General features: G+C 65.0%; 55 protein-coding genes and 1 tRNA gene (1 of these 56 cut by a window edge). 24 read left to right on the forward strand and 32 right to left on the reverse strand.

Annotation, left to right across the window (positions count from 1 at the left end; genetic code table 11):
- Both NG701_RS08415 and NG701_RS08420 read right to left on the reverse strand, forming a co-directional pair.
- Nucleotides 1-1,659 carry the 5' portion of a glycosyltransferase family 2 protein gene (locus NG701_RS08415; RefSeq protein WP_252566367.1) on the reverse strand. 1,674 nt of this gene lie to the left of the window's left edge, so 1,659 of the gene's 3,333 nt are visible here — the first part of the coding sequence; it begins with the start codon at nt 1,657-1,659; its stop codon lies beyond the left edge, outside the window.
- 29 nt (nt 1,660-1,688) lie between these two features.
- Nucleotides 1,689-2,234 (reverse strand): WhiB family transcriptional regulator, encoded by a 546-nt coding sequence (locus tag NG701_RS08420; protein ID WP_252566370.1) that lies wholly within the window; start codon nt 2,232-2,234, stop codon nt 1,689-1,691.
- A gap of 412 nt (nt 2,235-2,646) precedes the next feature.
- On the opposite strand from NG701_RS08420, the gene NG701_RS08425 reads away from it, so the two are divergent.
- Nucleotides 2,647-3,345 carry a TIGR03089 family protein gene (locus NG701_RS08425; protein ID WP_252566373.1) on the forward strand — a complete coding sequence of 233 codons (699 nt, stop codon included), beginning with the start codon at nt 2,647-2,649 and terminating at the stop codon, nt 3,343-3,345.
- A gap of 10 nt (nt 3,346-3,355) precedes the next feature.
- Here NG701_RS08425 and NG701_RS08430 read toward each other — a convergent pair whose 3' ends face one another.
- Nucleotides 3,356-3,931: a GtrA family protein gene (locus tag NG701_RS08430; protein WP_252566376.1), complete on the reverse strand. Its 576-nt coding sequence runs from the start codon at nt 3,929-3,931 to the stop codon at nt 3,356-3,358.
- 173 nt (nt 3,932-4,104) lie between these two features.
- Here NG701_RS08430 and NG701_RS08435 point away from each other — a divergent pair, with 173 nt between their 5' ends.
- The 6 genes from NG701_RS08435 to NG701_RS08460 all read left to right on the forward strand — a co-directional run bounded on the left by NG701_RS08435 (nt 4,105) and on the right by NG701_RS08460 (nt 10,853).
- Nucleotides 4,105-5,301 (forward strand): 5-(carboxyamino)imidazole ribonucleotide synthase, encoded by a 1,197-nt coding sequence (locus tag NG701_RS08435; RefSeq protein ID WP_308292590.1) that lies wholly within the window; start codon nt 4,105-4,107, stop codon nt 5,299-5,301.
- Nucleotides 5,298-5,885 (forward strand): 5-(carboxyamino)imidazole ribonucleotide mutase, encoded by a 588-nt coding sequence (purE, locus tag NG701_RS08440; RefSeq protein WP_252566379.1) that lies wholly within the window; start codon nt 5,298-5,300, stop codon nt 5,883-5,885. Before NG701_RS08435 ends, purE begins: the two co-directional genes overlap by 4 nt.
- A gap of 10 nt (nt 5,886-5,895) precedes the next feature.
- A complete protein-coding gene (locus tag NG701_RS08445; RefSeq protein ID WP_252566382.1) occupies nt 5,896-7,545 on the forward strand; it encodes an LCP family protein in 1,650 nt (549 codons plus the stop codon).
- Between the two features lie 87 nt (nt 7,546-7,632).
- Nucleotides 7,633-8,883 carry a mannose-6-phosphate isomerase, class I gene (manA, locus tag NG701_RS08450; RefSeq protein WP_252566385.1) on the forward strand — a complete coding sequence of 417 codons (1,251 nt, stop codon included), beginning with the start codon at nt 7,633-7,635 and terminating at the stop codon, nt 8,881-8,883.
- A gap of 3 nt (nt 8,884-8,886) precedes the next feature.
- Nucleotides 8,887-9,861 (forward strand): lipid II:glycine glycyltransferase FemX, encoded by a 975-nt coding sequence (locus tag NG701_RS08455; protein ID WP_252566388.1) that lies wholly within the window; start codon nt 8,887-8,889, stop codon nt 9,859-9,861.
- 347 nt (nt 9,862-10,208) lie between these two features.
- A complete protein-coding gene (locus NG701_RS08460; RefSeq protein WP_252566391.1) occupies nt 10,209-10,853 on the forward strand; it encodes a putative endonuclease domain-containing protein in 645 nt (214 codons plus the stop codon).
- A 48-nt stretch (nt 10,854-10,901) separates the two neighbouring features.
- Here the strand turns inward: NG701_RS08460 and glpX are convergent, their stop codons facing one another.
- Nucleotides 10,902-11,924, reverse strand: a complete 1,023-nt coding sequence (gene glpX, locus NG701_RS08465; protein WP_252566698.1) for a class II fructose-bisphosphatase — start codon at nt 11,922-11,924, stop codon at nt 10,902-10,904.
- A gap of 219 nt (nt 11,925-12,143) precedes the next feature.
- Here glpX and NG701_RS08470 point away from each other — a divergent pair, with 219 nt between their 5' ends.
- The 6 genes from NG701_RS08470 to NG701_RS08490 all read left to right on the forward strand — a co-directional run bounded on the left by NG701_RS08470 (nt 12,144) and on the right by NG701_RS08490 (nt 17,512).
- A complete protein-coding gene (locus tag NG701_RS08470) occupies nt 12,144-12,824 on the forward strand; it encodes a DUF4245 domain-containing protein (RefSeq protein ID WP_252566394.1) in 681 nt (226 codons plus the stop codon).
- 9 nt (nt 12,825-12,833) lie between these two features.
- Complete coding sequence (locus NG701_RS08475; RefSeq protein WP_252566397.1) at nt 12,834-13,448, forward strand: carbonic anhydrase; 615 nt, start codon at nt 12,834-12,836, stop codon at nt 13,446-13,448.
- Between the two features lie 76 nt (nt 13,449-13,524).
- Complete coding sequence (locus tag NG701_RS08480; protein WP_056348011.1) at nt 13,525-14,946, forward strand: class II fumarate hydratase; 1,422 nt, start codon at nt 13,525-13,527, stop codon at nt 14,944-14,946.
- Nucleotides 14,947-15,081: 135 nt separating this feature from the next.
- A complete protein-coding gene (locus NG701_RS21370; protein ID WP_374208669.1) occupies nt 15,082-15,387 on the forward strand; it encodes a TetR/AcrR family transcriptional regulator in 306 nt (101 codons plus the stop codon).
- Nucleotides 15,294-15,812, forward strand: a complete 519-nt coding sequence (locus NG701_RS08485; protein ID WP_308291941.1) for an acyl-CoA-like ligand-binding transcription factor — start codon at nt 15,294-15,296, stop codon at nt 15,810-15,812. The genes NG701_RS21370 and NG701_RS08485 overlap by 94 nt, the downstream gene beginning before the upstream one ends.
- On the forward strand, nt 15,809-17,512 hold the full coding sequence (locus NG701_RS08490) for an MDR family MFS transporter (protein ID WP_252566400.1): 1,704 nt from the start codon (nt 15,809-15,811) through the stop codon (nt 17,510-17,512). The genes NG701_RS08485 and NG701_RS08490 overlap by 4 nt, the downstream gene beginning before the upstream one ends.
- A gap of 138 nt (nt 17,513-17,650) precedes the next feature.
- Here NG701_RS08490 and NG701_RS08495 read toward each other — a convergent pair whose 3' ends face one another.
- On the reverse strand, nt 17,651-18,208 hold the full coding sequence (locus tag NG701_RS08495) for a prepilin peptidase (RefSeq protein ID WP_252566403.1): 558 nt from the start codon (nt 18,206-18,208) through the stop codon (nt 17,651-17,653).
- 59 nt (nt 18,209-18,267) lie between these two features.
- Between NG701_RS08495 and NG701_RS08500 the strand changes: the two genes are divergently transcribed.
- Nucleotides 18,268-19,062: a hypothetical protein gene (locus tag NG701_RS08500; protein WP_252566405.1), complete on the forward strand. Its 795-nt coding sequence runs from the start codon at nt 18,268-18,270 to the stop codon at nt 19,060-19,062.
- Nucleotides 19,063-19,134: 72 nt separating this feature from the next.
- Nucleotides 19,135-19,782, forward strand: coding sequence for a GNAT family N-acetyltransferase (locus tag NG701_RS08505; RefSeq protein WP_252566408.1), 648 nt, complete (start codon nt 19,135-19,137; stop codon nt 19,780-19,782).
- A gap of 65 nt (nt 19,783-19,847) precedes the next feature.
- On the opposite strand, the gene phoH2 is transcribed toward NG701_RS08505, so the two are convergent.
- Nucleotides 19,848-21,278, reverse strand: a complete 1,431-nt coding sequence (gene phoH2 / locus NG701_RS08510) for an RNA 5'-3' helicase PhoH2 (RefSeq protein WP_252566410.1) — start codon at nt 21,276-21,278, stop codon at nt 19,848-19,850.
- 241 nt (nt 21,279-21,519) lie between these two features.
- Nucleotides 21,520-22,281, reverse strand: a complete 762-nt coding sequence (locus NG701_RS08515; protein WP_252566700.1) for an isoprenyl transferase — start codon at nt 22,279-22,281, stop codon at nt 21,520-21,522.
- A gap of 154 nt (nt 22,282-22,435) precedes the next feature.
- On the opposite strand from NG701_RS08515, the gene trhA reads away from it, so the two are divergent.
- The gene (gene trhA / locus NG701_RS08520; RefSeq protein WP_252566411.1) at nt 22,436-23,158 is read left to right on the forward strand and encodes a PAQR family membrane homeostasis protein TrhA; all 723 of its coding nucleotides are present in this window, start codon (nt 22,436-22,438) and stop codon (nt 23,156-23,158) included.
- Nucleotides 23,159-23,197: 39 nt separating this feature from the next.
- Here trhA and NG701_RS08525 read toward each other — a convergent pair whose 3' ends face one another.
- Together NG701_RS08525 and mca are read right to left on the reverse strand one after the other, a co-directional pair.
- Nucleotides 23,198-23,557, reverse strand: coding sequence for a hypothetical protein (locus NG701_RS08525; RefSeq protein ID WP_252566413.1), 360 nt, complete (start codon nt 23,555-23,557; stop codon nt 23,198-23,200).
- A gap of 114 nt (nt 23,558-23,671) precedes the next feature.
- Complete coding sequence (mca, locus tag NG701_RS08530) at nt 23,672-24,577, reverse strand: mycothiol conjugate amidase Mca (protein ID WP_252566415.1); 906 nt, start codon at nt 24,575-24,577, stop codon at nt 23,672-23,674.
- Between the two features lie 144 nt (nt 24,578-24,721).
- Here mca and NG701_RS08535 point away from each other — a divergent pair, with 144 nt between their 5' ends.
- Together NG701_RS08535 and greA are read left to right on the forward strand one after the other, a co-directional pair.
- Complete coding sequence (locus tag NG701_RS08535; RefSeq protein WP_248761972.1) at nt 24,722-25,180, forward strand: DUF4307 domain-containing protein; 459 nt, start codon at nt 24,722-24,724, stop codon at nt 25,178-25,180.
- Nucleotides 25,181-25,331: 151 nt separating this feature from the next.
- Entirely contained in the window at nt 25,332-25,826 is a 495-nt protein-coding gene (gene greA, locus NG701_RS08540) for a transcription elongation factor GreA (protein ID WP_056343498.1), read from the forward strand.
- Between the two features lie 53 nt (nt 25,827-25,879).
- Here greA and NG701_RS08545 read toward each other — a convergent pair whose 3' ends face one another.
- The 4 genes from NG701_RS08545 to NG701_RS08560 are packed head-to-tail and all read right to left on the reverse strand — an operon-like array spanning nt 25,880 to nt 30,100.
- Nucleotides 25,880-26,497 (reverse strand): rhomboid family intramembrane serine protease, encoded by a 618-nt coding sequence (locus NG701_RS08545; protein ID WP_252566417.1) that lies wholly within the window; start codon nt 26,495-26,497, stop codon nt 25,880-25,882.
- Nucleotides 26,498-26,505: 8 nt separating this feature from the next.
- Entirely contained in the window at nt 26,506-27,744 is a 1,239-nt protein-coding gene (ilvA, locus tag NG701_RS08550; RefSeq protein ID WP_111906269.1) for a threonine ammonia-lyase, read from the reverse strand.
- Nucleotides 27,745-27,786: 42 nt separating this feature from the next.
- Entirely contained in the window at nt 27,787-29,100 is a 1,314-nt protein-coding gene (locus tag NG701_RS08555) for an AI-2E family transporter (RefSeq protein ID WP_252566419.1), read from the reverse strand.
- A 40-nt stretch (nt 29,101-29,140) separates the two neighbouring features.
- Nucleotides 29,141-30,100 (reverse strand): aldose 1-epimerase family protein, encoded by a 960-nt coding sequence (locus NG701_RS08560; protein ID WP_252566422.1) that lies wholly within the window; start codon nt 30,098-30,100, stop codon nt 29,141-29,143.
- A 152-nt stretch (nt 30,101-30,252) separates the two neighbouring features.
- Here NG701_RS08560 and galT point away from each other — a divergent pair, with 152 nt between their 5' ends.
- Entirely contained in the window at nt 30,253-31,425 is a 1,173-nt protein-coding gene (galT, locus tag NG701_RS08565; protein ID WP_252566425.1) for a galactose-1-phosphate uridylyltransferase, read from the forward strand.
- A gap of 77 nt (nt 31,426-31,502) precedes the next feature.
- Entirely contained in the window at nt 31,503-32,657 is a 1,155-nt protein-coding gene (gene galK, locus NG701_RS08570; RefSeq protein ID WP_252566701.1) for a galactokinase, read from the forward strand.
- 101 nt (nt 32,658-32,758) lie between these two features.
- Here galK and NG701_RS08575 read toward each other — a convergent pair whose 3' ends face one another.
- Nucleotides 32,759-33,643 carry a Bax inhibitor-1/YccA family protein gene (locus tag NG701_RS08575; RefSeq protein ID WP_252566429.1) on the reverse strand — a complete coding sequence of 295 codons (885 nt, stop codon included), beginning with the start codon at nt 33,641-33,643 and terminating at the stop codon, nt 32,759-32,761.
- 497 nt (nt 33,644-34,140) lie between these two features.
- On the opposite strand from NG701_RS08575, the gene NG701_RS08580 reads away from it, so the two are divergent.
- From NG701_RS08580 to NG701_RS08595, 4 genes are read left to right on the forward strand one after another with little or no spacing between them, the layout of a single operon-like run.
- Entirely contained in the window at nt 34,141-35,424 is a 1,284-nt protein-coding gene (locus NG701_RS08580; protein ID WP_252566703.1) for a branched-chain amino acid ABC transporter permease, read from the forward strand.
- Nucleotides 35,425-35,433: 9 nt separating this feature from the next.
- A complete protein-coding gene (locus NG701_RS08585; protein WP_252566432.1) occupies nt 35,434-36,402 on the forward strand; it encodes a branched-chain amino acid ABC transporter permease in 969 nt (322 codons plus the stop codon).
- Nucleotides 36,399-37,418 carry an ABC transporter ATP-binding protein gene (locus NG701_RS08590; protein WP_252566435.1) on the forward strand — a complete coding sequence of 340 codons (1,020 nt, stop codon included), beginning with the start codon at nt 36,399-36,401 and terminating at the stop codon, nt 37,416-37,418. Before NG701_RS08585 ends, NG701_RS08590 begins: the two co-directional genes overlap by 4 nt.
- On the forward strand, nt 37,415-38,185 hold the full coding sequence (locus NG701_RS08595) for an ABC transporter ATP-binding protein (protein WP_252566438.1): 771 nt from the start codon (nt 37,415-37,417) through the stop codon (nt 38,183-38,185). The genes NG701_RS08590 and NG701_RS08595 overlap by 4 nt, the downstream gene beginning before the upstream one ends.
- A gap of 163 nt (nt 38,186-38,348) precedes the next feature.
- On the opposite strand, the gene NG701_RS08600 is transcribed toward NG701_RS08595, so the two are convergent.
- From NG701_RS08600 to NG701_RS08685, 18 genes are all read right to left on the reverse strand, one after another.
- A complete protein-coding gene (locus NG701_RS08600) occupies nt 38,349-39,695 on the reverse strand; it encodes an ABC transporter substrate-binding protein (RefSeq protein WP_252566441.1) in 1,347 nt (448 codons plus the stop codon).
- Between the two features lie 235 nt (nt 39,696-39,930).
- A tRNA-Leu gene (locus tag NG701_RS08605) sits at nt 39,931-40,004 on the reverse strand.
- 20 nt (nt 40,005-40,024) lie between these two features.
- On the reverse strand, nt 40,025-40,969 hold the full coding sequence (locus tag NG701_RS08610; RefSeq protein ID WP_252566444.1) for an N-acetyltransferase: 945 nt from the start codon (nt 40,967-40,969) through the stop codon (nt 40,025-40,027).
- A 109-nt stretch (nt 40,970-41,078) separates the two neighbouring features.
- Entirely contained in the window at nt 41,079-42,578 is a 1,500-nt protein-coding gene (locus tag NG701_RS08615) for an NAD(P)/FAD-dependent oxidoreductase (RefSeq protein ID WP_252566447.1), read from the reverse strand.
- Nucleotides 42,579-42,616: 38 nt separating this feature from the next.
- Nucleotides 42,617-43,993, reverse strand: coding sequence for a S8 family serine peptidase (locus NG701_RS08620; RefSeq protein ID WP_252566450.1), 1,377 nt, complete (start codon nt 43,991-43,993; stop codon nt 42,617-42,619).
- 34 nt (nt 43,994-44,027) lie between these two features.
- Nucleotides 44,028-44,975: a Ppx/GppA phosphatase family protein gene (locus tag NG701_RS08625; protein WP_252566452.1), complete on the reverse strand. Its 948-nt coding sequence runs from the start codon at nt 44,973-44,975 to the stop codon at nt 44,028-44,030.
- Nucleotides 44,972-45,643 (reverse strand): DUF501 domain-containing protein, encoded by a 672-nt coding sequence (locus NG701_RS08630; RefSeq protein WP_104060972.1) that lies wholly within the window; start codon nt 45,641-45,643, stop codon nt 44,972-44,974. The genes NG701_RS08625 and NG701_RS08630 overlap by 4 nt, the downstream gene beginning before the upstream one ends.
- Before the next feature lie 28 nt (nt 45,644-45,671).
- Nucleotides 45,672-46,337 (reverse strand): FtsB family cell division protein, encoded by a 666-nt coding sequence (locus NG701_RS08635; protein ID WP_252566455.1) that lies wholly within the window; start codon nt 46,335-46,337, stop codon nt 45,672-45,674.
- 135 nt (nt 46,338-46,472) lie between these two features.
- Complete coding sequence (eno, locus tag NG701_RS08640) at nt 46,473-47,753, reverse strand: phosphopyruvate hydratase (protein WP_056343550.1); 1,281 nt, start codon at nt 47,751-47,753, stop codon at nt 46,473-46,475.
- Between the two features lie 131 nt (nt 47,754-47,884).
- On the reverse strand, nt 47,885-48,523 hold the full coding sequence (locus tag NG701_RS08645) for a MazG nucleotide pyrophosphohydrolase domain-containing protein (RefSeq protein ID WP_252566704.1): 639 nt from the start codon (nt 48,521-48,523) through the stop codon (nt 47,885-47,887).
- Between the two features lie 61 nt (nt 48,524-48,584).
- The gene (locus NG701_RS08650; RefSeq protein ID WP_252566458.1) at nt 48,585-49,733 is read right to left on the reverse strand and encodes an adenosine deaminase; all 1,149 of its coding nucleotides are present in this window, start codon (nt 49,731-49,733) and stop codon (nt 48,585-48,587) included.
- Nucleotides 49,734-49,772: 39 nt separating this feature from the next.
- Nucleotides 49,773-50,501, reverse strand: coding sequence for a DedA family protein (locus tag NG701_RS08655; protein ID WP_252566461.1), 729 nt, complete (start codon nt 50,499-50,501; stop codon nt 49,773-49,775).
- 105 nt (nt 50,502-50,606) lie between these two features.
- Complete coding sequence (locus NG701_RS08660) at nt 50,607-51,236, reverse strand: DedA family protein (RefSeq protein WP_252566464.1); 630 nt, start codon at nt 51,234-51,236, stop codon at nt 50,607-50,609.
- Between the two features lie 5 nt (nt 51,237-51,241).
- Nucleotides 51,242-52,555 (reverse strand): thymidine phosphorylase, encoded by a 1,314-nt coding sequence (locus tag NG701_RS08665; protein ID WP_252566467.1) that lies wholly within the window; start codon nt 52,553-52,555, stop codon nt 51,242-51,244.
- Nucleotides 52,552-52,968 carry a cytidine deaminase gene (locus NG701_RS08670; protein WP_252566470.1) on the reverse strand — a complete coding sequence of 139 codons (417 nt, stop codon included), beginning with the start codon at nt 52,966-52,968 and terminating at the stop codon, nt 52,552-52,554. Before NG701_RS08670 ends, NG701_RS08665 begins: the two co-directional genes overlap by 4 nt.
- A 5-nt stretch (nt 52,969-52,973) precedes the next feature.
- Nucleotides 52,974-54,299, reverse strand: a complete 1,326-nt coding sequence (locus NG701_RS08675) for an ABC transporter permease (protein ID WP_252566473.1) — start codon at nt 54,297-54,299, stop codon at nt 52,974-52,976.
- Nucleotides 54,296-55,663 carry an ABC transporter permease gene (locus tag NG701_RS08680; RefSeq protein WP_252566476.1) on the reverse strand — a complete coding sequence of 456 codons (1,368 nt, stop codon included), beginning with the start codon at nt 55,661-55,663 and terminating at the stop codon, nt 54,296-54,298. The genes NG701_RS08675 and NG701_RS08680 overlap by 4 nt, the downstream gene beginning before the upstream one ends.
- The gene (locus tag NG701_RS08685) at nt 55,656-57,314 is read right to left on the reverse strand and encodes an ABC transporter ATP-binding protein (protein WP_252566479.1); all 1,659 of its coding nucleotides are present in this window, start codon (nt 57,312-57,314) and stop codon (nt 55,656-55,658) included. The genes NG701_RS08680 and NG701_RS08685 overlap by 8 nt, the downstream gene beginning before the upstream one ends.
- Between the last annotated feature and the right edge of the window lie 85 nt (nt 57,315-57,399).

The raw sequence follows: 57,399 nt of genomic DNA on the forward strand, positions 1-57,399 counted from the left end.
CCCAGGCCGTGCGGGTGGTTTTTCGGTGAAACGCCGGTCATCCGCGGACGGGACAATGAACCGTCCGTGGCCCACAGCGGACCCGGTGGCGCGCAGGAGTGCCAGGACCAGCAGCGGAATCATGATGTGGGCCACCAAGGCACCGGCTCGGCCCTGGTTCAGTGCTATCTGCAAGGCAGGAGCGGCCGCCCAGAAGAGTGCGGCAACGAGGCGGAAGCGGCGCCGGATGGTCAGGCCCCCGGCCGCAAACCATGCGGTCAGCCCGGAAAGCGGGGCGGCGAGCAGCAGGAGCCAGGCCATGGCCGCGTTGGCGTCTCCCCCGCCGAGCAGGCCAAGGATCCACAGCACATAGCCGAAGGGGTCGCCCTTGCCCGGAAGCCCTGCCCCCAGGCTGATCCACGAGCTGGAGGCGTGGTGCCAGATTTCGCCAAGGGTGGAGGACACCGGAATGAGGCCTCCACCGGAAACAGCGTCGGCCCGGAACAGCCCGGTGAGCGCCGTGAGGGAAGCCACGGACGCGATGACGATGGCGGCGATGGCGCCGGTCCCCACCCAACCCCGTTCGGTGGTGGTCAGGGCAGCGAAGTCATCTGATGAGTCCCCCGTGGGCTGGTCCGCCAGGGGGTCATGGACCAGGCCATCGGCCGTGGAGTTGTCGGCGCCCAGGGCTTCCATCAGGGAGCGGCGGTGGTTCCAGACTTCACGCCGGGGCGTCTGCAGCTTCTTGATGACGGACCGCCGGATCCGCCGGCTGTTTGCCGCGGTCCTGCGGGCCTTTGCCACGGCACCGGGCCGGGCCAGGGCAGCGAATGTGGCCACAAGCTGGGAGAAACCGTGCCCGGGATCCTTGACCGCGATGCTGAGCACGAGCTTGAAGATGCTGCCCAGCAGCGCACCGACAGCATGGATAGGCACCTTCCACAGCGGGGCGTGCTTGAGGCGCAGATGGACCTGGGCTTTTCGCGCCGCGGAAGCGTTGCCCTGGGCATGGGGCCGGTGGGCTACGTGGAACATCCGTGCGGTGGGAACTACCACCACACGGTGCCCGGCGAGGCGGTTGCGCCAGCAGAAGTCGACGTCGTCGCCGGTGCCCGGCAGCGCGGGGTCGAAGCCCTTCAGGAGCTCCCAGATATCACGGCGGACCAGCATGCCGGCCGAGTTCACCGCAAACGTGTCAGTGCGGCCGTTGTACTGGCCCTGGTCCAGTTCGTCGGCATCGATCAGGGTAAGCCGCTCGGCCCAGCGGCTGGTGGAGAGTCCGACGTCGATCAGCCGGCGTTCCACGTGCCAGTCCAGTTGCTTGCAGCCGGCCACGGTCACGGATGGTGCGCGTTCCACGGCACTGAGGAGTTCGGCCAGCGCCTCCGGGGCCGGAGCCGCATCGTCGTGAAGCAGCCAGACCCACTCGGTGGCGGCGCGCTGGGACTGGCCTGCCCAGGGCGCGTGCGTGTTGAGCCCGGCGCGCACGGCGCCGCCCATGCCGCTCTTGCCGGGCGGAAAGGTGCTCACATTGGTTGCGCCGAAGGCCCGTTCCAGGAGGACGGCGGAGTCGTCACGCGATCCGGTGTCCACTCCGATGACGGAGTCCGCGGGCCGGGTCTGGTCCGCGAGGGCAGCCAGGGTTCTGGGGAGATAGGCACTGCCGTTGTGGGACACCACAACGGCAGTGACATGTACTTCCTGAAGAATTAGATTGCTCGCTTCCTTAGCCGCCGGCGCTCACGCTCGGAAAGGCCACCCCAAATGCCAAACCGTTCGTCGTTTGCCAGCGCATATTCCAGGCACTGCGACCGCACATTGCATGCACCGCAGACCTTCTTGGCGTCGCGCGTGGATCCGCCCTTCTCCGGGAAGAAGGCTTCCGGATCCGTTTGCGCGCACAATGCATCAGTCTGCCAGCCGAGTTCGCCTTCGTCGTCGAAGTCCTGCCTGAACGGCAGTCCGATCCACACCGGCTGAGTACTTGTTCCCTGTGCCGGGGTGCGTAGTTCCATGGGCGGATCCAGGTCGTCATCGTCCTGATCGTGTCCGCCGTCAAGGAGTGCTTCGTGCGCCGCCAGGAAGGCTGTGGCCTGGTTCTGGAGGGAGTCATTGGTGTTGCGGTTATGGCGGTCCGCGGCGTCGGGATCCGCGGGATCGACGTACCAGTCGCTCGGCACCCCCCGTGCGCGGTATTTAGCCGTTGCCAGTCCAGCGACGACGGCATCTTCATGGATACGCTCTGCTTGCCCCACTGCGACCCTCCCCAAATGTTGCAGCCCTTGCCTGAATACTTGGACACTCGGTTGCGTGTCCGTATTGATGCAGTGACTTTCGATATCTAATTACACGCGTGTAACTAGTAGGGAGTCAAGCCGTGGACGGGATAATAATCAACTTTCCGGGCCAATCGCTGGCACGCCACGCCCGGGAGTTTTTCGAAGTCCCCGCGCGCCGGAGGCCTGACGGTCCGCATCGGCGGCCAAAAGGTCCCGTTTCCGCTGAGTAGCTGCCAAAAATACAGGCGCAGCCCGAATTAGACAAATAAGATGACAAACTCCTGTGAGTAACATCACAGCCCTGCGGGACCCGCCTGGGATCCTTAGGGACTCGGCGCGCGGCATCCCCGCCACGGACGCCCCATGGGGTCCGTGACAAGATAAAGCCATGAGTATCCCGGCGATAGATCTGATGACCACCCTGCGTTCCGGCCACGCCACGTCGCCCCGCCTGACCTGGTACGGCCCGGACTCCGAGCGCGTGGAACTCTCCGGTCGTGTGCTGGACAACTGGGTGGCAAAAACGAGCAATCTGCTGCAGGACGAACTCGATGCCGAGCCCGGCATGCGGCTGACCCTTGACCTGCCAGCCCACTGGAAGTCAATGATCTGGGCACTGGCCGCCTGGCAGCTGGGCATGGAAACAGTCCTGGACGGCGGGGAGGCGGAGCTCCTCGTCACCGACCGGCCCGGAACCGTTGTGGGGAAGCACGACGCCGTTATCGCCGTCGCGCTGCCGGCCCTGGCGATGCGGTGGCCGGGTGACCTGCCTGCCGGAGTCATCGACTACGCCGCCGAGGTCCGCTCCCATGGTGACGTCTTTATGGCACACACGGACCCTTCGGCGGCCGGCTGTGCCATTCGGGCTGGCGGAGGCCAGCGGCACATCCACGAAAGCCTGATCACTGGTTTTGCGGCGTCGCATGAGGAAGGCGTCAGGCTTCTGGTCCCGGCTTCTGAAGGGCTGGAGCCGGCGCTGGCGGACTCGCTCGGCGCGTGGCACAGCGGTGGTTCAGTGGTGCTGGCGCACCCCGATGTGGAACTGACGGACAAGCTGCTGGCCGCGGAACGCATCCACGGCAAATAGTTTTCCTGCGTCAGGGCTGACGGCGGCTTTCTTGTGAGTCCCTGTCCGGCTGTTCCCCGCGCTGGGCGGCGGCAGCAGCAGCCTTCTCCTGGTGGTGCCGCTCGATGAGCTCGTGGTCGTGGGAGAACTCCGGTTCCTGGTCCAGTTCTTCGTTGAAGACCCAGAACCGGTAAGCGAAGAAGCGGAAGATGGTGCCCAGAACCAGGCCCACCACGCTGCCGGCTATAAAGAGCGAGGGCTTGTCGTTCAGGTCCAGGATGTACTTCGCGAACCAGACGCAGCCTGAGGCGATCAGCAGTCCCACGAGGTTCATGATGGCGAAGAGCACGGCCTCACGGGCCACGTTGGCCTGCTTGCGGTGGCGGAACGTCCAGTAACGGTTGGCAACCCACGAGAAGATGCTTGCCACGATGGTTGCCACGGCCTTGGCCCAGACCTCGCTGCCGTGCATCGGACCGGTGAACAGCCAGATGAAGATTGCCGAGTCAATGACGAAGGCCACACCGCCCACGGCTCCGAACTTGGCCACTTCACGCCAAAATAGCGAGGCGAGCCCCCGGATACGATCTGCAAGTGCGCTAAACATGACCCTCCATGGCCGTCCGTTCATTGGGCCACACGGCCAGAGGTCTATTTTAGACCCGAAATCGGTGAACCGGCCCCACGCGGAGTGCAGGGTGATCGCGGAAATACCCGAAAAGCGGGCCCCCCGACGTCCCAAAGCCCGGATCCCGTGAGCTTTTCTGTAGGCTGGCATATGTGACTTTTCCAGTAATCGGCGTGGTTGGCGGCGGCCAACTCGCGCGCATGATGGCCCCGGCCGCTACCGCCCTTGGCTTTGAACTCCGTGTCCTGGCTGAGGCGGAGGACGTTTCAGCCGTGTCGGCTGTGTCCACTTCACCGGTGGGCGACTACAAGGACCTCCAGACTCTCCTCGACTTCGCGGACGGCCTGGATGTCATGACGTTCGACCACGAACACGTCCCCACGGACCACCTCCGCGCGCTTTTGGCCGCCGGCGTGAATGTCCAGCCCGGTCCGGACGCCCTGGTTAATGCCCAGGACAAGCTGGTGATGAGGGCCGCCATCGACAGCCTTGGGCTCCCGAACCCCACCTGGGCTGCTGTCGCTGACGTCGCCGCGCTCGTGGTCTTCGGCGAAGAAACGGGTTGGCCCGTTGTCCTCAAGATGCCGCGCGGCGGCTACGACGGCAAGGGCGTGCGGATCATCGACTCCGCCGAGGCCGCCGAAGAGGCTGCTCCGTGGTTCGAAGCCATGAGCCCGCTCCTCGCCGAAGCCAAAGTTGAGTTCAGCCGCGAACTGTCCGCGCTGGTGGCGCGGACCCCGGGCGGCGAAGCGAGAGCATGGCCGGTGGTGCACACCATCCAGGTGGACGGCGTCTGCGACGAAGTCATCGCCCCTGCCCTGGACATCCCCCTCGAGGTCGCCGCGGCTGCGGAAGACGCGGCACTGCGCGTCGCCACGGAACTGGGCGTCACCGGAGTCATGGCGGCGGAACTCTTTGAAACACCGGGCTCCGGCGCCGGCTTCCTGATCAACGAACTCGCGATGCGCCCCCACAACACCGGCCACTGGACCCAGGACGGTTCGGTCACCAGCCAGTTTGAGCAGCACCTGCGGGCGGTCCTGGACCTGCCGCTGGGTGCCACCGACATCGTGGGCCCGATAGTGGTCATGAAAAACTTCCTGGGCGGCGACAACCAGGATCTGTTTTCCGCCTACCCGGCCGCCCTCGCCAGCGAGCCGGCCGCCAAGGTCCACTGCTACGGCAAGTCAGTGCGTCCGGGACGCAAGATTGGCCATGTCAACCTCGTAGGGACCTCCACGGATGATGTGGACTCGGTCCGGCAACGCGCAACCCGTGTGGCGGCCATCATCCGCGACGGCCGGGTTCCCACCGAAGAATCAGCACGGATTTCCGAGGAGAACGCATGACCACCGAAACCACCACCGGCACCGCCCGCACCGGCCCCCGTCCCATCGTTGGGCTGGTCATGGGCTCAGACTCGGATTGGCCGGTCATGGAGGCCGCCGCGGATGCATTGGCTGAGTTCGGCATCCCTTTTGAAGCCGATGTGATCTCCGCACACCGGATGCCCACCGAAATGATCCGGTACGGCCAGACCGCCCACGAACGCGGGCTGCGCATCATCATCGCGGGCGCCGGCGGAGCTGCCCACCTTCCCGGCATGCTGGCGAGCGTGACTCCCCTGCCCGTTATTGGCGTCCCGGTCCCGCTGAAGACCCTGGACGGCATGGATTCCCTCCTCTCCATCGTGCAAATGCCGGCCGGCGTTCCCGTAGCCACCGTGTCCATTGCCGGTGCCCGGAACGCAGGCCTGCTCGCGGTCCGGATCCTCGCGTCGGGCACGGACGAACTGGCAGCCTCGCTCCGCGCCGACCTCGTGCACTTCGCCCAGGAACTCAACGACGTCGCCACCCGCAAGGGAGCCAACCTCAGGCAGAAAGTCAGCGAAGTCTTCGCCGACGGCAATGGTGTTCTCCGGGGCAGCCGTTAAGGAACCGGACATGTCCAGAAGCGAACCGCAGCAGCCAGCCACCGGCACGATCATCACTGATCCCGTCCGGTATCCGACCAGCGCCTCAGCCCCTGTCCGGACCAAACGGGGCTTTGCCCTGGTCCTGATGACCCTTCTGGTGCCCGGCAGCGCCCAGATTGTGGCCGGCGACCGCAAGCTCGGCCGGATTGCCCTGCGCGTCACCCTGACCGCCTGGGCTTTGCTGGCGGTCACCCTGCTGCTGCTGGCCGTGAACCGGTCGCTCCTGATCAACATCCTCACCAATCAGTTTGCCTCGCTGGTGATCATCCTGGTCCTGGTGGCCCTGGCGCTCGGATGGGCGTGCCTGTTCATCAACACACTCCGGCTGATCCGCCCCGTCCTGCTGGCACCGGCGGCGCGTCCCGCCGTCGGCATCGCCATGTTCCTCGCCCTGGTCCTGAGCAGCGGCACCCTCGGGTATGCCGCGTACCTGCTGAATGTGAGCCGCAACGCCATCGGCAGCATCTTCGCGGGGGGACCAGCGATCGATCCCGTGGACGGCCGCTACAACTTCCTGATGATGGGCGGTGACGCCGGCGACGACCGTACAGGCAGGCGCCCGGACAGCCTGTCCGTACTCAGCGTGGACGCAAAGACCGGCCAGACAGCCATCATCTCCGTGCCGCGCAACCTGCAGAACGCCCAGTTCAGCGAAGGCTCGCCCATGCGCGAGATCTACCCGGACGGCTACGACTGCGGCGACGCGTGCCTCATCAATGCCATCAACACCGAAGTGACCAACGAACACGCGGACCTGTACCCGGGCGTCGCAGACCCCGGCGCCCAGGCCACCCTTGAGGCGGTATCGGGGACCCTCGGGATCACGGTCCAGGCCTACGTGCTGGTGGACATGGATGGCTTCGCCAAGCTGATCGACGCCATGGGCGGAATCCGGATCAAGGCCGGCGGCTGGGTGCCTATGAGCGGCTACTTCGACGAAGTTACCCGCACTCATGGCATGCCCTTGGGCTGGATTCCCGCCGGTGAACAAACACTCGATGGCGACCGCGCACTTTGGTACGGACGCTCGCGCGAATTCGTCGACGACTACGCCCGGATCCAGCGTCAGCAGTGTGTCCAACAGGCCATGCTCAAACAGCTGGATCCGGCCACGCTGGTGTCCAAATTCGAGGACATCGCCAGCGCAGGCACCAAAGTGGTGGATTCCAACATCTCCTCCTCCCAGCTGGGCAGTTTCGTGGATCTCGCCATGAAGGCCAAAGGCCAGGAAGTCAAACGGCTGACCATCGGGCCACCTGATTTTGACGCATCCTTCTCCACCGTGCCCGACTTTGACATCATCCACGAGAAGGTGGACCAGCTCCTGGCCTCCGCGTCGGGGCAGCCCCAGGCTGCCACGCCGGTCGACGGCATCTTGCAGCCCGCCGCGGCCGGCGGACGGCTGCAGGCGTCCTCGCAGCTGCCCACGGCTGCGTTCCTGGCAGCCGGTGGAGTCCGCGCGCAGACTGCCCCGCCGTCGTCGGACTTCACGCCGGTGACCACAACGCCCGACGGCGAGCCGATCACCGAGGCGATGCTGAACCAGCTCAAACGCGAAGGCAACGAACAGGCGCTGCGTGAACTCGTGGCCACCAACGGCCAATGCGCGCCGCTCTAGGCCCGCTGCGCCGTCGCCTGGAAAACCCGGCCGCAGCACGTGACTGCAAGACTACGTAGACCTGAAGACCAAGAATGGATACCGGCTGTGTACGAAATTGAAAACGTCCTCCGCGACTACGCCTGGGGATCCACAACCGCTATCGCCGGGCTGCTGGGACGCCCCGAGTCCGGTCGTCCCGAAGCCGAACTCTGGATCGGCGCCCACCCCGGCGCCCCTTCAATGGCCCGCCGGGTGGACGGCTCCGTGGCACCGCTGGACGCCTTGATCGCCGAAGATCCGGACCATTTCCTGGGCAGCGAATCTGTGGCCGAGTTTGGCCCGCGGCTCCCGTTCCTGACCAAGATCCTTGCTGCCGCGCTGCCGTTGTCCCTCCAGGTCCATCCCAGCATCGACCAGGCCAAAGCCGGATTCGCCCGGGAAAATGCTGAAGGCATTGCGCCCGATGCCACGCACCGCAACTACCGCGATGACAACCACAAGCCCGAAATGATCTTCGCGCTGACACCGTTCGAAGCGCTCTGCGGGTTCCGTTCTCCGGCAGCAACCCGGAAGATTCTGCTCCACCTTGCCGCCTGCTTCGACCTGGTGGAAACCGGGATCCCGCCCCTGCTGGTGGAGCTGCTCGAGGTCCTGGACAACCCGGACGAGGGTGCCGGCCTCAGGACTGCCTTCGAGCGGCTGATCAAGGGCGGCGAAGAGGTCTCCCACACGACAGCGATGGTGGCGGCCGCCCTGATCTCCGGCGCTCCGCTGGCACCGTACCAGGCAGAACTGTCCACGGTCATCAGCCTCAACGAGAAGTACCCGGGTGATCCCGGTGTGCTGATTTCGCTGCTGCTGAACAGGATTTCGCTGGCCCCCGGCGAGGCCGTCTACCTCCCCGCGGGCAACGTGCATGCCTACCTGCATGGGTTGGGTGTTGAAGTCATGGCGTCCTCGGACAACGTGCTCCGCGGCGGGCTGACGCCGAAATACATCGATGTGCCCGAGCTGCTGCGGACCATCGAATTCCAGCCGGTGGCAGTCCCCCTGCTCACGCCGGAAGTGTCCGGCCTTGGCCAGGAGCTCTACCAGCCGCCCTTCCGGGAGTTCCAGCTTCAGCGGATCGAACTGGCACCCGGCGCGGAGCCGGTGCCGCTGGCCCAGGCGGGTGCCGTCGTCGTTATTGTCGTTGCCGGATCGGTGTATCTCGATTCGCCCAAGGGCGACCTGCAGCTGGCCCGCGGGGGCAGCGCTTTCCTGCCCGCCGCGGAAGCACCGGTCAATGTCCACCCGGTGGCCGGTGCCGAGTCCCCTGCCGTTGCCTTCGCCGTGACCACATCCCTGAAGGCCTGAGCCGTGGAATTCTTCCTGCAGACGCCTGCCTGGGCGGATGTCCAGTCGTCGCTTGGCCGCACAGTCCATCAGCAGTCCGGCCCGGGCTGGAGCTTCCTGGCCGTCGAGGAGAAAAACCCGGCCGGAAAGGTCCTGTACGCCCCCTACGGGCCGGTGGCATCCTCCGCGGAGGCGTTCGACGCCGCCCTGGCCGCCCTGGCGGCAACGGCACGGTCGTGCGGGGCTGTGTTTGTCCGGATTGAGCCGGTGTCCGCCGGACTCGAGATGCCGGCCGCCGCGGACCTCAGCCGGCGCGGCTTGCAGCCGGCGCCCGTGAACCAGCAGCCTGAACTCAGCTGGATCGTTGACCTCGAAGGTGACTTCAAGGACGTCCTGGCCGCGATGAAGCCCGTGAACCGGAACCTCTACCGGAACATCCACAAGAAGGGCGTCACCTTCCGGACGTCGCAGGACCCGGACGACATCAGGATCCTGCTGAACTTCCTGCACATGACATCCCGGCGGAACGGCTTCAAGCCGCAGAGCGACGCGTACCTGACGCAGGTGGCGGCCTCCCTCATGCCGGCAGGCGCCGCGACGCTGTTTATCGCCGAACTGCACGGCGGTCCCATCGCCGCGGCGTTGGCCTACGATTCCGCGGATACCCGGACGTATGCCCACGCAGCCCTGGATGACACGCACCGCAAGCTCAGTGCGGGGATACCGCTCCTGGTGACCCTGATGGCGGACGCCAAGGAACGCGGCCTGAAACACGTCGACCTGTGGGGTGTTGCGCCCGCGGACCAGCCCAGCCACAAATGGGCAGGATTCACCGCGTTCAAGAAGTCCTTCGGCGGCCGCGAGGTGGCGTACCCCGGCACCTGGGATCTCCCGGTGCAGAGGCTCCGGTACAACGCCTACCAACTGGCCCGCAAGCTGCGCGACAAGCTCCGCGCCCTCCGCTCCCCCTCCGCGCGCCCGGCGCGAACGGTCACTTAAAGCCCCTCACCCCCGCGCGAACGGTCATTTAAGCCCCTCCCGGAGCCTCTGGCCAAGGGACACAGGTGTCCTCTCGCGCATTCGAGCGGAGAATGCCTGTGGATAACCTCTTTGCCACCGCCGGACGTGTGCACACTGAAGTATGGGCCTCGCACCGCTCCCTGAGGAGCTACTTACCGGATCATTTACGTCGGCCACCGCGGCGGCTTTCGGGGTGTTGCGCAACTCGGGCGGCAGAATATGGGAGTTGGGGCTGCCACTCGTGGCTCGAGGAAGACTGGCGGATCCACGTGGCGCGGGAACGGGAAGGCAGCAGACCCCGGCGCCAGAACGTCGTAGGCCACCGGATGACGTTCAAGCCGGGCGAGGTTCTGATGCACGACGGCGTCCGCGTCACCTCGCCAGCCCGGACTTGGCTGGATTTGGCAAATCTGGTCACCGTTGATGAATTGATTGCCGTCGGCGATTCCGTGGTTGCCAGCCACGGAACGGACTTTCCCCGGCCCAAAGTGCCACTGGCCACAATTAGTGATTTGAACCCCATGATCGCCGCACATCCGGGACTGAGGGGCATGAAGACGGCACGGCTGGCCATCGACGAAATCAGGGTTGGTGCCGATTCCCCACAGGAAACAAAGATGCGGCTGGCACTGGCGCGCACGGGCCTCGGCGAACCGGCTTTGAACCACATGATCCGCAATGGCTGGGGGCAGCCCGCGGTGTGGCCGGATGCTGCGTACACTCAGCACCGGTTGGCGCTACAGTACGACGGCTCCCATCACTCGGATGCCCGGCAAGTGCGGCTCTACGACAAGCGCCGGACCGTCACTGAGCGGCCCGGCTGGACGGAAGTCAGGGTCTTCAAAGAGGACCTTGAGGGAGACAAACCCTTCGTCCTCGAACTGGTGAAGGCCGCCTTGCAGTCCCGCCACCGGTCCGGGGACGTCCAAAATGGCTCGCGAGGCAGGGGACACGCGCGAACGGACACTTGAGTCCCCACAGTTCCGGGGCCTCAAGTGTCCGTTCGCGCAGAATGCCTGTTAGTTCTTGCGGGCGTAGCCTTCCCACTTGCTGGCCTGGTGCTCGCCGTCAACAAAGCGGATGGTGCCGGACTTGGACCGCATCACGATGGACTGGGTCAGGACCTTGTCCTTGGAGTAGCGGACGCCCCGAAGGAGATCGCCGTCGGTGATGCCGGTGGCCGCGAAGTAGCAGTTGTCGCTGGACACGAGGTCGTTGGTGGACAGCACGCGGTCCAGGTCGTGGCCGGCGTCGATGGCCTTCTGCTTCTCGTCGTCGCTGGTGGGCCAGAGCCGGCCCTGGATGACGCCGCCGAGGGACTTGATGGCGCAGGCTGCAACGATGCCTTCCGGTGTGCCGCCGATGCCCATGAGGGCGTCGACACCCGTGCCGGAGCGGGCTGCGGCAATCGCGCCGGCAACGTCGCCATCCATGATGAACTTGGTGCGTGCGCCGGCTTCGCGGATCTCTTCGACCAGGGGGCGGTGGCGGTCGCGGTCAAGGATCATGACGTTGAGCTGGTTGACCTTCACGCCCTTCGCCTTGGCGATCAGGTGCAGGTTCTGCTTGACCGGCAGGCGGAGGTCCACCATGTCGGCGGCTTCCGGGCCCGTGACGAGCTTTTCCATGTAGAACACGGCGGACGGATCGAACATCGAGCCGCGCTCAGCCACGGCGAGGACTGCCAAAGCGTTGTTGATGCCGAGGGCGGCCAGGCGGGTGCCGTCGATCGGGTCCACGGCAACGTCGCACTCAGGGCCGGTGCCATCGCCAACGTGTTCGCCGTTGAACAGCATGGGGGCTTCGTCTTTTTCGCCTTCGCCGATGACCACAACGCCGTTGAAGTGGACCGTGTGAAGGAAGGAGCGCATGGCGTCAACGGCCGCGCCGTCCGCCTTGTTCTTGTCGCCGAAACCAACCCAGTGGCCGCCGGCGATGGCCGCGGCCTCGGTGACGCGGACAAGTTCAAGGGCGAGGTTGCGGTCTGGCTCGTCGATGCCCACGGCCAGGGAGGGGGAAATCGTGGAGTACTGCTGGGTCATAGGCGCTGGTGACACGTGAACCTCTTCTTCGAGTGGCGATCATTGGACCCGCGCGGCCGGATTCAGCCGGTGCGGTGATTCCTCTGATACTGATCATAGTCGTGGCGGCGCCTCCGGGGCGTGGCATGACGTCCCCCTGCAACATGGGCCCGGAGTCCCCCGCACTCCACCGACTGTGAGTTGCGCGTAAACATGAGCGACTATAGAGGGGTGAGTGAAATGCAGGAAAAAACCAGCCCCGGGCCCGGCCCCTCCGACTCCGGAGCTAAAGGCGACGGCGCCGGCACGGCCAACGCAGCCCCCGTCCGCCCAGTAATCCCGGCCGCCGCGGCGAAGCGCGCCAACGCCTCCGTGATCGGCATGATCGTTGCCCTGGTGGTCAGCATCGCCGCCTTCCTGCCCATCATCCTGATGAACCCGCTCCCCAAGAGCGACGGATTCCGCCCGGACATCGACGTCAGCGCAGTAGCCCGGAACGCCACGGATGTGGCGGGATTCACACCCGTAACACCGGACACCGGCAAGTCATTCACGTCCAACTACGCACGATGGGAGTCGGGCAGCGGCAGCGGCGTTCCCACCTGGGAAGTTGGCTACCTGACACCGAACGAGTCCTTCATCGGCCTGGTCCAGACCCGCCAGTCCAACCCCACCTGGCTCGTCCAGCAGACCAAGAGCGCTCCCGTGACGGGAACGCGTGCGGCGGGCGGACAGGACTGGGAGCTGCGTGACACCGGCAAAGGCGAGAAAAGCATGGTGCTGAATTACCGCGGAACCACCGTTGTCCTGACGGGAAGCGCTCAGGTGGACGAATTCGCCGAACTCGCCGCCGCCGTCGTGCAGTCCATGGAAGCCAACCCGGCCGTCACAGTTTCGCCGCCGGCCAGCACCGCCCCGTAAAGTAAGCCCGTGGCTACCTACCTGACCCCCGCCCTTGCCTGGCGTCGCATGCGCGAAGGCAACGAACGCTTTGTTGCCGGCGAATCGTCGCACCCGAACCAGGACGCGTCCCGCCGGTCGTCGCTGGTGGAAAACCAGCACCCGTTTGCCGTGATCTTCGGCTGCTCGGACTCCCGGCTCGCCGCGGAGATTATCTTCGACCTGGGCCTGGGGGACGCCTTCGTGGTGCGCACCGCCGGCCAGGTGATTGACGACGCCGTACTGGGCTCCCTGGAGTACAGCATCAGTGTGCTGGGGGTGCCGCTGATCGTGGTGCTGGGGCATGACAGCTGCGGCGCCGTCAGTGCCACCAAGTCCGCAGTGGACACCGGCAACATGCCCGTGGGCTTTATGCGGGACCTGGTGGAGCGCATCACGCCCTCGGTGCTGACGTCCATGCGGAACGGCGAGCACGAGATCAACGACATGGTGGTGGAGCACGTCAAGCAGACGTCCCAGCGCCTTGTGGACAGCTCCCGTGTGATTTCCGCCGCAATCGAGGACGGCCGTGCCGCGGTGATCGGCCTCTCCTACAGCCTCGCCGAGGGCCGCGCGAACGTGGTTTCCGGGATCGGCAACGTCTAGGCCCAGCCCGAATCAATGCCCGTAGCATGCGGTTCACGGTTTTAGTCCGGGCCCCCGATCGCCCTAAGCTAGCCCCATGACTTCCACTGAAGAATTCCGCATTGAACACGACACGATGGGCGAAGTCCGCGTCCCCGTGAACGCCCTGTACCGTGCACAGACGCAGCGTGCAGTTGAAAACTTCCCCATCTCCGGCAAGACCCTGGAACGCGCGCACATCGAGGCGCTGGCCCGGGTCAAGAAGGCTGCCGCACAGGCCAACGCAGAACTTGGGGTGCTCGACGGCGAGCTGGCCAAGGCGATCGCTGCGGCTGCCGATGAGGTAGCTGCCGGCAAGTACGACGGCGACTTCCCCATCGACGTCTTCCAGACCGGTTCCGGCACGTCCTCGAACATGAACATGAACGAGGTCATCGCCGAGCTGGCCACGCGTGCCCTCAAAGCCGCCGGGAGTGACAAAGTTGTCCACCCGAACGACCACGTCAACGCCTCGCAGTCCTCCAACGACGTCTTCCCCACCTCGGTCCACGTTGCCGCCACCTCGGCCCTGATCAACGACCTCATCCCGGCGCTTGGCTACCTGGCCGAGTCGCTGGAGCGCAAGGCCGTGGAGTTCAAGGACGTCGTCAAGTCCGGCCGCACCCACCTCATGGACGCCACCCCGGTGACGCTCGGCCAGGAGTTCGGCGGCTATGCAGCCCAGGTCCGCTACGGCATCGAGCGCATCAACGCCGCCCTCCCCCGTGTTGCCGAAGTTCCGCTCGGCGGCACCGCGGTGGGCACCGGCATCAACACCCCGGCCGGCTTCCCGGAACGCGTCATCGAACTGCTCGCCACGGACACCGGCCTGCCGCTGACCGAAGCCCGCGACCACTTCGAGGCCCAGGCCAACCGCGACGGCCTCATCGAAGGCTCCAGCCAGCTGCGCAACATCGCGATCTCCTTCATGAAGATCAACAATGACCTCCGCTGGATGGGCTCCGGCCCCAACACCGGCCTCGGCGAAATCGCCATCCCGGACCTGCAGCCGGGCTCCTCGATCATGCCGGGCAAGGTCAACCCGGTCATCTGCGAGGCGTCCATCATGGTGTGCGCCCAGGTCATCGGCAACGACACCGCCATCGCCTGGTCCGGCACCAACGGCGCCTTCGAGCTCAACGTGGGCATCCCCGTGATGGCCGCCAACCTGCTCGAGTCCATCCGCCTGCTGGCCAACACCAGCCGCGTCATGGCGGACAAGATGATCGACGGCATCACCGCCAACGTGGAGCGCGCCCGCTTCCTGGCCGAGGCCTCCCCGTCGATCGTGACTCCGCTGAACAAGTACATCGGCTACGAGAACGCGGCGAAGATCGCCAAGAAGGCCGTGGCCGAGGGCCTCACCATCCGTGAGACCGTCGTCGCCATGGGCTTCCTGGAGCGCGGCGAAGTCACCGAAGAGCAGCTGGATACCGCCCTGGACGTTATGTCCATGACGCGCCCGCCGCACAAGGCATAGCCCCGAGCCCCAAGGCACCCAGCACGAACGTTCGACGGCGGCCGGCACCTTCCCCACGGAAGGCGCCGGCCGCCGTCGTACGTGGTGCCTGCATTTTTTTTGCACTCTTTATTATCTAGTGCAAAACTTTACTCTATGGAAAATAGTGCAAACATCGACGGCGGCCTCCGGGAACGCAAGCGCCAGCAGACGCGCCAGTCTGTCACCGCCGCCGCGCGCTCGTTGACCGCGGCCAAAGGGCTCAACGGCTTCACGGTCGAGGAGGTCTGCGAAGAAGTGGGCATCTCCCGCCGGACGTTCTTCAACTACTTCCCCACCAAGGAAGACGCCATCNGGTCTGCGAAGAAGTGGGCATCTCCCGCCGGACGTTCTTCAACTACTTCCCCACCAAGGAAGACGCCATCCTCGGCCATCACGACGACGAGCACCCCGGCGAACTGATGGCCGGCTTCCTGGCCGGCGGCGGCGAACCGGGGACCATCTCCGAATCCCTGCTGGCCGACCTCATCCAGCTCACCCTGGACATCTGGGCGTCGAAAGTGGACTCCGAGTCCGCCACGGATGTCCGCCAGCTCATCGCCGCGATCAAAAAAGAACCCCAACTTGTGGCAAAAATCGTCGGCATCAGCGCCGAACGCGAGGCCGCATCCCGCCAGCTCATCGCCCAACGTGAAGGCGTCCCCGCCGATCACCCGGTAGTGGTCATGGCCGTCACCGCGATCACCGCCGTAGCCCACCACGCGCACAGAACCTACTTCTCGGCGTCGAACACCCGCAGTTTCCCCGAGCTGCTCCTCGAAGACGCCCGGGCCCTCAAGACCCTGTTCGCGCAGAACCTCCCCACCACGTCCAAAGGATCATCATGACCACTACCGTCGGTCCCAAAGCGGCAGCCGGCCCGCTGCTGCTGACCCAGAAACGCATCTGGATCATCTTCTCGGCGCTCATTGCCGGCATGTTGCTCTCCAGCCTCGACCAGACCATCGTCTCCACCGCCATGCCCACTATCGTGGGCAAACTCGGCGGCGTAGAGCACCAGGCCTGGATTACCACCGCCTACCTGCTTGCCACCACCATCGTGATGCCCATCTACGGCAAGTTCGGTGACGTCCTGGGTCGCCGAAACCTGTTCCTTGTGGCCATCGCCCTGTTTACCCTCGCCTCAGTGGGCTGCGCCCTGGCCACCGATTTCTGGGGCTTTGTCATCTTCCGCGCCATCCAGGGCCTGGGCGGCGGCGGCCTGATGATCCTCTCGCAAGCCATCATCGCGGACATCGTCCCTGCGAAGGACCGCGGCAAGTACATGGGCCCCCTGGGCGCCATCTTCGGCCTCTCCGCCGTGGCGGGCCCGCTGCTCGGCGGATTCTTCGTGGACCACATGACCTGGGAATGGGCTTTCTACATCAACATCCCCATCGGCATCGCCGCGTTCGTCACCGCCTGGTTCACGCTGACGCTGCCGAACAAGAAGGCCGAAAAGCGGATCGATATCCTGGGCGTGATCCTGCTGTCCGCCGCGACCACCTGCCTGATCTTCTTCACCGACTTCGGCGGCAAGAAGGATGAAGGCTGGGATTCACCGCTGACGTGGGCCTTCGGTGCCGGAATGCTCATCTCCGCCGCAGCTTTCGTTATGGTGGAGCGCCGGGCGGAGGATCCCATCATCCCGCTCAGCCTGTTCAAGAACCGGATCTTCGTCAACGCCACGGCCATCGGCTTTACGCTGGGCCTGGGCATGTTTGCCGCCATCGCCTTCGTCCCCACGTTCCTGCAGATGTCTTCGGGGACCTCTGCGGCTGAATCCGGACTTCTGATGCTGCCCATGATGGTGGGCCTCATGGGCATGGCCATCTATTCGGGGATCCGGATCTCCAAGACCGGCAAGTACAAGATGTTCCCCATCCTCGGTGCCTCCCTGACGATCGCGGCGATGCTGTGGCTCACCACCCTGACTGCCGAAACCCCCATCTGGGTCATCTGCGTCCAGCTGTTCGTGTTCGGCGCAGGGCTGGGTTCGATCATGCAGGTCATCGTCCTGGTGGTGCAGAATTCTGTCCCCGCCGATCAGATCGGCACGGCAACCAGCACCAACAACTACTTCCGCGAAGTCGGCGCGTCCCTGGGCGTGGCAGTGTTCGGCGCGATTTTCACCAACCGGCTCTCGGAGTCGCTGACCAGCGCGTTCACCGGCGCCGGAGCGTCAGCGGAGCAGGCCTCGCAGTCCACGAGCACCCTGGACCCGCAGGCCCTGAGCCAGTTGCCGGACCAGCTGCGCGACGCAATCGTGAACGCCTACGCGGACTCCCTCGCTCCGGTCTTCTGGTATCTGGTGCCGTTCATCGCCCTCGCGCTGATCCTGGCCATCACCTTGAAGCAGATCCCGCTTTCGGACACCGCCGGCATGGTGGCCCGGGGCGAGGCCATCGGCGGCGAGGAGGCAGAGCTGCTGGAAGCAGAGCACCTGGCCCTACTGAAGGGCGGAACGGAGAAGGAGCCTACCGCCGTCCCTGACCCCGCGGACAGCCTGAAGGACGACGACGGCGAGCTGGTCTCCCAGCGCCGCTGACCGGCGTCGTACGGCTGTAAGCCGTTAGCGGCAGAAGCCGCAGCAAAAAGCCCGCAGAGGCGCCGCGATCTTGGGGGTTGCGGCGCCCCTGTTGTTTTCGTCGCGCCTGCGGACCGGGGCCGCAAGTGTCCTCTCGCGCTAAGCGGGCAGGAGCATGGCGGCAGTGGCGCCGGCGAGCATAAACGGGCCGAACGGGATGGAAGACTTCAAGGTGCCGCGGCGGGCCGCCAGCAGGGCCATGGACCAGAGGCCCCCCAGCAGGAAAGCCGCGAAGGTCCCGGCAAAAACGTGCTCCCAGCCGAGATAGCCAAGGTACATCCCCAGGACGCCGGCCAGCTTCACGTCGCCAAAGCCCATGCCGGGCGGGTAAACCATCCGCAGGACAAAATAGAAGGCCCACAGCACCGCGCCCCCGGCCAGGATGCGAAGCGCCGGGATCCCCAGTAGCTCGGCGGCACCGTCGGGTGACCCCACGAGCGCGGCAGGACCGGCGATCACGTGCACCAAGGCCGCCGCGAGCAACAGAACCCCCGCCACACCGTAGGACGGGAAGACAATCCGGTTGGGCAGCAGATGGTGGCGAACGTCAATCACCGTCAGCCGGGCCGCCATAACCAAAAAGTAGGCACATGCGGCCAGCACCAGCCAGAACGCCAGCGGGGTGGCGTCCCACAGTCCATCGAGTCGTCGGATCACCCCTCGGATGCTACTGGATTCGCGCGCCGCACCGCAGAGCCCACGCGTAAACTGTGGATATGTCGACATGGGACACCAGGCGCCGGCCGGATCCGGAGGGCAGCGCCGCCGCTGCAGACCTGAGCACCATGTTCCGGAACCTTTGCCGGTCTTCGCCCTGGAAATGGCAGTCACTGCGCTTTGAATACTGGGATGAACCGTTTTCCGACGTCCCCGACCCGTCCGCTCCCCTGGTCCGCGCCTGGCTGCGCCGGCCCGGGGCGCTGCGCCTGGAAACCGCCGACCGGCTTGTCCTCCACAGCACCACCGGCATCAACGATTCCAAGGACGGGTTGTACGTCAGCGCCACCCGGAAGTCCTGGCTGCTGCCGCCCCACCTCGTAGCGCCCGTTTACGACGACGGCGGCCTGGTCAGGCGCCGGCCGGAGGCAGCATACGGCGAACCGGGCTTCGGGAACGGCCGTTTCTCAGCTGCCCTCGATCCCGTGGAACTCGCCGGGAACGCACCGGTCCCCATTGAGTTCCCGGGCACCAACGCCGTGGAGATCGATACCGTGCGCCGCGTGGATCACGATGGCCGGCCGGCGCTGGAGGCAACCGTGACGCCTACGGCGTCCTACCATCCAGCGGATTCCGCCGCTCCGCTCTGCCTGCCCGGCAGCAACCGGGTGCGGATCGACCTGGAAACCGGCGTCTGCGTGGCCAGCCAGTCAATGGAAGCGGCAACCCCGGATTACGGGCACTGGATCCGGATCCTCGCGGTGGACGAATACATGCTGGACGACCTGTTCGTGGCCGAGTCCATGAACCTTACGGACGTCCGCCGCCACATCAGCTGGGACATCCGCGCCTGATCACAGTTCCTGGTCCAGGCATCACCGGCGTTTGACAGACTCCCGTGGCCTGCCCTGGGCTAGGCTTCCCTGATGACCGCGCTGACTTCCATCTGGCCCTTCTTCGGCCTCGAGCTGACCACACCCCGACTGGTACTGCGTCCCATCGCCGACGCCGATATTCCCGCCGCAGTTGCTGCGGCCGCCAGCGGAGTCCACGAACCCGGCCGGAGCCCCTTCAGCACTCCGTGGACGGAACTGCCGACGGAAGCATTAGGGCACAACATGGCGCAGTGGTACTGGCGCTGCCGCGGCCAGGCCACACCCGAGGACTGGACCCTGCTCCTGGGCATCTGGTACCAGGACGAATTCATCGGCTGCCAGGACATCGGTGCCAAGGACTTTGCCACCCTCAAGACCGTCAGCACCGGCTCCTGGCTCAAGCAGTCCCTCCACGGCCAAGGGCTCGGCACGGAGATGCGGGCCGCCGTCGCTCTTTACGCGTTCGACTGGCTCGGCGCCGAAGTGGCCGAATCCGAAGCCGCCGCCTGGAACGCCGCCTCCCTGGGCGTGTCCCGCGCTCTCGGGTATGAACTCAACGGCACCAACAGGCAATCCTGGGGCGGCAAGGCCGTCGAAGTCCAAAAAGTGCGCCTCACCCCCGCAACCTTCAAACGCCCCGACTGGACCCTCCAGGTCAGGGGCCACGAACCAGCAGCCAAGTTCCTTGGCGTCGGCTGAGGGCGTTTGCGATGGAGAGGGGCCGTGGCCGGACGAACCGGACCACGGCCCCTCACCTACTTAACCTAGATTTCTGCGCCCTCCAAGAGCTCGGTTACCAGGGCTGCGATCGGGGAGCGCTCCGAGCGGGTGAGGGTGATGTGGCCGAAGAGCGGGTGTCCTTTCAGGGTTTCGACAACGGCGGCGATACCGTCGTGCCGGCCGACGCGCAGGTTGTCACGCTGGGCGACGTCGTGGGTGAGGACGATCTTGGAGTTCTGGCCGATGCGGCTCATCACGGTGAGGAGGACGTTCTTCTCGAGTGACTGGGCCTCGTCGACGATCACGAAGGCGTCGTGCAGGGAGCGGCCGCGGATGTGGGTCAGCGGCATGACCTCAAGCATGCCGCGGTCCATGACTTCTTCCACGACTTCCTGGCTGACCAGGGCGCCGAGCGTGTCAAAGACCGCCTGGGCCCAGGGGTTCATCTTTTCCGACTCGGAGCCGGGCAGGTAGCCAAGTTCCTGGCCACCCACGGCGTAGAGGGGACGGAAGACGATCACCTTACGGTGCTCGCGGCGTTCCAGCACGGCTTCCAGGCCGGCACACAGGGCCAGCGCGGATTTGCCGGTGCCGGCCCGTCCTCCGACTGAAACGATTCCGACGGCGGGGTCCATCAGCATATCGATGGCCAACCGCTGCTCCGCGGAACGTCCGTGGAGCCCGAACACGTCCCGGTCCCCCTTGACCAGCCGCACCTGCTTATCGGCGCCCACCCGGCCCAGGGCGGAGCCCCGGTTGGAGAGAATCACCAGCCCGGTGTTGACCGGCATTTCCGCGGCTGCGGGGATGAAGACGGGCTCGTGGCCGTACAGGGTGGAAATTTCGTCCTCGCTGGCTTCCACCTCGGCGACGCCGGTCCAGCCCGAATCCTTCACGAGCTCGTTGCGGTATTCGTCGGCAGTAAGTCCCATGGCGGAGGCCTTGACCCGCATGGGGAGATCCTTCGACACCACGGTGACGTTCCGGCCTTCATTGGCCAGGTTCTTGGCCACGGCCAGGATGCGGCTGTCGTTGTCGCCGCTGCGGAAACCCAAGGGGAGCACGTCGGCGGAAATGTGGTTCAGCTCCACCAGGAGGGTGCCGCCTTCGTTTCCGATGGGGATGGGTTTGCTCAAGCCACCGTGTTTCACGCGGAGATCATCGAGCAGCCGGAGCGCCTTGCGGGCAAAGTAGCCCAGTTCGGGGTCGTGCCGTTTCCCCTCAAGTTCCGTGATGACAACGATTGGAACAATGACTTCGTGCTCGGCGAAGCGCAGCAGCGCCCGTGGATCCGAGAGCAGGACGGAGGTGTCAATGACGAAGCTGCTAATGGTGGCATCCCTTCCGGAGACAGCAAAACCGGCCGCAGATTTTTCGTCTGCTGCACCGGTTTGTGAGGTGGCTCGCGTGGTGCGAGAGGTAGCTTTCTGTCCCTGGTCAAAAACGGCCTCGGGCAGTTGTTCAGAAATAGCCACATCGACTCCAGCCCCGGGCACGCCCGGAATTGTTATTGGTGAGGCGGCTCGGCCTGGAGGCCGGGTCCGGCCTCCCATACAACCGGTGCGAAATTTCGCTCCATGTACTGGCCTCCCCGATCAGCCGGCGTTTTTGCCTGCTGATGGATATAACGTAATTCCCTGTCCAGTAATTTCCGGTGCCATCCGTCGGCGATTCCTGTTGCCGGCTTGTGAATTCCCGATGAACGGACCGGCCGGATCAGGTCCCGAAGCGCCGCTGCCTGCCTGCGTAGTCGCGAAGGGCGCGGAGGAAGTCCACTTTGCGGAAGGCGGGCCACAAGGCCTCGCAGAAGTAGAACTCGCTGTACGCGCTCTGCCACATCAGGAACCCGGACAGCCGCTGCTCCCCGGAGGTTCTGATCACCAGGTCCGGATCCGGCTGGCCGCGCGTGTACAGGAAGCGGGAAATATCGTCCACGGATAGCGTGTCGGCGAGGGCCGAAATGTCCGAGCCCTTGGCGACGGCGTCGTGAAGCAGCTCCCGCACGGCGTCAACGATTTCGCGGCGTCCGCCGTAGCCCACCGCAACGTTGACATGGATCTTTTCGCGTACCGGTGTGCGGGCGGTGAGCTTGTTGAGCCGTTCCGCCAGGTAGTCGGGCAGGAGCTCGGGGGCGCCCATGGCGTTGACCGAGATGTTGGCGTCCTCGTCCAGGCGGTCCAGGGTGTTGGCAATGATCCCCATCAGAAGATCCAGCTCCTCGCTGGACCGGCTCATGTTGTCCGTGGACAGCATGTAGAGCGTGACCACCTTGACCCCAAGCTCCTGGCACCAGCCGAGGAATTCATGGATCTTGTCCGCGCCGGCCTGGTGGCCCTGGCTAGTGGGTGCGTTGAACTGTTTGGCCCAGCGCCGGTTGCCATCCACCATCACGCCGATGTGATTGGGAATGCGGCCGCCGGCCAACTCGCTGAGCAGCCGCCTCTCGTAGAAGTCATAAAGGAACCCGCGCAATTCCACGAGGAGACTCACCTGACTTCCGTTGCTGTTCGACGGCATTGCACATCCTAGGCTACCGTCCGGGACCGGGACCGGCGTGACGGGACGTTCCCGGATGACCTGCCATGATTGTTACCCGTGAGTAACTTATCCAAAGAGAGGATATTCTGAAGCCATGAACAGCCAGACTCCTGACGGCCCCCGCGCGCCCTCGGCGGACCACGGCCACAGCCCTCTGGACGACGCCGCCGTCCGGCTGGCCGAGCTCCTGATGATCAAGCCCAAGTGGCGCGGCTGGATCCACACCGTCACGGCTCCGTTGGCCCTGGCAGCGGGCCTCGTCCTGGTGGTCCTCGCCCCCACTACGGACCGCAAGATCACCTCGGCCATCTACGCTGCCACCGGCGTCCTGCTTTTTGGCATCAGTGCCATCTACCACCGCGGCAACTGGTCTCCGGGCGTGAAGGTTGTCCTCAAGCGCCTGGACCACACCAACATCATGCTGGTCATCGCCGGCAGCTATACGCCCCTGGCCTGGTCGCTCCTGGAACAGCCCAAGGCGGTCCTGCTGCTCTGGGTCATCTGGTCCGGGGCCATTCTCGGGGTGCTGTTCCGGCTGCTGTGGACGGACGCGCCGCGCTGGCTATACGTGCCGATCTACATCGCCCTGGGCTGCGGGTCGCTGTTCTACCTGCCTGAGTTCTTCGCGGCCAGCGTCCCCGCCGCCGTCCTGATCTGTGTGGGCGGCATTCTGTACATCACCGGTGCCGTGTTCTACGCGCTCAAGAAACCCAACTTCAGCTACGAGCACTTTGGCTTCCACGAACTCTTCCATGCCCTGACGGTCCTGGCCTTCGCAGCACATTTCACGGCGATCGCCATCGCAGTCCTCAGCTGAACTGTAGAGGCCGGTAGGAACGCGGGAGTTCGGCCCGCTTCAGTCGCGGGGCTGGGACCGGTCGGCGGCCTGGCCGTGACCGTTGTCTTCGAGGCCAGCCTTGTCGCCGGACGCATCCGTGTCGCCGGCAACACCGAGGCCGTCGTGGCCGTCCGCAGCTTCAATGTCCGCGGCCTCGGCCGCTGCCTGGCGCTCCTCTTCCACCTGTGCGCGGTAGCGGACGCGGCGGATGCGGCGGACCATGTCTACAATCAGCAGCGTGGTGGCCAGCACAAAGAAAGCCGTCATGATGAAGCCCCACAAGCCCGGGGTGATCTGGTCCTCGGAGATGCCCTCACGCAGGCCGGGCGTCGGCAGCGGTGAGGGGGTGGTGGTCAGGGCGAGGAGCAAGTGATGCACGGTTCAAACCTTCTGTGGAAACTGATGGGCAGCCGGCCGGGGATTCCGGAGGCGGGTCCGCGGGACCCGGACCAGCCCACAGCTTTTCTACACGGCATAGAATATGCTGCCGCTCTATCTTAGCCCGGCGAAAAGGTCCTTTTCGGGCAATTCGGCGGGGACCCTGGACTCGATCAGGGAGTAGTCTTCCCACGGCCACACGCGGCGCTGCATCTCGGCCGACACGGCGAAGAAGAACCCCAGCGGATCCACCTGCGTCCGGTGCGCGCGGAGTGCGTCGTCGCGGGCCTCAAAAAAGTCCCCGCAGTCGATCTGCGTGGTGGTGGCATGGGCACCCTGCGGCGGGGTGTGGCCTTCCGCATCCGTTTCCAGCCACGCGGCCAGCCGCTGGGCGTACGGGGACTGCAGGCCTGCTTCTTCCAGGGCAAAATGCAGTGCGCGGAACCGGTCCGGGCTGAAGGCCCTGTCGTAATAGAGCTTGCTGGGTTCCCAGGCCGCTCCGGCGTCGGGATACCTGCTGGGGTCACCCGCAGCCGCAAATGCCTCCACTGCCACCCGGTGCGCCATGATGTGGTCCGGGTGCGGGTATCCCCCGTTTTCGTCATAGCTGACGATCACCTGCGGCTTGAAGTCCCGGACCAGCCGCACCAGCGGCGCCGCGGCGCGCTCCAGCGGCTGGACGGCGAAGGATCCGGCCGGCAGCGGCGGCAGAGGATCGCCCTCGGGCAGCCCGGAGTCCGTGAATCCCAACCAGCGCTGCTGGACGCCAAGTACCTTGGCCGCCTGGTCCATTTCCAGCCGGCGCGCCCCGGCCATGTCCCGCTTGGGATGCGGCTCGCCTTCCACGGCAGGGTTCTGGATGTCTCCGCGGGATCCGTCGGTGCAGGTGGCCACCATGACTTCCACTCCGGTGGCGGCGTACATGGCCATGGTCGCGGCGCCCTTGCTGGACTCGTCGTCCGGGTGCGCATGAACGGCTAGCAGCCTCAGCGTTGCCGGGGTATTGGTGGACGCTGTCATCGAGGACGGCTCCTTTTTCTTCTGCGGCTGCTGTGACGGCCACTGGACTGAAGGGACTGCATGACTGGACGGACGGGATAGCTGTGCCGGGGGTGCTGATCCGGACCGGACGGCCACGGCCTGGAATCGAACTAAACTGGACTGGTGACTACCCAGGATCAGCCCGCCGTGTCCCCGCCTGCAGACACTAGCCTAGCCAATCGTTATGGCAGTAAGAAGCAGCCCCTCCCGCGTGCGGTCAAACGTGGCATCGCCGTAGCAGCGTTGGCGGCCGGAGTGGGGTTCATGGCCTGGGTCTCCACGTCCTCAGCCGGCTCTGACGTGACGTTCAAGGACATCGGTTTCAGCACCATCGATGCCACTGCGGCCGAGGTTGATTTCCAGGTCACCAGGGAACCGGGGACGGCCGTCAAGTGCGCCGTCAAGGCCCTCGACTCCAAGTTCGCAGTGGTGGGCTGGAAAGTAGTGGACATCCCGCCCGGGGAAGCTGACGGAACGGCCGACGGCGGGAGGACAGTTTCGCAGCGCGTGACACTCCGGACGGAGTCCTTGTCCGTTTCCGGTGTGGTGGACGACTGCTGGATTCCGGGTGCCGGGACGTAGCGCCGTGTGATCTATGCCCCATCCCGGTTGGGTATGTCCAGAGTTTTGACTACAATGGGTCAATACCTTTACCCCGCTGAGCTGGTTGCTGAGTTCCATAAGTGGCCACCGTTGCGGGGTCTTTTGCATGTACGACCATTAGGAGAAGTCCGTGTCTACCACCAACAGCGCGCCTGCAGCCTGGCTCACCCAGGAAGCTTTTGACCGCCTGAAGGCAGAGCTGGACCACCTTTCCGGCCCTGGCCGTGCGGAGATTGTCCAGAAGATTGAAGCTGCCCGGCAGGAGGGCGACCTGAAGGAAAACGGCGGCTACCATGCGGCCAAAGAAGAGCAGGGCAAGATCGAAGCCCGGATCCGCCAGCTGACGGCCCTTCTGCGCGATGCCCACGTGGGCGAGTCCCCCGCTGACGACGGCATTGTGGAGCCCGGCATGCTCGTTGTTGCCCGGATCGCCGGCGACGAAGAGACATTCCTGCTGGGGTCCCGCGAAATCGCCGGCGATTCAGACCTGGACGTGTTCAGTGAGAAGTCACCCCTCGGCGCCGCAATCGTCGGCCACAAAGAGGGCGCGAAGCTCAGCTACACGGCTCCGAACGGCAAGGACATCACGGTGGAAATCCTCTCCGCCAAGCCTTACGCAGGCTGACGCTTCACACTGATCGTTTCAGGCCAACCAGGCCTGGCCAACGCCGGTCCCCGTCAGGGGGCCGGCGTTCTTGCGTGGTTGGGGCGCAGCAACAGGGCAGCGACAACTCCGCCTGCTGCTCCGCCGAGGTGCGCCTGCCAGGAGATGTAGCTGCCCATGATGGGCAGCACCCCCAGCAGGATGCCGCCGTAGACCATAAACAGCACCACGGCGAGCAGGATCTGGCGCCAGCTGTGGTTGAAGAAACCCCGCACCAGGAGGAAGGCGAACAACCCGAAAACCAGGCCGGAGGCGCCGACGGTGATGCCGCCGTCGCCAATCAGCCACACTGTCAGTCCGGAGCCCAGCCAGCTGAACCCGAGGGCCGTCAGGAACACCCTCACGCCGGAGAGGAACACCAGGAAGCCGAAGACGATCAGGGGCAGGGCATTGGACAGCAGGTGGTTCAGATTGGCGTGCAGCAGCGGGAACGTCAGGATGTCCAGAAGCCCGTCCGCGGACCGGGGCCGGAGCCCAAAGGTCCGGTTCAGTGCGTGCAGAGTCACCATGTTGATCAGTTCGATCACAAAGAGCACCGCCACAAAGCCGCCGGCCACCAACAGCCCGCCTTTCGCCCGCGAGGCTGTGGTTTCCCGGTTCCGCGGCTTTCCGTCCCCCGTCGCGTCAAGCATGGCTGCTCCTAGTGCACCACAATGGGCTGGAAACCCTCGGCACGAAGGGCGCCGAGGACCTGCTCGCAATGTTCGTGGCCCTTGGTTTCGAGGTTCACGGTGATGGAAACGTCGCCCATGCTGATGGAGCCGCCAACACGGGTGTGGTCCAGGCCCGTGACGTTCGCATCGTTTTCGGCGATGATGCGGGCGATAGTGGCCAGCGAACCTGGCCGGTCATCCAGCATCATCCGGACGGTCATGTAGCGCCCGGCGGCGGACAGGCCCCGCTGGATGACTTTGAGCATCAGCATCGGATCGATATTGCCGCCGGACAGGATCACGGCCGTGGTGCCGGGGTTTTCGATCTTGCCGTCCATCAAGGCGGCAACCCCCACGGCTCCAGCGGGTTCCACCACCATCTTGGCCCGTTCCAGCAGGAAGATCAGGGCCCGCGCCAGGGAATCCTCGCTGACGGTGACAACATCGTCCACGAGCTCACGGATGATGCTGAAGGGCAGCTGTCCGGGCCGGCCCACGGCGATGCCGTCAGCCATGGTGGACACCTTCTTCAGCGGAACCAGGGCGTCGGCGGCGAGGGACGGCGGATAAGCCGCGGCGTTTTCGGCCTGGACACCAATGATGCGGATTTCCCGCCCAAGTTCCCTGGCCCGGGCCTTGATGGCTACAGCGACGCCGGCCAACAGCCCGCCGCCGCCCACACCCATCAGGACGGTGTCCACATTGGGGATCTGCTCGAGAATTTCCAGGCCGATGGTTCCCTGGCCGGACACCACATCAACATTGTCGAAAGGGTGCACAAAGACCATGCCGGACTCATCGGCGTAGCGCTGCGCCTCGGCGAGGGCCTCATCCACGTTGTGGCCGTGGAGGATGACTTCTGCGCCGTGGCTGCGGGTGGCCGCCAGTTTCGGGAGGGCTACGCCCAGCGGCATGTAGATGCGGGCTTTGATGCCCAGGCTTTTGGCCGCTACGGCCACGCCCTGTGCGTGGTTTCCGGCTGATGCGGCCACAACACCGCGTTTTTTCTCCTCAGCCGAGAGCTTGGCCATGCGAACGTAGGCACCGCGGACCTTGAACGATCCGGCCCGCTGCAGGTTTTCGCACTTGAAGAAGACGTCGCCGCCCACCATCCCGCCCAAGGCCCGTGACGATTCCACCGGGGTCCGCATAATAATCCCCTCAAGCAGCTTCTGCGCCTCCAGGACATCGTCCAGCGTGACGGGAAGGGTTTCAAGGGTGTTCACGGACTTATTCTCCTTGGGTGGTTACGGCTCCGGCGCCTTGGCTCAGGCCTGGGCGTCCGGATTGGCTGCTTCTGTGCTGGCTGCGGCGTCCTTGCCGCGTTTGGGCCAGCGGCCCGGCAACCGGACATCCCTGATGGAATCATCATGGTCCGGGCCTGGCGTCACTGTCCCTCCGGGGATTGCCAGCACCTGTTCATGTTCCCACGTTCTGGCCGCGATGTAGCGAATCGCGGAGTTTGCTACAGCGAGAATGGGCACTGAAAACAGCGCGCCGGGGATACCTGCGAGGTACGAACCCGCCGCCACAGAGAGGATCACAGCCACCGGATGCAGGGACACGGCCTTGCCCATTACGAGTGGTTGCAGGATGTGGCTCTCCAGCTGCTGGACCAGCAGCACGATAGCCAGCATGATCAGGGCGTTGACCGGCCCGTTGGCCACCAGGGCCAGAAGGACGGCGATGGCCCCGGTCACCAGGGCACCGACCACCGGGATAAACGAGCCGATGAAGACGAGCACGCTGAGGGGCAGGGCCAGCGGCACCCCGATGATGGCCGCGCCGGCGCCGATGCCTACCGCGTCAACAAACGCAACAAACATCTGGATCCGTGCGTAGCTGACCATGGAAGCCCAGCCCTTGCGTCCGGCACCGAACGTTGCCGCACGCGCTTTCTTCGGGAGGAGGCGGACCAGGAAGGCCCAGATCCTGTCGCCTTCGAGCAGGAAGAAGATCAGGATGAACAGGGCCAGCACCATTCCCGCGGCGAAGTGGCCCGCGGTGCTGCCGAAGGACAACGCACCGCTGAGGATGCTGCTGCTGTTGTTCTGGAGTGCGGCGGATGCTTCCTTGAGGTACTGGTCGATCTGGTCGGCGGTGAGGTGCAGGGGTCCGTCGGCCAGCCAGTCCTGGATCTGCTTCACGCCCGTCAGCGCCTGGGACCACAATTCGCCGAAACCTGAAGCCAGCTGGCGTCCCACCAAGGCAAGGGCGCCAGCAATCACACCGATGAACCCCAGAACCGTGATGGCCACCGCGGCGCCGTTTGGCAGGCGCCTGCTCTGCAGCCAGCGCACTACCGGGCTCAGCAGCCCGGCCAGCAGCGCGGCCACCATAACGGGGATAATCAGGAAGCTGATCCGGCTGAGCAGCCAAATCAGGGCGCTGGCCATCAACAGGATGAGACCAAGCCGCCAGGCCCACGACGCAGCGATCCGGATACCGTAGGGAATGTCCTGCTCAAGCTCCCGGTCCGCACGCACCCGGGCCGGGCGGACAGTTTCCACCGGCCGGACCGTATCCGGCGCCGTGCCTGTGGGCTTTGAATCGGATGGGGTGGCGTCCTCGGCTGGCGTCATAGCCTAATACTTCCTCAGCACCGCCCCTTATGCGAAACGGCTACCCGGCCCCGCCCAGGACAGCATCGATCCCCCAGGCCATCGTGAACGTTTCCCCGGCCGAAAGCCACCGCAGCCCCTCACCCGAGTTGAAGGCGTTGGCCGGACCGGTCATGGGTTCGATGGCCACCGCCCTGGGCCTGCCGGGCAGCTCAGTTGTCACAAAGATGTGGACATAGCCGCAGGATTCGTCCTGCCACAACGTGACACTGCGGCCGTCAGGCGCGCTGAGCACATGGCGGGCCGCACCGCCATCGAACGTCAGGTCAGTGAGGGCTACATCGATCTCAAGGTCCCCCACCCTTTGGCCGCTGCGGAAGTCACTGTCCCCGCTGACGGGCTCCGCACTGCGCGGGATCAGGCGCTCGTCCGCCACCAGGCGGGTGCCGGCGGCAACGGTCAGGGTGAGCTGGTCCACGTCCGCGTCGCCCAGCCGCAGGTACGGGTGGGCGCCCAGGACGAACGGCGCTGGCGCGTTGGAATCGTTGATCAGCGTCTGGCGGACTTCCAGGCCAAGGTCCTCAGCGAGAAGGTACCGGACCCGGTGGCGCACCAGGAAGGGGTAGCCATGCTGCGGGAAGACGGTCGCCTCGAGAGTCACGGAATATTGCGATTCATCAACGAGGCTGTACGCGGAGTTGCGGAGCAGTCCATGACTGGCGTTGTTCCGGGAAACCTCCGTGATGTCCAGTTGCTGCTTCTTGCCGTCCAGGTACCAGACCCCGTCCTCCACCCTGTTTGCCCAGGGGGCGAGGGTGATCCCGGCGGCGCCGGGGGAAATCTCGGCGTCCCCATAGGTCTCGGTGAGCTGGACACCGGCGCGGCTGTAGAGCCGCAGGCCGGCCGCCAACTCAGTCACAACTGCGAACGCGTCACCCCTGCGGAGTTCGTACTGCCGGCCGGTGGCGTAGGTCTGGAATCCGGCGGGAGTGCTCGCGTCCGGGGTTGCGCTCGAAGTCATGAGCACCACCGTAACAGGGGGCAAGGACTGCCTGCCATCACTGCGAAATGTTATCTTTTGTGTAAAACTATTCTTTTTTGAGCGAAATATGGGATGATCGAGGCAACGGACGCCCGGCATCTGCCGGCACCAGCATGCAAAGGACCCCCGCCATGACAGGTATCACCACCACCACGCTCGCCGATGGCCGGGAGCTGATTTATTTCGACGACGGCGCCACTGCCAAGCCCCGCACGGCGGCCACCACCACCGACCACCGGCCCTTGCCCGAGCGCGGCGAGCCTGGCGAAGTACGCTTCGATGCCCTCACCGACGAGTGGGTGGCCGTCGCGGCGCACCGGCAGTCCCGCACCCACCTCCCGCCTGCGGACCAGTGCCCCATCTGCCCCACCACCCCGAACAACCCCTCCGAGATCCCCGCGCCCGACTACGACGTTGTGGTGTTTGAAAACCGCTTCCCGTCGCTGGGCCCGGCCGTGGGGCCGGTGCCGTCCACTCCGGCTTGGGGCACCACCGGACCAGCGTACGGACGCTGCGAAGTAGTGGCGTTCACGCCCGAACACACGGGATCCTTCAGTGGCCTGGGTGAGGCCCGCGCCCGGACTGTAGTTGAGGCGTGGGCGCACCGCACCGAAGTCCTCAGCAAACTGCCGGGGATCAAGCAGGTGTTCCCGTTCGAAAACCGCGGGGCCGACATCGGCGTCACCCTCCACCACCCGCACGGCCAGATCTATGCGTACCCCTACGTCACGCCCCGGGCAGGGGTCATCGGAGCGGCCGCACGCAAGTTCTATGATGGGTCCGACGGGCGGCAGACGCTCACAGGCTCGCTGCTGCGAGCGGAACGCGAGGACGGGAGCCGAATGGTGATGGAAGGCGAGAATTTCAGCGCCTACGTGCCGTTCGCTGCCCGCTGGCCGCTGGAGATCCATCTGGTGCCGCACCGGCAGGTACCCGACCTGGCCGCCTTGAGCGGTGAGGAAAAGGATGAACTGGCGCATGTCTACCTTGATCTACTCAAACGGCTCGATGCCCTTTATCCGACGCCGACGCCCTACATTTCCGCCTGGCACCAGGCCCCTCTTGATGACCTCCTGCGCCCCGCCAGCTACCTGCACCTCCAGCTGACGTCGCCCCGCCGGGCAGCGGACAAGCTCAAGTTCCTGGCCGGCTCCGAAGCCGCCATGGGCGCCTTTATCAATGACACCACCCCGGAAAGCGTGGCGGAACGGCTCCGTGCCGTGGTGGTTCCGGAGTCCAGCCCCGCCCCTGCAGCCACTTCCTCCGCCCCTCTGGGGGCCCTGCCTGAAGGAGTACACGCGTGAGCGCCTCCCCTGACCCGCTAACTGCCCAGACCCCGCTGACCAGCCCTGCGGAACCGGGCACGGCGGACCTGGACACAGTGCAGCCCGGCACCGCGGACCTGGCCGCCCGCTTTGAGCAGGAGTTTGGCAGGCTTCCCGACGGCGTCTGGCAGGCACCGGGACGCGTTAACCTCATCGGCGAGCACACCGACTACAACGAGGGTTTTGTGCTCCCGTTCGCGATCGATAAGACCGCCCGGGTGGCTGTTGCAGTCCGTCCGGACTCCACGGTCAGGCTCCTGTCCACTTATGGTGACCACGGCATTGTCACCGCCGACCTCGGCTCTTTGGCCGCGGCTTCCGCCAAGGGCTGGACGAAGTATCCGCTCGGTGTGATGTGGGCGTTGCAGCAGCAGGGCATCACCGTTCCGGGCGTGGACCTTTTGCTTGATTCCAACGTTCCCCTGGGCGCCGGCCTGTCCTCATCGCACGCCATCGAATGCGCGGTCATCTCAGCCCTGAATGATCTGACGGGAGCTGGGCTTGAACCCGAGGCGATGGTCCTCACCACGCAGCGCGCTGAGAACGACTTTGTCGGCGCCCCCACGGGCATCATGGACCAGTCAGCGTCGCTGCGCGGATCCAAGGGGCACGCAGTCTTCCTGGACTGCCGCGACCAGAGCGTTCAGCTGGTTCCCTTCGAAGCAGAACCTGCAGGGCTGGTGATGTTGGTGATCGATACCAAGGTCTCCCACTCCCATGCCGACGGCGGGTATGCCTCCCGCCGCGCGTCCTGCGAACTGGGCGCCGAGGTCCTGGGCGTGAAGGCACTGCGTGACGTCCGGTTGGAGGACCTGGAAGAAGCCGCCGGCCTCCTGGACGAGGTGACCTACCGGCGCGTGCGCCATATCGTGACCGAAAACGTCCGGGTGCTGCAGACCGTGGACCTGCTGGCCAGTGCGGGCCCCGTTTCCATCGGTGCCCTGCTGGACGCCAGCCACGTTTCCATGCGGGACGACTTTGAGATCTCCTGCCCGGAGCTGGATCTGGCGGTGGCCACCTCCCGCGCCAACGGCGCAATCGGCGCCCGGATGACCGGCGGTGGCTTCGGCGGGGCAGCGATCGCCCTCACCCCGGTGACGTCGGAGCAGCAGGTGCGCGCCGCCGTCGTACGCGCCTTCGAAGAAGCCGGCTACACGGCCCCTGACATCTTCACGGTGACCCCGGCAGCAGGAGCCATGCGCATTTCGTAGCGCTGATACCGCAAAAAGAGGGCCCCGCCTGATGCGAATTGCATCGGTGGGGCCCTCTTCTTCTTGAGTTGAGATTACGACGGCGGACGCCGGGTTTGTTGTCAGTCCTCGCCGCGGAGGATCGCCAGGACGCGGATGATCTCCACGTAGAGCCAGACCAGGGTGACCGTCAGGCCAAAGGCAGCGGTCCAGGAGAAGCGCTGCGGAGCGCCGCTCTGCACACCGGCTTCGATGCTGGTGAAGTCCATGACCAGGGAAAACGCGGCCAGGCCAATGGCCAGGATGCCGATGACAACACCAATGATGCCGCTGCGCAGGCCGAAGGGTTCCGTCGTCATACCCGTCATCATCATGACCAGGTTGACCACGGAGAATAGGCCGTAACCCACCAGGGCGATCATAAAGAACTTCATGGCCTTGGGAGAGGCGCGCACCTTGCCGCTCTTGAACAGGAGCAGCGTCACGGTGAACACGGACAGCGTGCCGATGACGGCCTGCAAGCCGACTCCCGGGTACATCAGGTCAAGCACGCGAGTGAGGCCGCCGAGGAACAGGCCTTCGAGCCCGGCATAGGCCAGGATCAGGGCTGGCGAAGGCTGCTTCTTGAACGTGTTGACCAGTGCCAGGACGAAGCCGCCCAGCGCACCGATGATCATCAGGATGCTGGCCAGCCCCATGCTGACGAACAGGGTCACCGCGGCACCGGCCAGCAGGACTCCGAGGCAGGCAGCAGTCTTGACGATGACGTCGTCGTACGTCATCCGGCCGGTGTCCGCGGGACCTGCGGCCGGCTTGTTGTACATCTGGCGCAACTGCTCATCGGTCATGTTCTGCTGTTGGCCCCAACCGTTCTGGGGATCCATGACCTGGCCGGGAGCCCGCTGGCCATACTGTGCCTGTCCGTAGGGTGCCTGCGGGACACGCGGTGCCTGCGTTGCTCCACGGAAATTCTTTCCGTTGAAGATCGGGTTTCCGCCAAGTGCCATTGCTGGTGTCCTCCAAGTAAAGGGTTGAGTCGTGACTTACGAACCACGCTACCAATATCTACGCGCTCACGCCCCAATAAGTTCCCCGTCCATGGCGCCGAAACGCAACCGTGATGCATCCGAGTGGACGGTCGCACGCGCCGCCGGGCCGCGCGTAGGCCAGGCCGCTCCCCGGGGAATACTGCTGATCAACAGAAGTTTCTTCGCGAACACTTTGCCAATGCGCCATGGCTGTAACGCAGTTGTTATGCGATCGCTACCAGCCGACCTCCCCCCAGCCTAAGATTTGCCTCTGACGAGCTGTAACATAAACCACACACGGTGACGGATATCACAATCAGGCCCCCAACCTGCAGAAAGCACCACCATCCGTCCCGTGACGTTTGCAGTGGTTGCAATGGCGCATCCCTGGCCACCCCACCCAAGTGGAGGATTTGATTTTGAGAAGTACACCCAAAGGCTTGCCGCACAGACGGCCGGGCGGATTGCTGAAAGTGATAGGGGCCGTCTTTGCCTCTGCCGTGGCGATTCTGCTCGTCGTCGCCCCGGCATCACAAGCCACTTCGCCGTCTCCGACACCATCCCCGTCGATTACGACCTTCCAGAACAACATCAGCGGCTTCCTTCGGGATGACGCGCGCGCCCCCATCGCGGATGTGACCATAACCGCCAGGAGCGGGGATTTCGAAGGGACCGCCAAATCCGCGGCCAACGGGTCCTGGAGCATCGGCGTCCCTGTCCAGGGCACCTATGAGATCGAGCTGGACGAATCAACCTTGCCGGAAGGCATAAAGCTCGCGGACGGCCAGGAAAATCCCCGCAGTGTCACGTTCAGCCAGACCTCCAACCTCTCGGTGATCTTCGCCTTTGGCAAGGGCATCGTCGTCCAGCAACAGGACTTTGGCCAGAACCTGCTCAACCGGCTTGTGGCGGGACTCAGCTTTGGACTCCTGCTGGCACTCGCCTCTGTCGGGCTGTCCCTGATCTTCGGAACCACGGGACTGACCAACTTCGCACACGGTGAAATGGTCACCCTCGGCGCCGTGCTCGTCTTCACGTTCAACGCTGTTGGCCTTCCCTTCTGGCTGGCGATCATCCTTTCCCTGCTCGGCGGCGGATTGTTCGGCTACGTCCAGGACGCTGGCCTGTGGAAGCCGCTGCGCAGGCGCGGGACGGGCCTGGTGCCGATGATGATCGTCAGCATCGGCCTCGCCCTGGCCGTCCGCTACGTCATCCAGTTCTACTTCGGCGGAGCCACCCAGCAGCTGCCCTATGCACAGAGTGCGGAAATCCAGCTCGGCCCCGTCTCCATCTCGCCCAATAATCTGTGGTCCCTCATCATTAGTGCTGTGGTGATTGCCCTGGTCGGCATCATTCTGCTGAAGACGAGGTTGGGCAAGGCCACCCGCGCGGTGGCCGACAACCCGGCCCTCGCCGCCGCCTCCGGCATCGACGTCGACAACGTGATCCGCATCGTCTGGGTGGCCGGCGGCATGCTGGCCTCCCTCGGCGGCATTCTGTGGGCGTACTACCGCCCTGGTGTCACCTTCGACATGGGCTCCCAGATCCTGTTGCTCATCTTCGCCGGCGTGACCCTCGGCGGCCTCGGCACAGTCTTTGGTGCCCTGATCGGATCAATCATCGTCGGCATCTTCGTGGAGCTGACCACCGTGTTCGGCCTCGCCGCCGACCTCAAATACGTGGGAGCACTGTTCATCATGATCGTTGTCCTCTTGTTCCGGCCCCAGGGCATCCTGGGCCGTCGCGAGCGCGTGGGTTAGGAGACAGCCATGGACTTCGGATTCATACTTTCCAGCGCTGCCGGTGAGCTGTTCAGCCCGACGACGGCGGCCTACGCGCTTGCCGCACTCGGTCTCGCGGTCCACTTCGGCTACTCGGGCCTGCTGAACTTCGGCCAGGCCGGCTTTATGGCCGTGGGAGCCTACGGCTTTGCCATCTCCACCCTCACATTCGGCGTTCCGTTTTTTGTCGGACTTCTCATCGCCATTATCTGTTCGGCCATTTTTGCCCTGTTGCTGGGTATCCCAACGCTACGGCTCCGGGCTGACTACCTGGCGATTGTCACCATCGCCGCTGCGGAAATCGTCCGCTACATCGTCACCACCAACCAGCTCACCGCCGTAACGGGTTCCGCCAACGGACTGGCCAACTTCGAGGGCGGGTTCTATGCAATGAACCCTTTCCCTGAGGGATCCTACTTCGGCATGAACAACAGGGATTTCTTCATCCGCGTTGTCGGCTGGGGACTAGTCATCGTCTGTTGCACCCTCGTGTGGCTCCTGATGCGCAGTCCCTGGGGCCGTGTCCTCAAGGGCATCCGCGAAGACGAGAACGCCGTCCGCTCTTTGGGCAAGAACGTCTATGCCTACAAGATGCAGGCCCTGGTCATAGGAGGTGTGCTCGGAGCACTGGCGGGCATGATCTTCACGCTCCCCCGCGGCGCAGTCCAGCCGGCCAACTACGGCACGGAGCTAACGTTCTTCCTGTACACCTGCCTGCTGCTCGGCGGCCTCGCCACGGTGCTGGGACCCGTCGTCGGCGCGATGATCTTCTGGGTGGTGCTGTCCCTCACCCAAGGCATCCTGTACGGACTGATTGAATCCGGGGCAGTGACCTGGCTGAACACAGTCCAGGCCGGGCAACTGCGTTACATACTGGTAGGCATAGCCCTGATGCTGCTGATGATTTTCAGGCCGCAGGGCGTCTTTGGCAACAAGAAGGAGCTGGCGTTCGCATGACCAAGCACAGCGGAAACTCAGCAGAGGAAAACGTCGATTACATGACGGATGACCGCCCGATCGCGGCCGGGGAGGCCGCTCCCGGCTGCAAAAAGCGGGACCCCATCGTGGTGGCGGAGAACGTCACCCGCACCTTCGGCGGCATCAACGCCGTGGATGTCGAATACCTCGAGATCCCTCGCCACAAGATCACGGCGCTCATCGGCCCCAATGGTGCCGGCAAGACTACACTCTTCAACCTGCTCACCGGTTTCGATACTCCGAACTCCGGCAAATGGCAGTTTGAAGGAAACAGCCTGGCCGGGGTAACACCGTACAAAGTGGCCAGGATGGGCATGGTGCGCACATTCCAGCTCACCAAGGTCATGGGCAAACTCACGGTCATGGAGAACATGCGCCTTGGCGGTTCGGAGCAGCCCGGTGAGCGGCTTTCCAAGGCGCTGTTCAAGGGTATGTGGGGCGGCCGGGAAAAAGAGATAACCGCACAGGCAGACGTCCTGCTGGAGAAGTTCAAGCTCGACGCCAAGAAGGACGATTACGCGGCGTCCTTGTCCGGCGGGCAGCGCAAGCTTTTGGAAATGGCGCGTTCCCTGATGGTCCGGCCCAAGCTGGTGATGCTGGATGAACCCATGGCGGGTGTTAACCCGGCACTCACCCAGTCCCTCCTTGACCACATCAAAAACCTCAAAGCAGAAGGCATGACCGTGTTGTTCGTTGAACACGACATGAACATGGTTCGACACATTGCCGACTGGGTGGTGGTGATGGCCGAAGGCAAGATTGTTGCTGAAGGCCCGCCAGGTGAAGTCATGAAGAACCCCGCGGTAATCGACGCCTACCTGGGCGCGCACCACGACGTCGACCTGGGCGACGCCGAGGGAATCAAGGAACTTGCAGCCGAACTCGTAGCCGACGAGGAGTCCATCGTCGGCACCGAAAACGCCGGCTTCATCGCCCTCGACGTCGTCGCCGCGGAATCCGACGAGCCCGGATCCAGGAAGAAGGACACCGAATGAGTGCCATCAGCCCGGCGCCCGCCGCAAGCACCGCAGCATCGCACGACTCAGTCGTCAAGGTAACCGACCTTGTGGCCGGGTATCTTCCCGGCGTGAACATCCTTAACGGCTGCAGCATCGAAGCCCGCAAAGGCGAACTGATCGGCATCATCGGCCCCAACGGCGCGGGCAAGTCCACGCTGCTTAAAGCGATGTTCGGCCTGGTGAAGGTCCATTCCGGCACCGTTGTGGTGCGCGGCCAGGACATCACGGGGCTGAAGGCCAACAAGCTCGTTTCCAAGGGAGTGGGGTTCGTCCCGCAGAACAACAACGTGTTTTCCACCCTCACCATCGAGGAGAACATGCAGATGGGCATGTTCCAGCGGCCCAAGGACTTCGGCGAACGGTTTGACTTCGTCACCAGCCTCTTCCCTGAGCTCGGCAAGCGCCGTGCCCAGCGGGCGGGCTCCCTCTCCGGTGGCGAACGCCAGATGGTAGCCATGGGAAGGGCCCTGATGATGGAACCGGCCGTCCTGCTGCTCGATGAGCCATCGGCAGGCCTCTCCCCCGTCAAGCAGGATGAGACATTCCTGCGGGTCCACGAGATCAACCGGGCAGGCGTATCGGTCATCATGGTGGAGCAGAACGCGCGCCGCTGCCTGCAGATCTGCGACCGCGCCTATGTGCTTGACCAGGGCAAGGACGCATACACAGGCACGGGCCGGGAGCTTATGAAGGATCCGAAGGTCATCCAGCTCTACCTGGGAACCTTGGCCGACGAAACCTAGGCGGGGCTTCCCGCCTCCGGCGCCCGTCCCGGAACACGAAAGGGGGCCGTCACCAGCCGGTGGCGGCCCCCTTTGCGTGCCGCCCTGGGCTCCGGCCTCGCCCGGACGCACAGAAGCCCCCGTCCGAACTGGACGGGGGCTTCTGTGCGTCTGTGGAAGCGGCTTACAGCTGGCCGAATTCTTCCTTGGACGGCAGCGGCTTGTTGGTGTCGTCGTACTCGTAGATGCCGATGTAGGCCTCAGTCGGATCCCCCGCGTCTGAGAAGGTCACAGGACCGGACTGACCGTCGTAGTCAATGTCCTTGCCGTTGCGGAGCAGGGTAACGCAGGAGGCGAAGTTGTTGCACTTCTCGCCGGTCTGGGAGACTTCCTTCAATTTTGCGGCTATATCCGTTCCCTTCGTGCTCTTGGCAGCTTCGGCCGCCAGCGCCGTCAGGTTCGCGGCATCATAGGACTCGCCGGCGTAGTTGTAGGTCTTCAGTGCCGGATCCAGCGCAAGAAGCGCCTTCTTGAAGTCATCCTTGGCAAACGTGCCGGGCTGAGTGCCCTGGGTGCCCTTGAGCGTGCCTGCCTGGAAGTCCTTGCTGTAGTCCGACGTATTGCCGTCAACCAGGAACATCTGCGTTGCCTTGACGCCCTTGCCCGTCATGAGCGGAATGATGCTCTTGGCCTGGTCGAAAGTGATCAGGGCATAGGCGTCGGGCTTGGCTGCGATGATCTTGTCCACCTGGCTGCTGAACTGGGAGTCACCCTCATTGAACAGCTCCTCGGCGACAACCTTGCCGCCTGCTGCCTCGAATGCGGACTTGACGTTCTTCGCCAGGCCCGTGCCGTAAGCATCGTTCAGGACAATCATGCCCAGAGTCTGCGCACCACAGGCAGCCATGTAGTTGCCGAGGACCTTACCCTGGAGCACATCTGAGGGAGCTGTGCGCCAGTAGAGGCCCTTGTCGTCCCAAGTGCTCAGTTCTGGCGCGGTGTTGGCCGGCGAAATCTGAAGGACACCGGCGCCGGTGATCTGGTTAATGACCGTCTTGGTAACGCCGGAGGACGCGGCACCGATAATCGCACTGACGCCTGAGCCAAGCAATGCCGTGGTGGACTGGGTGGCGATATCGGTCTTGGTGTCACCGGAGTCGCGGTGAATAACCTCTACGGGCTTGCCCAGCACGCCGCCGGCATCATTGATTTCCTTGACGCCAAGGTTGACACCTGCGATTTCGGGCGGGCCAAGGAACGCCAGCGAACCGGTTGTGGGCAGCAGCGAACCCAGCTTGAGCGGCGTTTCCGTGATGGTGGTTGCCTGCGGAACAGCGCCTCCAGCGCTGGCCTGCGCTGTGCTTCCGGGAGCCGCGCCGGGAGCGGGGCAGGAGATCCCAGTTGCTGACGTGGTGGTTTCTGTCGAGCTCGGGGTGGAGGTACCACCACAGGCTGTAACCAGAAAGGCGACGCCGACACTAAGCGCTGTGAGCTTAGCAAGACGGGGTGCCCTCGGGGGGAGTGAAATCATTGACAATCTCCTGGATCGAAAGGTGCGAACGGCCTTTGACGCGGATGATCAGGTGTTCCTGATTTAACTTCAAGCTAATGCATATCTGCTACGGATATAAGTGACTGAGGTCACATCCTTATAACAGTCGTTGCATATGCGAAATCAAGGGACGCGGTGGTCCTTTGACGTCTGGCTGGGGTACTGGAAGGCGGCAGGAGTGGGCGCAGCGCAGGCGCGCCGGAGGGAGAATTTGTACCCCAGGTGGGACTCGAACCCACAACACGCGGATTTTAAGTCCGCTGCCTCTGCCAATTGGGCTACTGGGGCGCCCGGTCAATGGTATCCCGTCATTCGCCCGCAAGCGGTCCGGCGTACCGGAACGTCCCGTGGACCCCGCCGGGCCAGACGGCCAGCGGGAGCAGCTGGAAGCGGTCGCCCCATGCTTCGTCGGGCGGGAGGACGCCGAAGGACGCAGCCGGGACAAAGCCGAAGCGCGGGTAGTATTCGGTGCTGCCCAGCAACGCAATCCCGCCCTCCCCCGCCGCGTTGGCCCGGGCAATGGTGTCGTTCATGAGGGCAGTGCCGATCCCATGGCGCTGCAGCCTTGGTGTCACACCGATGGGCCCGAGCCCCAGCAACCCGTAGTCGCCCACCCAGCCCCGCGTGCTGATCACATGGCCGACTATCTCGTCGTCGAGCACCGCCACCACGCTGAACTCGGGCAGGTAGTCCTCGCACTCGAAGAGCCGGCGGAGCACGTCCACTTCCTCGGGCTCCCCGGCCACCGGCAGGCCCGTGACCGGAGAGACCGCGAACGCCTCGCCCGTCAACGCGAGGATCTTGTCCCTGTCCGCAGCCGTCTCGTTCCTGAGCAGCAGCTCGGGCCGCGGCACGTCTCGACTTGCCGCTGACAGCTCAGCTAGGGCTTCGACGGCGCGTGGCGCGTCCGCCACCGGCACCAGCAGGTGGTCGTGGTGGAAGCCGGCCAGCACGTTGCAGCTGATCTTCGCGTCGGTCAGGGCCTTCCCGACGGCGGCGGTCAGGCCAACAGCCTCCAGCGCAGAGTGCACTTCCAGAGTGATCCAGGCCGCCACAAAGTCGTAGTGCAGCCCCAGGCTGTCTGCCCTTTCCCGCGGCAGGACGACCGTCAGGCCCCCGGCCTCACGTACGGCAGCTTCGATGCCGGGCTCGAGCGGCCTGCCATGCGGCCACAGGACGTAGACGTACTCCCCCTCCCGCAGTACCGGTTTCAGTGTTGCCAGCAGGGTCTGGAGGTTCTTTTCGCCAGTCATGGTGCCAGTCTAGAAGGGACACCCCGTTGGATACGCAAAACGGCGGCTATCCCCCCTCAAGGGGACAGCCGCCGTCGGGCGTTACAAATGCTGTGTCAGGATGCCAGTGTTACTTGGCGTCCGCGGTGACCGACTGCTTGGGGTCCACGCTGGTGGCTTCTGCCGAGCCCTGCTGGGCTGCTCCGGCGGATGCCTCCGGCGTGCTGGCTGCCGGGGCAGGCGCAGCCGCTGCAGGCTTGGGAGCCGGCGTGGCAGCGGCCACGAAGGCGCCGCGCGGGTTATCGAGGTCGATCAGCTGGGTGGTGTCGCGGCCCATAAAGAACGCGAGGATCCAACCCATGATGACGCGGACCTTGCGCTCCATGGTGGGCATGGCCATGCCGTGGTAGCCGCGGTGGGCCAGCCAGGCGAGCGGGCCCTTGAGGCCAATGCGGCCCACGAGGTTGATGTTCGCGACACCCTTCCACTCGCCGAAACCGGCCACAGCACCCAGATTCTTGTGCTTGTAGTCCTTCAGGGGCTTGTCCCAGCGCGAAGCCCACAGGTTCTTGGCGAGGTGCTTGGCCTGGCGCAGTGCGTGCTGGGCGTTCGGGACGCAGGTGCCGTCCGGCAGGCCGCTGCCCGTGAGGTCCGGCACGGCGGCGATGTCGCCGGCAGCCCAGGCGTTGTCGATGATGCCTTCATCGCCGGCGATGCGGAGGTCCGGCAGAACGCGGACACGTCCGCGCGGTTCCAGCGGGAAGTCGGAGGAGCGGATCATCGGGTTGGCCTGCACACCGGCAGTCCAGACAAGCGTATCGGCTTCGAATTCCTGGGCGAGGGACTTGTCCGGGAGGTTGATGAGCTTCAGGGAGCCCTCAGCGCTGTCCAGGGAAGTGTTCAGCAGGACCTCGATGCCGCGGCTGCGGAGGTGCTCCACAACCCATTCGGCCTGCGGTGCCGTGACCTCCGGCATGATGCGGCCCATTGCTTCAACCAGGACAAAGCGTACTTCTTCCTGACGGATGCGGGGGTTGTTCTTGACCGCGGCGCGAGCCAGGTCTTCCATTTCGGTGATGCACTCGATGCCGGCGAAGCCGCCACCGACAACCACGAATGTCAGTGCCTTGGCGCGGGCAGCGGGGTCCGCGATGGTGGACGCGGCCTCGAGGCGCTCCAGCACCTTGTTGCGAAGGGCCACAGCCTCTTCGATGGTCTTCAGGCCGATGCCCTTGTCCGCCAGTCCCTTGATGGGGAAGGTGCGGGTGATGGCGCCTGCGGCCACCACGATGTCGAAGTAGGGGATCTCGATGTGCTCTCCGCCATCCGCAGGCGCCACGACGGCGGTGCGGTTGGCGTGGTCGATCGAGGTGACGCTGCCCTGGATGAGTTCAGTCTGCTTCAGGTGCTGGCGGTGCGAGACCACTGCGTGGCGGGCCTCGATGTTGCCGCCGGCCACTTCGGGCAGGAAGGGCTGGTAAGTCATGTAGGGCAGTGGATCCACGAGGGTGACGATGCCACCGGCATTCGCGATCTTCTTCTGCAGTTTGAGTGCTACGTACAGGCCGACGTACCCGCCGCCGACGACGAGTACCCTGGGACGGTCCTGGAGCTCTGGGGTGGTTGCCATGATTTAAGGATACAACAGTTTGTGAAAATCTTCACTAACTACGTTTTGCCACCTGAATCAACGGTTTGGAACGCGCCGGTATCAGGTTCCTCGCGCGCCGCTCCGGGGTTTCTGGCCGCCCGACGGAGCTGGAAGACTGCTGCCCCGATGATCACCACAAAGAGGATCACCGAACCGATCACGACGGCGGCGCCAACGGCACTGTCACGCTGTGAGGGCGCCTCCGCCGCGGGCACAGTGGGCTCGGGCAGCGTGGGAACGGCACTGGCCACTTCGTCGGTGGGCACCGGCGCCGGCGCACCAAGGTTGCCGCGGCGGTGGACGCGGATCCAGTCCGAGATGGAGCCGAGCGGGTTGGCGGCGGCTTCCGGGACGGAGTCCTTCAGGGCGGCCTCCGCGTTCAGCACGCCAAAGCCGTACAGCGGGTCTTTTCCGGCAGGACCGGCATCCTTGGCTGTGCTGACGATCCGGTTGATGACCTGCTTGGCGCTCATCTCCGGCCACTTGGAGCGGATGAGTGCGGCCACGCCGGCAACAATCGGGGCAGCTCCGGACGTTCCCGCCCATTCTGCGTAGCCGCCGCCGGGCAGCCCGCCCAGCAGGTTTTCTGCCGGGGCCGCCACACCAATGCTGATCCCCTGGGAGGACGAGTCGACGCTCGCTGTGCCCTTGCGGTCCAGGCCGGCGACCGTGAGGACGCCGGGGATGGTGGCTGGAGCTCCCACCTGGAGGTTGCCGCCTATCCGGTTTCCGGCGGCGGCCACGATGACCACATCTTTTTGTTCGGCATAGAGGAAGGCAGCATCCCAGCTCTGGGGCCACTGCGGCGTGGCGCTGCCCAGCGAAATGTTAATGACTTTGGCCCCGTTGTCCACGGCCCAACGGACCGCTTCCGGGATCTGGTCCTGATCGCTCTTGCCCGCGGGGTTGGCCGAACCCAGCCACGTTGAGACGGACAGGATCTCAGCTTCAGGGGCCACGCCAATCATGCCGTCCGGTCCGCTGGCAGCAGCCTGGCCGGGACTGGGCGAGGGGGTGGCGCCGGCCGGCTGGTGGCCGCGACCGGCCAGTATGGTGGCTACCAGGGTCCCGTGTTCCGGCTTGACCCCCAGGCTTTTCTGCCCGTTGGGGCTGCCGGCCCCGGACGCGTCGAAGCCTCCGGTGACGGCGCCCTTCAGGTCAGGGTGCTGGGCATCCACGCCGCTGTCGATCACCGCGATCTTGACACCGGCGCCCTTGGAAACCTCCCAGGCCTTCGTAATTCCGGATTCGCCAAGCCAGTACTGTTTGTCCCGTTCAGCGTCGGCCCTGGCCGCAGGCGCCAGGGTCAGTCCTGCGGCCAGGCTGACGCCTGCAAGGGTCATCGCCAGGAGAGCTGACGCGGCCCGGCGGAACCGTGCTGTTGCTCTGGTCATGTGGGTTCCCATGCTTGGTTGGCTGATGGCCTGGTTAGTGGATGCTCAGGGCAATTCCGTCAAGAATATCGTGTTCGCTGGCCGTGGCCGTGACGATCCGGCCCGCGGTGAGCTCATTCAGCCGCTCCAGGATGCGCCGCCACACCAGCCCGCCGGCACCCATAACGTCGACGCGGCCGGGGTGCATATACGCCAGTTCGGCACGTTCTCCCCTGGTCATGTGGAGGAGGTCGGTGGCGGCTTCGGTGATGGTGCCGATGGACAATTCCGTCCCGTGGATCGCCGCCGGCGAATACTCCGGAAGCCGCAGGGCATGGGCGGTGATGGTGGTGATCGAGCCGGCCACCCCGACGACGGCGGTGGCGCGTTCCAGCGGAACATCCAGTCCCGCCCGGGCAATGGCGGCGTCGACGTCGGCTTCCGCGGCGGCGATCTGCTCCGCCGTGGGCGGATCGTCCTGCAGGTGCCGTTCGGTGAGTCGGACGCAGCCGACATCGACGGACTTGGCGGCCGTGACACCGGCGGAGGTACCGAGGACGAACTCCGTGCTGCCGCCGCCGAGGTCCACCACCAGCACCTGCTCCCCGTCAAGGATGGGCAGCACGCTGCTGGCCCCGGCGAAGGACAGGGCAGCTTCTTCATCACCTGAGATGACCTCCGGCTCAACGCCCAGCAGTTCCCGGATCCCGTCCACAAAGACCTGGCGGTTGCGCGCGTCCCGGCTGGCCGAGGTTGCCACAAAACGGATGGACTCGGCGCCGTGCTCGCGGATCATGGCTGCGTAATCCGCCGTGGCTGCGAAGGTGCGCTCCAGCGCCTCAGGGGCCAATTCGCCGGTGGCGTCCACGCCCTGGCCCAGCCGGACAACCCGCATTTCGCGGACAACGTCGGCGAGCTTCGCTGTCCCGCTCCTGCGGTCGATGTCGGCGATGAGCAGGCGGAGCGAGTTCGTGCCGCAGTCGATGGCGGCGACGCGGGTCATGCCCCTGCCCCGTCAGCGCTTGCGGTCTTGCGGACCGGAGCGGGCCGGCCCACGATCTCCGGCAGGCCCTGGGGTCCGTGGCGGCTGAGATCCTTTGACGGGGCCTCCCCTGCGGTGTCCCAGGCGCCGTCGCAGTAGCAGCGGTCCGTTGTCCACCATTCACTGATGCCGGCAATGGCCTCATCCCCCAGCGGGTTTACGCCGGGACCCGCCGCGAGGGAATGGCCCACCAGGACGTGGAGGCATTTGACCCGGGTGGGCATGCCGCCGGCGGAGATGCCGTCAATCTCCGGGACGGCGCCGATGCCGGAACGCTCGCCGATGGCCGCGCGGGCTCCGAGATAGTCCTCGTGCGCTGCACGGTAGGCGGCCGCGAGGGGCTCATCGGCGCTCAGGCGTTCATTCATGTCGTTCATCAGCCCGGCAGCTTCCAGCCGGGAAACCGCCGAAGTGATGACGGGGTGCGTCAGATAAAACGTGGTGGGAAACGGGGTCCCGTTGCTCAGCCGCGGCGCCGTGGCGGCAACGAGGGGGTTGCCGCAGACGCAGCGCGCCGGGATTTCCACCACATCGCGCACCGGCCGTCCCAACTGCCTGCTGAGTACTTCAAGATCGTGTGCTGATGGCTGGCGGGACTTCTCCGGCGCAGTCGCCGTGTTTTCTTCCACTGGCGCGGGCCATCCTTCCTCTAGCTGTTCAGTCTGTGGCCGCACGCCTGATGGACTCCCACAGGGAATCCACCCACGGCAGATCGGCGGGGTCTTGTGCTGCTGTGGCGGTCAGGCTACTGCTTGTTCCGGCCGGCAGATCGCTGCCGAAGACCCAGTAGCCGGATTCACCCGGCATAACCATGTTAATGCGGTCGCGGGCCTGCTGTTTCACGTAGTTCGGATCCTGCCACCGTGAGATCTGCTGCCGCAGGCCGTCCTGCTCGGCCTGGCGGGCGGCAATATCGGCGCTGAGGGCGGCGAGCTCGGCCCGCTTGTCGAAGAAGATCTTCACGGTGGGGGCCAGCATGATGGTGATGGCAATCATGACCACCGCCAGTGCCAGCATGCGGCCGGAGAACGCCTTGGCGGGCACCGGCTGGCTGTCATCCGGCGTGGTGTCAGGCTTCGATGTCCTGCCCGTGGCGTTACCGTTGTGGCCGCTCCCCTGCCCTTTGCTTGCCGGGAGCCTGGTGCCCGATGCGGACGTTCCGGCGCTGGACGCCGTTCCGGTCTTGCCCATGCTCCCGCCCTTTGCGCTGCTGGCTGTACCGCCAAAATCGGCGCGGATGATGCCGGCGTCTTCCCTGGCTGGGTCCGTGGTGGCCTGATGCCTCGACGCGGCCTTGGGAACTTTGGGACGGCGGGTGGCCATGACACTCCTGAAACGTGCGGCCTGCCTCTGGCCGCAACTCTGCGCTTGATACCGGCTCAATCAATGCCGGCTAAAACAAAAACCGGTGGCTATGGTCTTTCAACCATAGCCACCGGTCAGAGGTTTACGCGGCTACTAGCCCTTGAAACGCGGGAAAGCGCTGCGGCCGGCGTAGCGTGCGGCGTCGTCGAGTTCTTCTTCGATGCGCAGGAGCTGGTTGTACTTGGCAACGCGCTCCGAGCGTGCCGGGGCACCGGTCTTGATCTGGCCGGCGTTGGTGGCCACCGAGATGTCGGCGATGGTGGTGTCCTCGGTCTCGCCGGAGCGGTGCGAGGTGATGGTGGTGTAACCGGCGCGCTGGGCCAGGCTGACGGCGTCCAGCGTTTCGGTCAGTGAACCGATCTGGTTGACCTTGACCAGCAGCGAGTTGGCGGTCTTGGTGTCGATGCCGCGCTGCAGGATGGCCGGGTTGGTGACGAAGAGGTCATCGCCGACGAGCTGGACCTTGTCACCGATGCTGTCGGTGAGGGTCTTCCAGCCGTCCCAGTCGTTCTCATCCAGGGGATCCTCGATGGAAACCAGCGGGTAGTCGGCCACGAGCTCGGCGTAGTAGGCGCTCATCTCGGTGGCGGATAGTGCCTTGCCCTCGAACTGGTAGGCGCCGTCCTTGAAGAACTCGGAGGAGGCGACGTCCAGTGCGAGGGCGATGTCCTTGCCCGGGGTGTAGCCGGCGTTCGTGATGGCTTCCTGGATCAGGTCCAGCGCAGCACGGTTGGACGGCAGGTTAGGCGCGAAGCCACCTTCGTCACCCAGGCCGGTGGACAGGCCCTTGGCCTGCAGGACGGACTTGAGGTTGTGGTAGACCTCGACGCCCCAGCGGAGGCCCTCGGAGAAGGTCTCGGCGCCGATCGGGACGATCATGAATTCCTGGATGTCCACGTCGGAGTCGGCGTGCGAGCCACCGTTGAGGATGTTCATCAGCGGAACCGGCAGGACGTGCGCGTTGGGGCCGCCCAGGTACTTGTACAGCGGCAGGTCTGCGGAGGCGGCAGCGGCGTTGGCAACGGCCAGCGAAACGCCCAGGATGGCGTTGGCGCCGAGCTTCGCCTTGTTGGGCGTGCCGTCCAGGTCGATCATGGCCTGGTCGATGCTGCGCTGGTCGGTGGCGTCGAAGCCGGTCAGTGCCGGAGCGATCTGGTCGATGACAGCGTCAACGGCCTTCTGGACACCCTTGCCGAGGTAACGTCCCTTGTCTCCGTCACGGAGCTCAACAGCCTCGTGCTCACCGGTGGAGGCACCTGAGGGTACTGCCGCGCGGCCGATCTGGCCATCGGAGAGCAGTACTTCAACTTCTACGGTCGGGTTTCCGCGGGAATCGAGGATTTCGCGGGCGTGGATGGCATCGATAAGCGCCATGGATGTGCTCCTTATGGGCGATTTTGGGCGAACGAACAGCTGGAAAAAGCGTTAAATCTGGGACGTCCTCGTCAGGACCAAGCCTAGTCGAGAGTGGTGCAGGTTACGGAACCCTATCCATCACCCGGACGTCATGATGGCGACGCGAACTGCCGCCGGATGGCGCCCCGAAGGGCACGTTCGGCGTCGAATCCCCTAGCACGTGCGGAGCCGACGACGGCGAGCAGCAGGTCGCCGAGCTCCTCCTCGGTTTCGAATGGCTCCAGTGATTCGGCGTCCGGTAATCGAGCCTGTCGAGATCCGGAGGTTTCGACAAGCTCGACCACCGGTTGTCCCGGTGATCGAGCCTGTCGAGATCCTGACCTTTCGGCCCGGTCGAGGAACTTCTGCGCCTTCGCCAGGGCCGGCAGTGCGTCCGGGATGCCTTCAAAGGGCCCCGTTCGCTCCGGACGTTCCGCAGTCTTCACGGCGTCCCATTTACGGACAATCTCCGCCACCGAGGCAGGGAAGGTGTCCTGCAGCGTGCCGTCGGGCCGGAAGACATGGGGATTGCGGCGGACCATTTTGGCGCTCAGCCCGCGGGCGACGTCGTCGAACGTGAACGTGCCGCGCTCCTCGGCGAGCCGGGCGTGCAGCACCACCTGAAGCAGCACATCGCCCAGTTCGCCGCGGAGCTCGGCGTCACCCGCGCCGGTCTCGATGGTCTCGGCAACCTCGAAGGCCTCCTCCAGGAGGTACTCCACCAGCGAGGCATGCGTGAGGGCGGCCATCCACGGGCAGTGCTCGCGCAGCTGGGCCACGACAGCGACCAGCCGATCGATGGGAGCCTGCTCAGCCAAGGTTGTCGTAGGCGTCGTTGATGTATTCCACCAACGCTTCCTTCTCTTCAAGCGGCAGGAAGGATGCCTCGGCAGCGTTAAGCGTGAGCTCCAGCAGATCGTCGAGGTCGTAGTCGAAAGTTTCCACGAGGAGTTCGAACTCGTCCGTCAGGGTGACGCCGCTCATCAGCCGGTTGTCGGTGTTGATGGTGACGTTGAAGCCCAGCTGGTACAGCATGTCCAGCGGGTGGCTCTCGATGCCCTCGCCGAAACCGGCGATCGCTCCGGTCTGGAGGTTCGACGACGGGCAGATCTCCAGGGCGATGCCGCGGTCGCGGATCCAGCTGGACAGGTCGCCCAGGGTGACCAGGCCGATGTTGTCCTCGTCGCTCGCGGCGTCGTCGTCTTCGTCGTCGAACTCCACCATGATGTCCTCGGCGATGCGGACGCCGTGGCCCAGGCGCAGTGCCCGGCCGTCAACGAGGGCGGACTGGATGCTTTCGAGTCCGGCGGCCTCGCCGGCGTGCACCGTCGCGGGGAAGTTGTGCTGGGCGAGGTACGTGAAGGCGTCCTTGAACCGGGACGGGAGGAAGCCGTCTTCAGCTCCGGCGATGTCAAAGCCCACAGCGCCCTTGTTGCGGTGGCGGACAGCGAGTTCGGCGATTTCCTGGCCGCGGTCTGCGTGGCGCATGGCGGTGATCAGCTGACCCACCTGGATTTCGCGGCCGCTTTCGGTCACGGCGTCCACACCGGCTTCGAGGCCTTCCTGGACTGCTTCAACAACCTCGTCCAGGGACAGGCCCTTCTGGAGGTGCTGCTCCGGTGCCCAACGCACTTCGCCGTATACCACGCCGTCGTCCGCGAGGTCCTCGACGAATTCCTTGGCGACGCGGATGAGGCCTTCCTTGGTCTGCATCACGGCCACTGTGTGGTCGAACGTCTCCAGGTAGCGGACCAGCGAGCCGGAATCCGCGGACTCGCGGAACCACTCGCCCAGGGCCACCGGGTCCGTGGAAGGCAGCGTGTGGCCAACGGCCGCGGCCAGCTCGATGATGGTGGCTGGACGGAGACCACCGTCCAGGTGGTCGTGCAGCGAAACCTTAGGCAGGCTCTTCAGGTCGAAATCGATGGCAGGGGCAGCGTCAACAATAGGCTCAGTCACCATCCAACCTTAGGGTCGGCAGGCGGCTTATGCCAGCCGCTACTTTCCCAGCTGCTCCGCCTCGGCCGGGGCAGACGCCAGCAGCGGCGAAGCCGCGGTATGCGCGGGCACGGAACCTTGAGGGCCGCCGTCGAGCCATTCATCCACAGTTTCGGCGTCATTGCGGGCCAGGTGCTTGTGCCACCAGCGCAGCAGGTGGTCGATCAGGATGCCCAGCACGATGGCGAACACCACGGCAATGCCTGCGCTGAGCAGCGGGTTGTTGTGGAGCCAGGGGAACGAACTGGCCAGTATCCCGATGCCGATGGAGTACCCCACCCACGTGATGCAAGCGAAGGCGTCCAGCAGGAAGAACCGGCGGTGCGCAAAGCCGGTGCTGCCGGCCACATAGTTGACCGCCACCCGGCCCCAGGGAATGTAGCGCGCCGTGAAAATCAGGACGGCGCCGCGTTTTTCGAGTTCATACCGTGCCCAGCCAAAAGCCTTCTGCACTTTGGGACGCCGCATCCACTTCCAGCGGTCAAGGCCGATCCTGCGGCCGAGCATAAACGCCATGTTGTCACCCGCGATGGCACCGATCAGTGCTGTCGCGCCCAAGATCCAAAGATTCGGTTCACCGCTGTGCCGGGAAAACGCGGCCAGCGCCACAATCAGCGTCTCGCTGGGAACCACCATGGCGAAGCCGTCAATGAAGAAGAACACAAGAAGGACCGGGTAGATCCACCATTGGCCCGCTGCATGGAGCACGGCCTCATTAATAAACTCCACGCGGGTCTTGCTCCTAGACGAAATGATGCAGCCGGAAGTGACGTAAATCGCTCTTCAGTGTCCCATGCCCGGGACCCTACCCGCTACGCGCGGACGCCGCAAACCCTAGGCTTCCGGATCCTTCAGCCGCTCCACCACAGGAACCTTTCCCCGGATGCGGTTAATGATCAGGTCCACCACGATTCCAAGGCCCACGGCGCAGACGATTGCGATGGCCGCGCCGAGCAGATGATTGTTTTCAAACCACTGGCCGAAGAACAGCCCGATACCCACGGAGTAGGAGGCCCAGAGCGTGGCGGAGAGCACCGTCAAGCCGACGAACCGCACGTGCGAATAGTGGGTCACGCCCGCGGTGAGGTTGACGGCAACCCTGCCGATGGGAATGAACCGCGCCACCAGGATGAGGGACGCCGGCCGCTTCCTCAGCTCGTCTCCTGCCCAGCGGAAGGCACTTTGCATCCGCGGTCCGCGCATCCAGTGCCAGCGCCGGGTACCCACCCGGCGTCCAATGAGGTACGCGATGTTGTCGCCTGAGAAAGCGCCCAGGCCCGCGACGGCCATCAGCAGCCAGGGATTGGGGACGTCCGCGGTGGCGGCAACTGCGGCCAAGCCCACCACCACGGATTCGCTGGGGATGGGCGGGAAAAACCCGTCGATCAGGCAGCAGGCCAGCACAAGGAGGAGCACCCACGGCTGCCCGGCGGCAGCAAGGATGAATTCATTGATGGCCTGCATTGTCCCTATGCTATTCGGTCGATGATGAGCTGCTGGGCCGGGCGCGACCCTTCAGGGGCGATCGTGGCGGCGTGTTCAAGGGCTTCCTTGGCGCGCGCGAACTTTTCCGGCGTATCCGTGAGCAGCGTCATCAGCGGCTCACCCGCACGCACCACGGCACCGGGCTTTGCATGCATGCGGATGCCGGCACCGGCCTGGACGGCGTCTTCCTTGCGGGCACGCCCCGCCCCGAGACGCCACGCCGCAACGCCCACCGCCAGGGCATCAAGCCCCACCAGGACACCGTCGGCCGGGGCGTAGATGACCTCGGATTCCTTGGCGACCGGCAGCTTGGCGCGCGGATCTCCGCCCTGCGCTTCGATCATCCGGTTCCAGACGTCCATGGCCCGGCCGTCCTTCAGCGCGGCCCGGGGATCGGCGTTGTGGACGCCCGCGCAGGCCAGCATCTCTTCAGCCAGCCGGACGGTGAGTTCAACGACGTCTTCCGGGCCGCCGCCGGCCAGGACCTCCACGGATTCCTCCACTTCGATCGCGTTGCCAGCGGTGAGGCCGAGCGGCGTGCTCATGTTGGTTAGCAGCGCCACCGTGTTGACGCCGGCGTCCTTGCCAAGGGCCACCATGGTTTCGGCCAGTTCGCGCGCCCGGGCCTCATCCTTCATAAAGGCGCCGCTGCCCACCTTGACGTCCAGGACCAGGGACCCCGTGCCTTCGGCGATCTTCTTGCTCATGATCGAGGAGGCGATCAGCGGGATCGCCTCGACCGTGCCGGTGACGTCCCGCAGTGCGTAGAGCTTCTTGTCCGCCGGCGCCAGCCCCGCCCCGGCAGCGCAGATCACGGCGCCCACGTCCTGAAGCTGCGCCATAATTTCGTCGTTGCTCAGGGCGGCCCGCCAGCCGGGGATCGATTCCAGCTTGTCCAGGGTGCCGCCGGTGTGGCCCAGCCCGCGGCCGGATAGCTGCGGCACCGCCACGCCGAACACTGCCACCAGCGGTGCCAGCGGAAGCGTGATCTTGTCCCCCACTCCCCCGGTGGAATGCTTGTCGCTGGTAGCCTTCACGCCGCCGTCGGGCCGCCGGAGGCCGCCGAAGTCCATCCGTTCGCCCGAGGCGATCATCGCCGCCGTCCAGCGCGAAATTTCGGCGCGGTCCATGCCGTTGAGCAGGATGGCCATGTTCAACGCGGCCATCTGTTCGTCGGCGATGACCCCGCGGGTGTACGCGTTAATGGTCCAGTCGATCTGCTCCGGGCTCAGGGCGCCCCGGTCCCGCTTGGTGCGGATGATGTCGACGGCGTCGAATGCCTCAGTTGCCTGTGTCACCTTGGATCCTCCAGGTTTTGGGGACCAAATGCGTCGGGCAGCACCTGGTCCATGGTTTTGATGCCTTGTGTGGTCATAAGCTCCATGCCAGGCGCGCGGAATTCATAGAGAAGCTGCCGGCAGCGGCCGCACGGCATCAGCACGTTGCCCGCAGCGTCTACGCAGTAGAAGGCGCGCAACAACCCGCCGCCGGTCATGTGCAGGTTGCCCACCAGGGCACATTCAGCACACAGGGAGAGCCCGTAGCTTGCGTTCTCCACGTTGCAGCCGCTGACCAGCCGCCCGTCCTCGGTGAAGGCCGCGGCCCCCACCGGGTACTTCGAATACGGGGCGTAGGCGTTTTTCATGGCGCTCACGGCGGCCTGCTTGAGCGCCTGCCAGTCCACGGGGAGCGAAACCCGATCCCGTTCCATGGCCGTCAACCCTTGATGTACGGGATGCCGCTGGCTGCCGGTGGCCGGGACCTGCCCACCAGCCCGGCCACGGCCAGCACCGTCACCAGGTAGGGCAGCATGGCCATGAACTGGCTCGGCACCGGGGTTCCGATGATGGTCACAATGCTCTGCAGGTTGTCTGCAAAGCCGAACAGCAGGGCGGCGAAGAACGCGCCGATCGGGTTCCAGCGTCCGAAGATCAGCGCGGCGAGTGCGATGAAGCCTCGTCCGCCGGAGATTTCCTTCGTGAAGCTGTCGATCGCCACGAGCGTGAAGAACGAGCCGCCGATGCCTGCGATGGCGCCACCCAACGTGACGTTCCAGAAGCGGGTGGCGTTGACCTTGATGCCCATCGTGTCGGCGGCCTGCGGGTGTTCACCCACGGCGCGGACCCGCAGGCCCCACTTGGTTTTGAACAGCCCAACCCATACAACGATCACGGCGACGTACATCAGGTAGCCCACCAGGGTCTGCTTGAACAGGATTGGGCCGAGGATCGGGATTCCGGAGAGGATGGGAATCGGGATGATGTCCAGGCCGGGCGGTGAGTTGAACTTTGCCTTGTCCGCCTGCATAACGGTGCTGAACAGGAATCCGGTGACGCCGGAAATCAGGACGTTGAGCACCACGCCGACGATGATCTGGTTGACCAGGTACCTGATGCTGAACACCGCGAGCACCATGGACACCGCCGCGCCGGCCACAGCGGCCGCAAGCAGGCCCACGAAGGGGTTCTGCGTAATGCTGGCCACGATTGCCGCGGTGAAGGCGCCGCCCAGCAGCTGGCCTTCGATGGCGATGTTGACTACCCCGACCCGCTCGCACAGCACACCGGACAAAGAGCCGAACACCAGCGGGACGGCAAGGGTGACCGAACCGGCGATGAGCCCGGCCAGTGAAATGCTGGGCGTCCGTGCACCGCCCACCACCCAGATGAGGAAGGCTACGACAAACAGCACAGTAAAAGTGATGGTCAGCCAGGCCGGGGTGGGCCGGACCTTGGTCTTCAGATAGACGGAATAGGCCGCCAGCCCAAGCATCAGGACCGAGAGGGTGATGCCGCCCGGCATTGCGGGAACTTCAAGCACGGGCAGTTGGAAAAAGTCCCCGCCGGTGGAAATTCCGAACCTTGCGGTCTGCGCTGATCCCATCAGGCCGAAGAAAACAAAAGCGACGAGTCCCAGCGCCGAGAGCAGGACGGGGGTTTTCCAGAGCACCGGTTTGCCGGATGTTGGCTGGGCCTCGTCGGCTTGGGGCGATGTTCCTGGCGTTCCGCGTCCCGGCAGGGGCGATGTTGCTGTTGCGCTCATGCTGCGCCTCCGGTGGTTGCTGCCTGCTGGGTTTTTCCGGCCTTGGCTGGCTTCTTGCGGCGGGGGTTCAGCCCGAAGACTGCCCGGACCAGCGGCGGGGCCGCGATAAAGAGGACAATCAGCGACTGGACCACCAGGACAATGTCGATGGGTGTTCCGGTCTGGATCTGCATCTGCACGGCACCGGCGCGGAAGGCGCCGAACAGCAGGCCGGCAGCGAAGGTGCCCCACGGCGTCGAACGTCCCAGCAGCGCCACCGTGATGGCGTCAAACCCGTACGTTGCAGCGACGCCGTCTGTCAGGACCTTTTCCGTGCCCGCCACCTGGGCCACGCCGGACATTCCCGCCAGCGCACCGGCGATGGCCATGACCAGGATGGTGGACCGGGAGACGTTGATTCCGGCGGTCAGGGCAGCCTTCGGATTGGCTCCCACGGCCCGGAATTCAAAGCCGACGGTGGAGCGGTTCAGCAGCCACCACACCAGGACGGTGGCCGCGATGGCCAGGACGAAGCCCAGGTGCAGGCGATACTGGGAGCCGAAAATCTGGGGGTACACGGCGGTTGCGTCCAGGATGGGCGAGATCGGGTTGGACTCCCCCGGACGCTGGAACGCCGGAGTGTTCAGCAGGTATCCCAGGAAGTACAGCGCAATGTAGTTGAACATGATGGTCAGGATGACTTCGTGGGCACCTGTCCGGGCCTTCAGGAGACCAACCAGGCCACCCCAGAGGGCGCCTCCCACGATGCCTGCCACGAGGACGAGCAACAGGTGCAGGCCCAACGGAAGGTGCAGGGCGAAACCGACCCAGCCCGCCAGGATGCCGGCCATGATGATCTGGCCCTGGGCGCCAATGTTGAACAGGCCGGCCCGGAACGCGAGCGCGACGCCGAGGCCTGCCGTGATGAGCGGTGTGGCGATGGTGAGGGTTTCCATCAGCGGCGCGAACTGGACCGCGAGGCTCGAACCCCGGGGGTTGAAGACCGAGCCCTGGAACAAGGCAACGTAGGACTGTGTGGCGGCTTGCCAGACTGCGGAGAGGAAGTCTGTGGGTCGGGCGAACAGATACGCCGAGGTGGTGCTGACGCGCTCGTCCGTGGCGGCGATCAACAGTCCGCCCAACACAAGTGCCAGCAGCACCGCCAGGACTGAGACCATGCCGCTGCCGGTGAAGATCTTCCGGAGCAGCGTGTCCGGCCCGCCGGGCAGCTTTCCGCTTTGGGCGCTGGCTGGTACGGCTGAAGGGCTGATGGCGCCGCCGGCCGTGTCCACGGCCACCCCGGCGGCGGTTTCGTCCGCCGCCGGGGTTGGCTCGTCCGCTTTCGCTTGCTGGTCCGCATGCTTAGGGTGACGCTCTTCAGGCATGATCGCCTCCTTCGGCGCTGGAGGTTCCGCGGCGTTCTGCGGCGGCGGAGTCAGTCTTGTCAGCGGCTGATGTGTCAGCGCCGGTCTTGCTTACGCTCGTGGTACCTGAGCCGGTCTTGTCAGGGCTCGTCTTATCTACGCTCGCAGCGTCCTCTGGTGAGATGCCGGCCATCATCAGGCCCAGGACGCCGCGTCCGGTCCCTGCCGGGACGATTCCCACCAGCTTGCCCTTATAGAGCACGGCGATGCGGTCGGCGAGTTCCATGACTTCGTCCAGTTCGGTGGAGATGATCATGACAGGCGTGCCCTGGTCGCGTTCCGCCACGATCCGTTTATGAAGGAACTCGATGGACCCGACGTCCACACCCCGGGTGGGCTGCGAGGCAATGAAGAGCCGCAGCGGCCGGGACAGCTCCCGTGCCATGACCACTTTCTGTTGATTGCCGCCCGAGAGCGTGCCGGCCGCCAGCAGGCCCGAGGGTGTCCGGACATCGAACTCGTCGATCCGTGATTTGGCGTTCTCCAGGACCTTCGCCGGACTCATGCTGATGCCCTTGGCAAACGGCGGCTGATCGTACCGGTCAAGAATCAGGTTTTCGGCGATCGAGAACGTGCCGATGAGGCCGTCAACAGACCGGTCTTCCGGAACGAAGCCGACGCCGGCGTTAAGGACCTCCTTCACACTGCGGCCAACAAGTTCCACATCGTCCAGGAGGATGGAGCCGTGCACGCGGTCCTGGAGTCCGAGGATGGCCTCGGTGAGTTCGGTCTGGCCGTTGCCTTGCACGCCTGCGACGGCCAGGATCTCTCCGCGAGAAATGTCGAAGCTGAGGCCGTCCACGGTGTGCTGCCCGTTCGGGGCGATGACAGTGAGGTCTTTGACCTGGAAAGTCTTCTCTTTGGGACTGGCGGGTGCCTTCTCGAGTGTGAGGCTGACGGCGCGGCCCACCATCATGGAGGCCAGCTCCGCGGTGGAGGCGCCTGGATGCGCCGAACCAACAACTTTGCCCCGCCGGATCACGGTGATGGTGTCCGAGACAGCCTTCACCTCGCGCAGCTTGTGCGAGATGAAGACTATCGAGGTTCCGTTGGACTTGAGCTGGCGCATGATGTCCAGCAGTTCGTCGGTTTCCTGGGGCGTCAGCACTGCCGTGGGTTCATCCAGGATGAGGACCTTGGCGTCGCGGACCAGGGCTTTGATGATTTCCACCCGCTGCTGGACGCCCACCGGGAGGTCCTCCACCAGGGCGTCGGGGTCGACGTCGAACCCGTAGCGGTCAGAGATCTCCTTGATCTCGCGCCGGGTGTCGTCCAGGTTGAGGAAACCGCCGGCTTTGGTGGACTCGGCGCCGAGCGCCACATTCTCGGCCACGGTAAACACGGGAACGAGCATAAAGTGCTGGTGCACCATGCCGATGCCGGCGGCCATGGCGTCTCCGGGGCCGCGGAAGTAAACAGGTTTGTCGTCGATGAGGATTTCGCCCTCAGAGGGCTCGTAGAGCCCGTACAGCACATTCATCAGGGTGGACTTGCCGGCCCCGTTCTCGCCCAGCAGACAGTGGATCTGTCCGGGTTCAACCACCACGTCGATGTGGTCGTTGGCGAGCAGCGAGCCGAAGCGTTTGGTGATCCCTCTGAGTTCAAGTTTCAAAACTCTGACCAATCTCGAAGCGTCCGGTGAATCCCACCGGACGGGATAGGTGGCTGCAGCACCAGCCTAGTGCGTGCAGTCCTGC

The organism is Pseudarthrobacter cellobiosi (genome assembly GCF_023913815.1).
Classification (GTDB): domain Bacteria; phylum Actinomycetota; class Actinomycetes; order Actinomycetales; family Micrococcaceae; genus Arthrobacter; species Arthrobacter cellobiosi.

Bases quoted from the DNA above. Each gene is read 5' to 3' on its own strand.
- NG701_RS08490 (WP_252566400.1), top strand. From the start codon at position 15,809: ATGACCACTACCGTCGGTCCCAAAGCGGCAGCCGGCCCGCTGCTGCTG.
- NG701_RS08500 (WP_252566405.1), top strand. From the start codon at position 18,268: ATGTCGACATGGGACACCAGGCGCCGGCCGGATCCGGAGGGCAGCGCC.
- glpX (WP_252566698.1), bottom strand. From the start codon at position 11,924: ATGACCCAGCAGTACTCCACGATTTCCCCCTCCCTGGCCGTGGGCATC.
- NG701_RS08460 (WP_252566391.1), top strand. From the start codon at position 10,209: ATGACGTTCAAGCCGGGCGAGGTTCTGATGCACGACGGCGTCCGCGTC.
- NG701_RS08625 (WP_252566452.1), bottom strand. From the start codon at position 44,975: ATGACCCGCGTCGCCGCCATCGACTGCGGCACGAACTCGCTCCGCCTG.
- NG701_RS08470 (WP_252566394.1), top strand. From the start codon at position 12,144: ATGCAGGAAAAAACCAGCCCCGGGCCCGGCCCCTCCGACTCCGGAGCT.
- NG701_RS08545 (WP_252566417.1), bottom strand. From the start codon at position 26,497: ATGCTTGACGCGACGGGGGACGGAAAGCCGCGGAACCGGGAAACCACA.
- NG701_RS08675 (WP_252566473.1), bottom strand. From the start codon at position 54,299: ATGAGCGCAACAGCAACATCGCCCCTGCCGGGACGCGGAACGCCAGGA.
- NG701_RS08680 (WP_252566476.1), bottom strand. From the start codon at position 55,663: ATGCCTGAAGAGCGTCACCCTAAGCATGCGGACCAGCAAGCGAAAGCG.
- NG701_RS08560 (WP_252566422.1), bottom strand. From the start codon at position 30,100: ATGACTTCGAGCGCAACCCCGGACGCGAGCACTCCCGCCGGATTCCAG.
- NG701_RS08670 (WP_252566470.1), bottom strand. From the start codon at position 52,968: ATGGAACGGGATCGGGTTTCGCTCCCCGTGGACTGGCAGGCGCTCAAG.
- NG701_RS08555 (WP_252566419.1), bottom strand. From the start codon at position 29,100: ATGACGCCAGCCGAGGACGCCACCCCATCCGATTCAAAGCCCACAGGC.
- NG701_RS08615 (WP_252566447.1), bottom strand. From the start codon at position 42,578: ATGGCAACCACCCCAGAGCTCCAGGACCGTCCCAGGGTACTCGTCGTC.
- NG701_RS08430 (WP_252566376.1), bottom strand. From the start codon at position 3,931: ATGTTTAGCGCACTTGCAGATCGTATCCGGGGGCTCGCCTCGCTATTT.
- purE (WP_252566379.1), top strand. From the start codon at position 5,298: ATGACCACCGAAACCACCACCGGCACCGCCCGCACCGGCCCCCGTCCC.
- NG701_RS08595 (WP_252566438.1), top strand. From the start codon at position 37,415: ATGAGTGCCATCAGCCCGGCGCCCGCCGCAAGCACCGCAGCATCGCAC.
- NG701_RS08645 (WP_252566704.1), bottom strand. From the start codon at position 48,523: ATGGCCGCCCTCACGCATGCCTCGCTGGTGGAGTACCTCCTGGAGGAG.
- NG701_RS08600 (WP_252566441.1), bottom strand. From the start codon at position 39,695: ATGATTTCACTCCCCCCGAGGGCACCCCGTCTTGCTAAGCTCACAGCG.
- eno (WP_056343550.1), bottom strand. From the start codon at position 47,753: ATGGCGCTTATCGATGCCATCCACGCCCGCGAAATCCTCGATTCCCGC.
- NG701_RS08590 (WP_252566435.1), top strand. From the start codon at position 36,399: ATGACCAAGCACAGCGGAAACTCAGCAGAGGAAAACGTCGATTACATG.
- NG701_RS08635 (WP_252566455.1), bottom strand. From the start codon at position 46,337: ATGGCCACCCGCCGTCCCAAAGTTCCCAAGGCCGCGTCGAGGCATCAG.
- NG701_RS08620 (WP_252566450.1), bottom strand. From the start codon at position 43,993: ATGACCAGAGCAACAGCACGGTTCCGCCGGGCCGCGTCAGCTCTCCTG.
- NG701_RS08480 (WP_056348011.1), top strand. From the start codon at position 13,525: ATGACTTCCACTGAAGAATTCCGCATTGAACACGACACGATGGGCGAA.
- NG701_RS08610 (WP_252566444.1), bottom strand. From the start codon at position 40,969: ATGACTGGCGAAAAGAACCTCCAGACCCTGCTGGCAACACTGAAACCG.
- NG701_RS08585 (WP_252566432.1), top strand. From the start codon at position 35,434: ATGGACTTCGGATTCATACTTTCCAGCGCTGCCGGTGAGCTGTTCAGC.
- NG701_RS08425 (WP_252566373.1), top strand. From the start codon at position 2,647: ATGAGTATCCCGGCGATAGATCTGATGACCACCCTGCGTTCCGGCCAC.
- NG701_RS08445 (WP_252566382.1), top strand. From the start codon at position 5,896: ATGTCCAGAAGCGAACCGCAGCAGCCAGCCACCGGCACGATCATCACT.
- galT (WP_252566425.1), top strand. From the start codon at position 30,253: ATGACAGGTATCACCACCACCACGCTCGCCGATGGCCGGGAGCTGATT.
- NG701_RS08575 (WP_252566429.1), bottom strand. From the start codon at position 33,643: ATGGCACTTGGCGGAAACCCGATCTTCAACGGAAAGAATTTCCGTGGA.
- mca (WP_252566415.1), bottom strand. From the start codon at position 24,577: ATGACAGCGTCCACCAATACCCCGGCAACGCTGAGGCTGCTAGCCGTT.
- NG701_RS08660 (WP_252566464.1), bottom strand. From the start codon at position 51,236: ATGCAGGCCATCAATGAATTCATCCTTGCTGCCGCCGGGCAGCCGTGG.
- NG701_RS08505 (WP_252566408.1), top strand. From the start codon at position 19,135: ATGACCGCGCTGACTTCCATCTGGCCCTTCTTCGGCCTCGAGCTGACC.
- trhA (WP_252566411.1), top strand. From the start codon at position 22,436: ATGAACAGCCAGACTCCTGACGGCCCCCGCGCGCCCTCGGCGGACCAC.